At 62.1% G+C, this 56727-nt stretch carries 53 protein-coding genes (2 of these 53 running past the window's edge); 21 read left to right on the top strand and 32 right to left on the bottom strand.

Annotation, left to right across the window (positions count from 1 at the left end):
- The 4 genes from recO to tadA all read left to right on the top strand — a co-directional run.
- Positions 1 to 515: the 3' portion of a DNA repair protein RecO gene (gene recO, locus V3W39_RS15540; RefSeq protein WP_093201548.1), read on the top strand. 175 nt of this gene lie to the left of the window's left edge; 515 of the gene's 690 nt are visible here — the last part of the coding sequence; its start codon lies off the left edge, out of view; the stop codon is at positions 513 to 515.
- Between the two features lie 52 nt (positions 516 to 567).
- Positions 568 to 1311, top strand: a complete 744-nt coding sequence (gene pdxJ / locus V3W39_RS15535) for a pyridoxine 5'-phosphate synthase (RefSeq protein WP_177047182.1) — start codon at positions 568 to 570, stop codon at positions 1309 to 1311.
- A gap of 226 nt (positions 1312 to 1537) precedes the next feature.
- Complete coding sequence (locus V3W39_RS15530; RefSeq protein ID WP_177047180.1) at positions 1538 to 2917, top strand: multicopper oxidase family protein; 1380 nt, start codon at positions 1538 to 1540, stop codon at positions 2915 to 2917.
- The gene (gene tadA / locus V3W39_RS15525; RefSeq protein WP_010176928.1) at positions 2917 to 3408 is read left to right on the top strand and encodes a tRNA adenosine(34) deaminase TadA; all 492 of its coding nucleotides are present in this window, start codon (positions 2917 to 2919) and stop codon (positions 3406 to 3408) included. Before V3W39_RS15530 ends, tadA begins: the two co-directional genes overlap by 1 nt.
- A gap of 138 nt (positions 3409 to 3546) precedes the next feature.
- Here the strand turns inward: tadA and cmoB are convergent, their stop codons facing one another.
- The 6 genes from cmoB to V3W39_RS15495 form a co-directional block, all read right to left on the bottom strand.
- Complete coding sequence (cmoB, locus tag V3W39_RS15520; protein WP_330212919.1) at positions 3547 to 4503, bottom strand: tRNA 5-methoxyuridine(34)/uridine 5-oxyacetic acid(34) synthase CmoB; 957 nt, start codon at positions 4501 to 4503, stop codon at positions 3547 to 3549.
- Positions 4500 to 5243, bottom strand: a complete 744-nt coding sequence (cmoA, locus tag V3W39_RS15515) for a carboxy-S-adenosyl-L-methionine synthase CmoA (RefSeq protein WP_330212918.1) — start codon at positions 5241 to 5243, stop codon at positions 4500 to 4502. The genes cmoB and cmoA overlap by 4 nt, the downstream gene beginning before the upstream one ends.
- A 36-nt stretch (positions 5244 to 5279) precedes the next feature.
- Positions 5280 to 5936, bottom strand: coding sequence for a lysoplasmalogenase (locus tag V3W39_RS15510; RefSeq protein WP_330212917.1), 657 nt, complete (start codon positions 5934 to 5936; stop codon positions 5280 to 5282).
- A 1-nt stretch (position 5937) separates the two neighbouring features.
- A complete protein-coding gene (locus V3W39_RS15505) occupies positions 5938 to 6330 on the bottom strand; it encodes a protease inhibitor I42 family protein (RefSeq protein ID WP_177047170.1) in 393 nt (130 codons plus the stop codon).
- A 202-nt stretch (positions 6331 to 6532) separates the two neighbouring features.
- On the bottom strand, positions 6533 to 8953 hold the full coding sequence (gene lon, locus V3W39_RS15500) for an endopeptidase La (protein WP_010176923.1): 2421 nt from the start codon (positions 8951 to 8953) through the stop codon (positions 6533 to 6535).
- A 92-nt stretch (positions 8954 to 9045) separates the two neighbouring features.
- Complete coding sequence (locus V3W39_RS15495) at positions 9046 to 10035, bottom strand: GntR family transcriptional regulator (protein WP_177047273.1); 990 nt, start codon at positions 10033 to 10035, stop codon at positions 9046 to 9048.
- A 336-nt stretch (positions 10036 to 10371) separates the two neighbouring features.
- On the opposite strand from V3W39_RS15495, the gene V3W39_RS15490 reads away from it, so the two are divergent.
- The 9 genes from V3W39_RS15490 to V3W39_RS15450 all read left to right on the top strand — a co-directional run bounded on the left by V3W39_RS15490 (position 10372) and on the right by V3W39_RS15450 (position 20726).
- Positions 10372 to 11715, top strand: a complete 1344-nt coding sequence (locus V3W39_RS15490; protein ID WP_330212916.1) for an amidase — start codon at positions 10372 to 10374, stop codon at positions 11713 to 11715.
- 11 nt (positions 11716 to 11726) lie between these two features.
- The gene (locus tag V3W39_RS15485) at positions 11727 to 12605 is read left to right on the top strand and encodes a polysaccharide deacetylase family protein (protein ID WP_003210406.1); all 879 of its coding nucleotides are present in this window, start codon (positions 11727 to 11729) and stop codon (positions 12603 to 12605) included.
- Positions 12606 to 12647: 42 nt separating this feature from the next.
- Positions 12648 to 13988 (top strand): MFS transporter, encoded by a 1341-nt coding sequence (locus V3W39_RS15480; protein ID WP_177047167.1) that lies wholly within the window; start codon positions 12648 to 12650, stop codon positions 13986 to 13988.
- A 12-nt stretch (positions 13989 to 14000) separates the two neighbouring features.
- Positions 14001 to 14762, top strand: a complete 762-nt coding sequence (locus V3W39_RS15475) for an SDR family NAD(P)-dependent oxidoreductase (protein WP_088424088.1) — start codon at positions 14001 to 14003, stop codon at positions 14760 to 14762.
- Positions 14763 to 14906: 144 nt separating this feature from the next.
- The gene (locus tag V3W39_RS15470; RefSeq protein ID WP_177114849.1) at positions 14907 to 15656 is read left to right on the top strand and encodes an SDR family NAD(P)-dependent oxidoreductase; all 750 of its coding nucleotides are present in this window, start codon (positions 14907 to 14909) and stop codon (positions 15654 to 15656) included.
- A gap of 13 nt (positions 15657 to 15669) precedes the next feature.
- Positions 15670 to 15963 (top strand): hypothetical protein, encoded by a 294-nt coding sequence (locus V3W39_RS15465; protein WP_330212915.1) that lies wholly within the window; start codon positions 15670 to 15672, stop codon positions 15961 to 15963.
- A gap of 85 nt (positions 15964 to 16048) precedes the next feature.
- Positions 16049 to 17023 (top strand): CobW family GTP-binding protein, encoded by a 975-nt coding sequence (locus V3W39_RS15460; RefSeq protein WP_330212914.1) that lies wholly within the window; start codon positions 16049 to 16051, stop codon positions 17021 to 17023.
- The gene (locus V3W39_RS15455; protein WP_294734421.1) at positions 17020 to 18192 is read left to right on the top strand and encodes an ABC transporter substrate-binding protein; all 1173 of its coding nucleotides are present in this window, start codon (positions 17020 to 17022) and stop codon (positions 18190 to 18192) included. The genes V3W39_RS15460 and V3W39_RS15455 overlap by 4 nt, the downstream gene beginning before the upstream one ends.
- A gap of 197 nt (positions 18193 to 18389) precedes the next feature.
- Positions 18390 to 20726: a putative bifunctional diguanylate cyclase/phosphodiesterase gene (locus tag V3W39_RS15450; protein WP_259196247.1), complete on the top strand. Its 2337-nt coding sequence runs from the start codon at positions 18390 to 18392 to the stop codon at positions 20724 to 20726.
- A gap of 61 nt (positions 20727 to 20787) precedes the next feature.
- Here V3W39_RS15450 and V3W39_RS15445 read toward each other — a convergent pair whose 3' ends face one another.
- The 6 genes from V3W39_RS15445 to V3W39_RS15420 form a co-directional block, all read right to left on the bottom strand.
- On the bottom strand, positions 20788 to 23205 hold the full coding sequence (locus V3W39_RS15445) for a glucose/quinate/shikimate family membrane-bound PQQ-dependent dehydrogenase (RefSeq protein ID WP_177047155.1): 2418 nt from the start codon (positions 23203 to 23205) through the stop codon (positions 20788 to 20790).
- A gap of 113 nt (positions 23206 to 23318) precedes the next feature.
- On the bottom strand, positions 23319 to 24656 hold the full coding sequence (locus tag V3W39_RS15440; protein ID WP_177047153.1) for a carbohydrate porin: 1338 nt from the start codon (positions 24654 to 24656) through the stop codon (positions 23319 to 23321).
- A 214-nt stretch (positions 24657 to 24870) separates the two neighbouring features.
- On the bottom strand, positions 24871 to 26148 hold the full coding sequence (locus V3W39_RS15435) for a type II toxin-antitoxin system HipA family toxin (protein WP_330212913.1): 1278 nt from the start codon (positions 26146 to 26148) through the stop codon (positions 24871 to 24873).
- The gene (locus V3W39_RS15430; RefSeq protein ID WP_177047149.1) at positions 26145 to 26594 is read right to left on the bottom strand and encodes a helix-turn-helix domain-containing protein; all 450 of its coding nucleotides are present in this window, start codon (positions 26592 to 26594) and stop codon (positions 26145 to 26147) included. The genes V3W39_RS15435 and V3W39_RS15430 overlap by 4 nt, the downstream gene beginning before the upstream one ends.
- A gap of 126 nt (positions 26595 to 26720) precedes the next feature.
- Positions 26721 to 27983 carry a 2-aminoadipate transaminase gene (locus V3W39_RS15425; RefSeq protein WP_330212912.1) on the bottom strand — a complete coding sequence of 421 codons (1263 nt, stop codon included), beginning with the start codon at positions 27981 to 27983 and terminating at the stop codon, positions 26721 to 26723.
- Between the two features lie 89 nt (positions 27984 to 28072).
- Positions 28073 to 28966: a LysR substrate-binding domain-containing protein gene (locus tag V3W39_RS15420; RefSeq protein ID WP_330212911.1), complete on the bottom strand. Its 894-nt coding sequence runs from the start codon at positions 28964 to 28966 to the stop codon at positions 28073 to 28075.
- Between the two features lie 145 nt (positions 28967 to 29111).
- Between V3W39_RS15420 and V3W39_RS15415 the strand changes: the two genes are divergently transcribed.
- Positions 29112 to 30140, top strand: a complete 1029-nt coding sequence (locus tag V3W39_RS15415; protein WP_177121246.1) for an amino acid ABC transporter substrate-binding protein — start codon at positions 29112 to 29114, stop codon at positions 30138 to 30140.
- A gap of 3 nt (positions 30141 to 30143) precedes the next feature.
- Here the strand turns inward: V3W39_RS15415 and V3W39_RS15410 are convergent, their stop codons facing one another.
- The 5 genes from V3W39_RS15410 to V3W39_RS15390 form a co-directional block, all read right to left on the bottom strand.
- Positions 30144 to 31157, bottom strand: coding sequence for a sensor domain-containing diguanylate cyclase (locus V3W39_RS15410; protein WP_177121245.1), 1014 nt, complete (start codon positions 31155 to 31157; stop codon positions 30144 to 30146).
- 223 nt (positions 31158 to 31380) lie between these two features.
- Complete coding sequence (locus V3W39_RS15405; protein ID WP_330212910.1) at positions 31381 to 33279, bottom strand: alkaline phosphatase D family protein; 1899 nt, start codon at positions 33277 to 33279, stop codon at positions 31381 to 31383.
- Between the two features lie 105 nt (positions 33280 to 33384).
- Positions 33385 to 33591 (bottom strand): hypothetical protein, encoded by a 207-nt coding sequence (locus V3W39_RS15400; protein ID WP_330212909.1) that lies wholly within the window; start codon positions 33589 to 33591, stop codon positions 33385 to 33387.
- 121 nt (positions 33592 to 33712) lie between these two features.
- On the bottom strand, positions 33713 to 33991 hold the full coding sequence (locus V3W39_RS15395; RefSeq protein WP_330212908.1) for a hypothetical protein: 279 nt from the start codon (positions 33989 to 33991) through the stop codon (positions 33713 to 33715).
- Positions 33981 to 34769: an MlaA family lipoprotein gene (locus V3W39_RS15390; RefSeq protein WP_330212907.1), complete on the bottom strand. Its 789-nt coding sequence runs from the start codon at positions 34767 to 34769 to the stop codon at positions 33981 to 33983. Before V3W39_RS15390 ends, V3W39_RS15395 begins: the two co-directional genes overlap by 11 nt.
- A gap of 162 nt (positions 34770 to 34931) precedes the next feature.
- Here V3W39_RS15390 and V3W39_RS15385 point away from each other — a divergent pair, with 162 nt between their 5' ends.
- A complete protein-coding gene (locus tag V3W39_RS15385) occupies positions 34932 to 35642 on the top strand; it encodes a response regulator (protein ID WP_177047126.1) in 711 nt (236 codons plus the stop codon).
- Positions 35639 to 36961 (top strand): ATP-binding protein, encoded by a 1323-nt coding sequence (locus V3W39_RS15380; RefSeq protein WP_330212906.1) that lies wholly within the window; start codon positions 35639 to 35641, stop codon positions 36959 to 36961. The genes V3W39_RS15385 and V3W39_RS15380 overlap by 4 nt, the downstream gene beginning before the upstream one ends.
- A gap of 322 nt (positions 36962 to 37283) precedes the next feature.
- Here the strand turns inward: V3W39_RS15380 and V3W39_RS15375 are convergent, their stop codons facing one another.
- From V3W39_RS15375 to V3W39_RS15360, 4 genes are all read right to left on the bottom strand, one after another.
- The gene (locus V3W39_RS15375; protein ID WP_330212905.1) at positions 37284 to 39512 is read right to left on the bottom strand and encodes an ATP-binding protein; all 2229 of its coding nucleotides are present in this window, start codon (positions 39510 to 39512) and stop codon (positions 37284 to 37286) included.
- Positions 39509 to 40123, bottom strand: coding sequence for a biliverdin-producing heme oxygenase (locus tag V3W39_RS15370; RefSeq protein WP_177075429.1), 615 nt, complete (start codon positions 40121 to 40123; stop codon positions 39509 to 39511). The genes V3W39_RS15375 and V3W39_RS15370 overlap by 4 nt, the downstream gene beginning before the upstream one ends.
- Positions 40124 to 40225: 102 nt before the next feature.
- Entirely contained in the window at positions 40226 to 40603 is a 378-nt protein-coding gene (locus V3W39_RS15365) for a response regulator (protein WP_177047110.1), read from the bottom strand.
- A gap of 110 nt (positions 40604 to 40713) precedes the next feature.
- A complete protein-coding gene (locus V3W39_RS15360) occupies positions 40714 to 41433 on the bottom strand; it encodes an SDR family NAD(P)-dependent oxidoreductase (protein ID WP_177047108.1) in 720 nt (239 codons plus the stop codon).
- A 127-nt stretch (positions 41434 to 41560) separates the two neighbouring features.
- On the opposite strand from V3W39_RS15360, the gene V3W39_RS15355 reads away from it, so the two are divergent.
- Both V3W39_RS15355 and V3W39_RS15350 read left to right on the top strand, forming a co-directional pair.
- Positions 41561 to 41995, top strand: coding sequence for a bleomycin resistance protein (locus V3W39_RS15355; RefSeq protein WP_330212904.1), 435 nt, complete (start codon positions 41561 to 41563; stop codon positions 41993 to 41995).
- On the top strand, positions 41992 to 42375 hold the full coding sequence (locus V3W39_RS15350; RefSeq protein WP_330212903.1) for a c-type cytochrome: 384 nt from the start codon (positions 41992 to 41994) through the stop codon (positions 42373 to 42375). The genes V3W39_RS15355 and V3W39_RS15350 overlap by 4 nt, the downstream gene beginning before the upstream one ends.
- 1 nt (position 42376) lies before the next feature.
- On the opposite strand, the gene V3W39_RS15345 is transcribed toward V3W39_RS15350, so the two are convergent.
- Positions 42377 to 43297: an AraC family transcriptional regulator gene (locus tag V3W39_RS15345; RefSeq protein ID WP_330212902.1), complete on the bottom strand. Its 921-nt coding sequence runs from the start codon at positions 43295 to 43297 to the stop codon at positions 42377 to 42379.
- A 97-nt stretch (positions 43298 to 43394) separates the two neighbouring features.
- Between V3W39_RS15345 and V3W39_RS15340 the strand changes: the two genes are divergently transcribed.
- A complete protein-coding gene (locus V3W39_RS15340) occupies positions 43395 to 44360 on the top strand; it encodes an oxidoreductase (protein WP_177075439.1) in 966 nt (321 codons plus the stop codon).
- A 39-nt stretch (positions 44361 to 44399) separates the two neighbouring features.
- Here V3W39_RS15340 and phnX read toward each other — a convergent pair whose 3' ends face one another.
- From phnX to V3W39_RS15305, 7 genes are all read right to left on the bottom strand, one after another.
- Complete coding sequence (gene phnX / locus V3W39_RS15335) at positions 44400 to 45227, bottom strand: phosphonoacetaldehyde hydrolase (RefSeq protein WP_177047098.1); 828 nt, start codon at positions 45225 to 45227, stop codon at positions 44400 to 44402.
- A gap of 88 nt (positions 45228 to 45315) precedes the next feature.
- Positions 45316 to 46188 (bottom strand): LysR substrate-binding domain-containing protein, encoded by an 873-nt coding sequence (locus V3W39_RS15330; RefSeq protein WP_010176889.1) that lies wholly within the window; start codon positions 46186 to 46188, stop codon positions 45316 to 45318.
- Positions 46189 to 46224: 36 nt separating this feature from the next.
- Positions 46225 to 47520 carry an MFS transporter gene (locus V3W39_RS15325; protein ID WP_177075441.1) on the bottom strand — a complete coding sequence of 432 codons (1296 nt, stop codon included), beginning with the start codon at positions 47518 to 47520 and terminating at the stop codon, positions 46225 to 46227.
- Between the two features lie 93 nt (positions 47521 to 47613).
- A complete protein-coding gene (gene psrA, locus V3W39_RS15320; protein ID WP_177075443.1) occupies positions 47614 to 48705 on the bottom strand; it encodes an iron-containing alcohol dehydrogenase PsrA in 1092 nt (363 codons plus the stop codon).
- A 126-nt stretch (positions 48706 to 48831) separates the two neighbouring features.
- Positions 48832 to 50850 (bottom strand): LTA synthase family protein, encoded by a 2019-nt coding sequence (locus V3W39_RS15315; protein WP_330212901.1) that lies wholly within the window; start codon positions 50848 to 50850, stop codon positions 48832 to 48834.
- Complete coding sequence (locus V3W39_RS15310; protein WP_330212900.1) at positions 50850 to 51449, bottom strand: hypothetical protein; 600 nt, start codon at positions 51447 to 51449, stop codon at positions 50850 to 50852. Before V3W39_RS15310 ends, V3W39_RS15315 begins: the two co-directional genes overlap by 1 nt.
- The gene (locus V3W39_RS15305; RefSeq protein ID WP_330212967.1) at positions 51449 to 52717 is read right to left on the bottom strand and encodes a sialidase family protein; all 1269 of its coding nucleotides are present in this window, start codon (positions 52715 to 52717) and stop codon (positions 51449 to 51451) included. The genes V3W39_RS15310 and V3W39_RS15305 overlap by 1 nt, the downstream gene beginning before the upstream one ends.
- A gap of 180 nt (positions 52718 to 52897) precedes the next feature.
- On the opposite strand from V3W39_RS15305, the gene V3W39_RS15300 reads away from it, so the two are divergent.
- Together V3W39_RS15300 and V3W39_RS15295 are read left to right on the top strand one after the other, a co-directional pair.
- A complete protein-coding gene (locus V3W39_RS15300) occupies positions 52898 to 53578 on the top strand; it encodes a response regulator (RefSeq protein ID WP_330212899.1) in 681 nt (226 codons plus the stop codon).
- A complete protein-coding gene (locus V3W39_RS15295; protein WP_330212898.1) occupies positions 53575 to 54948 on the top strand; it encodes a sensor histidine kinase in 1374 nt (457 codons plus the stop codon). The genes V3W39_RS15300 and V3W39_RS15295 overlap by 4 nt, the downstream gene beginning before the upstream one ends.
- A gap of 38 nt (positions 54949 to 54986) precedes the next feature.
- Here V3W39_RS15295 and V3W39_RS15290 read toward each other — a convergent pair whose 3' ends face one another.
- The 3 genes in view from V3W39_RS15290 to V3W39_RS15280 are tightly spaced (at most 55 nt apart) and all read right to left on the bottom strand, a layout consistent with a single transcriptional unit that may run on beyond the window.
- Positions 54987 to 55610, bottom strand: coding sequence for a DUF3916 domain-containing protein (locus tag V3W39_RS15290; protein ID WP_177129137.1), 624 nt, complete (start codon positions 55608 to 55610; stop codon positions 54987 to 54989).
- 55 nt (positions 55611 to 55665) lie between these two features.
- Entirely contained in the window at positions 55666 to 55920 is a 255-nt protein-coding gene (locus V3W39_RS15285; protein WP_330212897.1) for a colicin E3-like toxin immunity protein, read from the bottom strand.
- Between the two features lie 6 nt (positions 55921 to 55926).
- Positions 55927 to 56727: the 3' portion of a colicin E3/pyocin S6 family cytotoxin gene (locus V3W39_RS15280; protein WP_330212896.1), read on the bottom strand. Its footprint extends 354 nt past the window's final position; 801 of the gene's 1155 nt are visible here — the last part of the coding sequence; its start codon lies beyond the right edge, outside the window; its stop codon occupies positions 55927 to 55929.

The raw sequence follows: 56727 nt of genomic DNA, 5'->3' as shown, positions 1-56727 counted from the left end.
AGTTTCGCGGACGCGGCGAGTTGAAGAACGTCGGCCGCATGGAAGCCGCCGGCGCCTCCAACTGGCTCAACGGTGAGGCGCTGTTCAGCGGCCTCTACCTCAACGAATTGCTGATTCGCCTGCTCCCCGCCGAAGACCCGCACCCCGGCGTCTTCGATCACTACGCCGCCACCTTGCTCGCCCTCGCCGAAGGCCGCCCTTTGGAGCCGCTGCTGCGCGCGTTCGAATGGCGCCTGCTGGACGACCTCGGCTACGGCTTCGAACTGAGCAACGACCTGCACGGCGACCCCATCGCCGCCGACGGCATGTACCGCCTGCAAGTCGACGCGGGCCTGGAGCGCGTCTACCTGCTGCAACCCGGCCTGTTCCAGGGCACAGAGTTGCTGGCCATGAGCGAAGCCGACTGGACCGCCCCCGGCGCGTTGTCTGCTGCCAAGCGGCTGATGCGCCAGGCACTGGCCGTGCATTTGGGCGGACGGCCATTGGTCAGCCGCGAGTTGTTTCGAAAGCCCTGACATCCCCGTGTATGCTGTGCAGCGATTCCTTCCCTCTTCAGGAGCGCTTTTCGTGACCACCAGCAATCGCATTCTTCTCGGCGTGAACATCGACCACGTAGCCACCCTGCGCCAGGCCCGGGGCACCCGTTACCCGGACCCGGTCAAGGCCGCGCTGGACGCCGAAGAAGCGGGCGCCGACGGCATCACCGTGCACCTGCGCGAAGACCGCCGCCACATCCAGGAGCGCGACGTGTTGCTGCTCAAGGACGTGCTGCAAACCCGCATGAACTTCGAAATGGGCGTCACCGAAGAGATGATGGCGTTCGCCGAGCGCATCCGCCCGGCGCATATCTGCCTGGTGCCGGAAACCCGCCAGGAACTGACCACCGAAGGCGGCCTTGATGTGGCCGGCCAGGAAGCGCGGATCAAGGCGGCCGTGGAGCGTCTGTCGAAGATCGGCAGTGAAGTCTCGCTGTTCATCGACGCCGACGAGCGCCAGATCGAGGCCTCGCGCCGTGTGGGTGCCCCGGCCATCGAACTGCACACCGGCCGTTACGCCGACGCGACCACGCCGACCGAAGTCGCCGACGAATTGCAGCGCATCATCGACGGCGTCAACTGCGGCCTGGCCGAAGGCCTGATCGTCAACGCCGGCCACGGCCTGCACTATCACAACGTCGAAGCGGTGGCCGCGATCAAGGGCATCAACGAGCTGAACATCGGCCACGCGCTGGTGGCTCATGCGCTGTTCGTCGGGTTCAAAGGTGCGGTCGCCGAGATGAAAGCCTTGATTCTGGCCGCCGCCAAGGCCTGAAATAACAACGATCCAATGTGTGACTTGTGTGGGAGCCGGGCTTGCCCGCGATGGCATCACCTCGGTATTTCAGTTGCACCGAGGTGATGCCATCGCAGGCAAGCCAGCTCCCACACTAAGGCCGCTCCCACATGTGGCAATGCGAACCCTTACTGTTTAGGTGATGCCGGTGTATGGTATCTGCCCTTTGCGGGGCTCGGACCCGCTGCAGATACGTGAGGTTGTTGTGTCCCAATCGTTTTCCCGTCGACAAATCCTGGGTGGTCTTGCCGGTCTCGCGGTGGTGGGCGTCGGTGCCGGTGGCGCCTACCGCTATTGGCTGGGTAAAGTCGCCGAGGCCGAGGCGGGGCACGATTACCAGTTGATCGCCGCACCGCTGGACGTGGAACTGGTGCCGGGGCACAAGACCCAAGCCTGGGCCTTCGGCCCCTCGGCGCCGGGCACCGAATTGCGGGTGCGTCAGGGTGAATGGCTGCGGGTGCGGTTTATCAACCACCTGCCGGTGGCCACCACGATCCATTGGCACGGCATTCGCCTGCCGCTGGAGATGGACGGCGTGCCATACGTCTCGCAACTGCCGGTGCTGCCGGGCGAATACTTCGACTATAAATTCCGCGTGCCCGATGCCGGCAGCTACTGGTATCACCCTCATGTGAACAGCAGCGAAGAGCTGGGCCGTGGCCTGGTGGGCCCGCTGATCATCGAAGAGCGCGAACCCACCGGTTTCAAGCACGAACGCACCCTGAGCCTGAAAAGTTGGCACGTGGACGAAGAGGGCGCCTTTGTCGCCTTCAGCATTCCCCGCGAAGCAGCCCGGGGCGGCACTGCCGGACGCCTGTCGACCATCAACGGCGTATCCCAGGCGGTGATCGATTTGCCGGCCGGGCAGATCACCCGGGTGCGCCTGCTCAACCTCGATAACACCCTGACCTACCGCATCAACATCCCCGACGTTGAAGCGCAGATCTATGCCCTGGACGGCAACCCCATCGAGCCGCGCCCGTTGGGCAAGGAATACTGGCTGGGCCCGGGCATGCGCATTTGCCTGGCGATCAAGGCGCCGCCTGCCGGTGAAGAATTGTCGATCCGCAACGGCCCGGTGCGCCTGGGTACCTTCCGCTCGGTGGCCAGCACCGACACGGCGACCGAATGGCCACCTGCGCTGCCGGCCAACCCGATTGCCGAGCCGGACCTGGCCAATGCCGAGAAACTCAACTTCAATTTCGAATGGGTTGGATCGGTCTCGGTGAACGTGGACAATAAGCCGCCGAGCCTGTGGCAAATCAACGGCCAGGCCTGGGACATCACCGACAAGACCTGCGCCGACCGCCCGATTGCCAAGCTTGCAAAGGGCAAGAGCTACATTTTCGAATTGAAGAACATGACCCAGTACCAACACCCGATCCACCTGCACGGCATGAGTTTCAAGGTCATCGCCTCGAACCGCCACAAGGTGATTCCGTACTTCACCGACACCTACCTGCTGGGCAAGAACGAACGTGCCCGCGTGGCGCTGGTGGCGGATAACCCGGGTGTCTGGATGTTCCACTGCCATGTGATCGACCACATGGAAACCGGCCTGATGGCCGCCATCGAGGTGGCGTGATGCGCCAGTTTCGCCCCACGGCGATTATCGACCGCAGCCGCGACCAGGACTTCATGCGTGAAGCGCTGGCCCTGGCGGCCCAAGGCGCGGCGCTGGGTGAAGTGCCGGTGGGCGCGGTGCTGGTGCAGGATGGCGAGATTATCGGGCGGGGCTTCAACTGCCCCATCAGTGGCAACGATCCGAGTGCGCATGCAGAGATGGTCGCGATTCGCGCGGCCGCCCAGGCGGTGAGCAATTACCGGCTGCCGGGCAGTACGCTGTATGTAACGCTGGAACCGTGCAGCATGTGCGCCGGGCTGATCGTGCATTCACGGATTGCCCGGGTGGTGTACGGCGCGCTGGAGCCAAAGGCCGGGATCGTGCAAAGCCAGGGGCAGTTTTTTACCCAGGGTTTTCTCAATCATCGGGTGCTGTATGAAGGCGGGGTGTTGGCCGAAGAGTGCGGGACGGTGTTGAGTGAGTTCTTCAAGGCGCGAAGAGCCAAAGGCTGACGCGATACCCTGTGGCGAGGGAGCTTGCTCCCGCTGGAGTGCGCAGCGCTCCCAAGATTTTGGGGCCGCTACGCAGCCCAGCGGGAGCAAGCTCCCTCGCCACAACAGCAGTCTTATTTCTTCAACACAACAGCAGTCTTATTTCTTCGCGACTATCACCGCCCGCATCGGCGCCGGCAGCCCTTCGATGGTCTTGCTGTGATCTTCAGGGTCCAGGAAGTCGCTCAGGGACTGATACTTCATCCACTCCGTCCCGCGCTGTTCCTCGACCGTGGTCACGCTCACATCCACACAGCGCACATCGCTGAAGCCTGCACGGCGCAGCCACAGCATCAGCGCCGGCACCGACGGCAGGAACCACACGTTACGCATCTGCGCGTAGCGATCTTCCGGCACCAGCACCTGCTGCTGATCGCCTTCAACCACCAACGTCTCCAGCACCAGTTCACCGCCCTTGACCAGGCAATCCTTCAGCGCCAGCAAATGCTCGATCGGCGAACGGCGGTGGTAGAACACGCCCATGGAAAACACGGTGTCGAAGCCTTCCATATTCGGCGGCAGGTCTTCAAACGGGAACGGCAGGTGCCAGGCCTTAGGCGCGGGCAGGTAGCGCTGTACCGCCTGGAACTGGCAGAAGAACAGCCAGTTCGGGTCGACGCCAATCACGCTGTCTGCCCCGGCGCCGAGCATGCGCCACATGTAATAGCCGTTGCCGCAGCCCACATCGAGGATGCGCTTGCCCTTGAGGTCCAGGTGCGGCGCGACCCGCGACCATTTCCAGTCCGAGCGCCATTCGGTGTCTACGTGCACGCCGAACAGGTCGAACGGGCCCTTGCGCCACGGGCACAGGCCCATCAGCGCGGCGCGCATTTGCGCCCGGGTGTCGTCGTCGCAATCGGTGTCGAGCACCAGGCCGTTCAGCAGGTCGATTTCACTGGGCATGATCTTCGGCAGCGCATCCAGCGCACTTTGCCAGCGCTCCAGGTCGCCGTGACCCTTTTCCATCTTCGCATCGAGTTGCGCTTGCAGGCCCTGGGCCCATACGGCCAGGGGAGTGCCGACCAGATGGCGGGCGAGGGGAGACAGATCAATCATGGCAAGGCAATCAACGAGGCAAAGTTAAGACACTGGAACCACGGCACGACTTTCGAGAACCCGGCCGCCAGCAGGCGTTCGCGGTGTTCTTCGAGGCTGTCGGGCTTCATGACGTTTTCGATGGCGCTGCGCTTCTGGGCGATTTCCAGTTCGCTGTAGCCGTTGGCGCGCTTGAAGGCGATGTGCAAATCGGTGAGCAGTGCGTGTTCTTGCGAATCATTGAAGCGCAGCTTTTCCGAAAGGATCAACGCGCCGCCCGGCAGCAACGATTGGCGAATCCGCCCCAGCAGCGCCAGGCGTTGTTCGGGTGCGATAAATTGCAGGGTGAAGTTCAGCGCCACCACCGAGGCCGGCTGGAATTGCAGCGCGAGGATATCGCCCTCGATCACTTCCACCGGCAGCAACTCCTGGAACATCGAGTCCTGGCCGTTGAGGTATTCGCGGCAACGCTCGACCATCGCCGCCGAGTTATCCACAGCGATTACCCGGCAGCCGTCGGTGCGCACGTGACGGCGCAGGGCCTGGGTCACGGCGCCGAGGGACGAGCCGAGGTCGTAGAGCACGCTATTGGGTTGGGCAAACTGCGCCGCGAGCACGCCGAGGTTTTCGACGATGGTCGGGTAACCGGGCACCGAGCGCTTGATCATGTCCGGGAAAACCCGCACCACGTCTTCGTTGAAGGCGAAGTCCGGCACCTGGGGCAGGGGCTGGGCGAATAGGCGATCGGGTTCTTTGCTCACGGCTGTTCCGGCGACGAAGGGGGAAAGCCCGGCATTTTAGCCAACTTGGCCTTCGTGTGCGCGGGTTGTCTGATGGAACGCCGACGCGGTAATGCCCCACTGCCCCAGCCAATAGCTGACGATCAGTAAATACGGCGCGGCCTCAAACGCCACCACAAACCGATTGATGCCGATCAGCGTGTCGGAAAACACGAACGACGCCGCGCCTGCCGCCGCCAGGTACGCCGAGCGCTTGGGCACGCCGCTGCCCAATCGCGCCAGCGCTCGCCACAACATCGCGCTGATCACCAGCGCATAAACCACCACCGGCACCAGCAACGGGCCCAGGCCGTGGGAAATCAGAATGCTCAGCAAGATCGCGCCCACTACCAGCGCCAATACCAGCGGCAAGATCGCCGGGCGACGGCAGTCGCTCAAGTAGGCTTTCAGGTATGCCAGGTGCGCGAATAAAAACGCACCCAGGCCGAAGATGAACAAATCGCCGGGCCAGGCCAGCAGCACATCGCCCACCAGGGAAAAAATCAGCCCCAGGCTGATCCAGCGTCGATAGTCGGTGGGCGGCGCATCATGCAGCCAGCCCAACAGCGCCAGCACCGGCAACGGCTTTACCAACAGGCAGAGCAGGGTGGCGTGGGTGCTCAGGCCGTAGATAAAGGTTACCGCCCCCATCAACGCAAGGATCATCCATGGCATATCAGTTCACCGTAATGGCGCAGTCGAAGGTTTCGGCCGGTTCAGCTTCCGGCTCCCAGGGCTGTTGTGAGGTGAGGCGCAAACGGCCCTGGCCCGCATTGAAGGCCTGGAAGCGCCAGGTGGATTGACCGCCACTGCCGATCACGCCGGTGTCTTCGGTGTTGCTGTAGACCTCGGGGCTCAGGCTGCGCAGCACGCCGCCGGCCGAGTCCTGGATGGCCCAGCGGTAACCGGTGGTGGGGTTGCTGGGCAGGGTCAGGATCAGGTTTTGCCCGGTCTTGAGTTGCAGCGGGCAAGCGCTCTGTTTTTCCACGGTGACGTTTTGCTTCGGCGCACTGGCACAGGCGGCGAGCAGGCAAAGGCTCAGGGGGAGAAGCAGGCGGGCAGCGGTCATGGGGGCTCCGTTGTTTGGCGACGAAGGGCGAGCATAACCGAAGATGAGACAAGGTGTGACAAGCGAGGAAGTTGTGTTGATAGGGCTGGCGCTATCGCGGGCAAGCCCGCTCCCACATTTGACCGCGTTGTCATTAACAACACCGATCCCTGTGGGAGCCGGGCTTGCCCGCTATGGCGCCAGCTCAGGCACTACATAATTATCAGAACAACACCTTCGCCACATCCGCAAAGCGTTTGGCAAAGTGCACCGTCATGCCTTCCTTCAGGTACTCCGGCAATTCCTCAAAACTCCCGCGATTAGGCTCCGGCAAAATCAGCTCGTGAATCTTCTGGCGCCGCGCCGCAATCACTTTCTCGCGCACCCCGCCAATCGGCAGCACATGCCCGGTCAACGTCAGTTCACCGGTCATGGCCACGCCTTTTTTCGGCGGCTGGTTACGCGCCAGCGACAGCAATGCACTGGCCATGGTCACCCCGGCGCTCGGGCCGTCTTTGGGCGTCGCACCTTCCGGCACGTGCAGGTGCACGAAGGCTTCGTCGAAGAATTTCGGGTCACCGCCAAACGACTTCAGATTCGAGCTGATGTAGCTGTAGGCAATCTCGGCCGATTCCTTCATCACGTCACCCAGTTGCCCGGTGAGCTTGAAGCCACGGTTGAGCGTGTGAATGCGCGTCGCCTCGATCGGCAAGGTCGCACCGCCCATGCTGGTCCAGGCAAGGCCGGTGATCACACCGGTGCCCGACAGTACCTGCTCGTTACGGAACACCGGCATGCCCAGTGAAGCTTCCAGGTCCTTGTTGCCGATCTTGATCACCGAGTCCGGCTCATCCAGCAGCTTGACCACCGCCTTGCGCACCAGTTTGCCCAGCTGTTTTTCCAGCTGGCGCACACCGGCTTCCCGGGCGTAGCCATCGATCAGGGCGCGCAGGGCGCCGTCGCTGATGGACAGGCTGTTTTTCGACACACCGGCTTTTTCCAACTGCTTGGGCCACAGGTGGCGCTTGGCAATCGCGACTTTTTCTTCGGTGATATAGCCCGACAGGCGAATCACTTCCATCCGGTCCAGCAGCGGGCCGGGGATTGAATCCAGGGTGTTGGCGGTGCACACGAACAGCACTTTGGACAGGTCCAGGCGCAGGTCCAGGTAGTGGTCGAGGAATTCGACGTTCTGTTCCGGGTCCAGGGTTTCGAGCAGGGCCGAGGCCGGGTCGCCCTGGTAGCTCTGGCCCATCTTGTCGATCTCGTCGAGCATGATCACCGGGTTCATCACTTCCACATCTTTAAGCGCTTGCACCAGCTTGCCCGGCATGGCGCCGATGTAGGTGCGGCGATGGCCCTTGATCTCGGCTTCGTCACGCATGCCGCCGACACTGAAGCGGTAGAACGGCCGACCGAGGGACTCGGCAATCGACTTGCCCACGCTGGTCTTGCCCACGCCCGGCGGGCCTACCAGCAACACGATGGAGCCGGCGACTTCGCCTTTGTAGGCGCCCACTGCGAGGAATTCGAGGATGCGGCTCTTGATGTCGTCCAGGCCGGCGTGGTGTTTGTCGAGCACTTTGCGGGCGTGCTTGAGGTCGAGTTTGTCCTCGCCATACACGCCCCATGGCACCGAGGTGGCCCAGTCCAGGTAGTTGCGGGTGACCGCGTACTCCGGCGAACCGGTTTCCAGGATCGACAGTTTGTTCATTTCTTCGGTGATGCGTTTCTGCGCCTGGGTCGGCAGTACCTTGTCCACCAGGCGTTGTTCGAACTGTTCGACGTCGGCGCTGCGATCGTCCTTGGTCAGGCCCAGCTCTTGCTGGATGACCTTGAGCTGTTCCTTGAGGAAGAACTCGCGCTGGTGCTCGCCGATCTTGCGGTTCACTTCGGCGGAGATTTCTTTTTGCAGGCGCGCGACTTCGACTTCCTTGCGCAGCATCGGCAGGACTTTTTCCATGCGCTTGAGCATGGGTACACAGTCGAGCACTTGCTGCAGCTCGGTGCCGGTGGCCGAGGTGAGGGCGGCGGCGAAGTCGGTCAGCGGCGACGGGTCGTTGGGGCTGAAGCGGTTGAGGTAGTTCTTCAGCTCTTCGCTGTACAGCGGGTTGAGCGGCAGCAGTTCCTTGATCGCATTGATCAGCGCCATGCCGTAGGCCTTGACCTCGTCGGTGGGCTGGGTCGGCTGGTGCGGGTATTCGACTTCCACCAGGTACGGTGGGCGGTGGTGCTTGAGCCAGGTCTTGATCCGCACGCGGGTCAGGCCCTGGGCGACGAATTGCAGTTTGCCGTTTTCACGGCTGGCGTGGTGCACCTTCACCAGGGTGCCGTACAGCGGCAGGCTGGAGGTGTCGAAATGGCGCGGGTCTTCAGGCGGGGTTTCCATGAAGAACAGGGCAAGGGAGTGGTGCTCGGATTTGCTCACCAGTTCCAGGGTTTCGGCCCACGGCTCTTCATTGACGATTACCGGCAACACCTGCGCCGGGAAGAACGGCCGATTGTGGATCGGGATGATGTAGACCTTGTCGGGCAGGTTTTGCCCCGGCAGCGCCAAGCCTGTGTTGGCGGAAGTGTGTTCAGCGTTTTCCGGATCGGCGTAGTCGTCGAGGTCGATGTCCGGGAATTCTTGCTGGTCGCTCATGGGGCACCTGCATAAGGAAGTATGCAGGTTAGATGGGGCGGGTCGGCAGTGGTTTCAATGGGCGAGGGTAGTTAGCAACAAATTGCATGAATTCAGCTGAGTTTGTGCAGGTAGGCCGGTAAAGGCTGCTCAGGCAGCACCGACAGCACCTTCAACCGTTGCAACATCCGCTGCCGGGCCCGTTGCAGGTGCTCGCGCAGGTTCAGCGCGGCGGCGTCGAAGGCGCCGTGCAGCAGCAACTCCAGGATCAGCCGGTGCTCGGCCAGCATCGCCGGGTCGGCGCCGATACCCAGCAGCCGGTAGAAAATCCGGCTGATGATCATCGGGCTCTGCCCCTGGCGGATCAGCGCGGCGATCTTGCGGTTTTGCAGGCCCGCGAGACAGTGCTGGTGCAGGTCTTCCTCGATCTGCTCGATCTCTTCCAGGCTGCAATGGGCGCTGTCCTGTGCATCGAGCACCCGTTGCAGCATGGCTTGCAGCAGGTCGCGGTCGAGGTTCGGCGCGCTCTGGCGCAGGGCTTCGGGCTCGAGGCAGGCGCGCAGTTCGTAGTCTTCGGTGACTTCCCGGGCGGTCAGTGGCCCGGCCAGCCATTGGGAATAGGGTTCCTTTTCCACCAGGCCACGGTCTCGCAGGCGCATCAGCGCTTCACGCACCACCGCGCGGCTGACGTTGTAGTGCTCGGCGGCGGCCTGTTCATCGAGGCGGTAATGGCCGAAGGCGATGCAGGTAGACAGTGCTGCGCCGATCTCCTCGACGATGCGCTCCCCCAGCGGCCGGGTGTCTACCAGTTCATCCTCACCGTTGAGGCCCAGGTGCGCGTGGCTCAGGGGCAGGCGTAGCGGCTCCATGTCCAGGCCATCGGGATTGATCAGGTAACCCCGGCCATCGAAGCGGCAAATCAGCCCTTCGTCATGCAACAGGTTCAGGGCCTTGCGCACCGGTACCCGACTGGTGCCGAACAGCTCGGCCAGCGGCGCTTCCAGCAACACCAGGCCATGGCGGGCGGTGCCGTGGGTAATGGCATCGCGCAAAACCTGGTGAATCATCGCGTAACGGGAAGCCGAGGCTGACACTGCTTTCATCGGGTTCTCTGGAGCAAACGGGTCGGTGGCCGGGGATTCTCTCATAGTTGCGCCTGTCACTCTGCGCCACGTCGGTGGCACTTTTTTGGGGCCTTCAGGGAGTGAATGTTACTTTTCTGCACCAAAATGTACTTATTAATAAAAGATACATTATTTCATTGTGGACGAACGCCAAGCATCAACGGCTGTTTCTTTTGATGTTAAAAACCTATCTATCCCGTGGGTCTGATCCAAAGTGCCGGATCCACCAAACACTCTTCCCACAAGACTGGCACGAAAGCTGCCTTTGTAAAATGTACATTTTATTAATATGTACGTTTTTAAAAGGTCATTCCCATGTCAGACGCCACTTCACTGGCCGAGGATTTCGCCAGCGGTCGCAGCGACCCGGTGCAGGCCCTTGAGCAGGCCCTTGTTCAAGCGAGCATGGTTCCCTGCGTATTCATCTGCCTGACCGCCGAGCGCGCCCGGCGTGAGGCCGAAGCGTCCGCTGCCCGTTGGCGTGCCGGTCAGCCTTTGAGTGTGTTCGATGGCGTGCCCCTGGCCTGGAAAGATTTGTTCGACGTGGCCGGCAGCATCACCACGGCGGGTGCCGCCTATCGCGGCAACGCGCCGGCGGCTTTGCTGGATGCGCCGAGTGTTGGCCTGTTGTGCCGCGCCGGCATGGTCAGCGTGGGCAAGACCAACCTCAGCGAGCTGGCGTATTCGGGCCTCGGCCTGAACCCGCATTTCGGCACGCCGCACAACCCGAGCAGTATCGATCAGCCACGGATTCCCGGCGGCTCATCCTCGGGCTCGGCGGTCGCCGTGGCTGCCGGTATCGTGCCCATCGCCATGGGCACCGACACGGCCGGCTCCATCCGCATTCCCGCCGCGTTGAATGGCGTGGTCGGTTATCGCAGCAGTTGCCGGCGCTACAGCCGCGACGGCGTATTCCCGCTGGCCCATACCCTCGACAGCCTCGGCCCGCTGACCCGTAGCGTGCGCGATGCACTGGCCATCGATGACCTGCTCAATGGTCGCGACCAGCGCCAGCCACGCCAGGCCCGCAGCCTCCATGGCCAGCGTTTTTGGGTTGAACAGAGTGTGCTGCAAGACGCCCGGGTCGAGCCCGCGGTGCGCGACAACCTGCAGCGTTGTGTCGACCAATTAAAAGCCGCAGGCGCACTGATTGACGTGCGCCCCTCAAAGACCTTCCAGGCCACCCTCGACCTGATCCAGCACCAGGGCTGGCTCGGCTCTTTCGAAGCGTTCGCACTCCACGAATCCCTGCTCGACAGCCCCGACGCCGAGCAGCTCGACCCCCGCGTACGCCGTCGCCTTGAAGCCGCCCGCACACTGCCGGCCAGCCAACTTCTGGCGCTTTACGACGCCCGCCGCCGCCTGCAACAGCAGCTTGTGGACGAGCTCGACGGCGCGATCCTCATCACCCCCACCGTGGCCCACGTGGCCCCGGCCCTGGCGCCACTGGAAGCCGACGACCAACTGTTCGCCAGCACCAACCTCGCCACCCTGCGCCTGACCATGCCCGGCAGCCTGCTGGACATGCCTGGCGTCAGCCTGCCCAGCGGCCGCGATGCCCTGGGCCTGCCTACCGGCCTGCTGCTCAGCGCCCCCAGCGGTGAAGACGCGCGCCTGCTTCGGGCTGCCCTGTCGGTTGAAACAGCCCTCACTTTTTAAGGAGACACATCATGGCTAAAGACATTCTCTGTGCATTTGGCGTCGACGTTGACGCGGTCGCCGGCTGGCTCGGTTCCTATGGCGGCGAAGACTCCCCGGACGACATTTCCCGTGGCCTGTTCGCCGGTGAAATCGGTGCGCCGCGCCTGTTGAAACTGTTCGAACGCTACGGCCTGCGCACCACCTGGTTTATTCCCGGCCACTCGATGGAAACCTTCCCCGAGCAGATGAAGGCCGTGGCCGATGCCGGCCACGAAATCGGCGTGCACGGCTACAGCCACGAAAACCCCATCGCGATGACCGCCGAGCAGGAAGAAATCGTCCTCGACAAGTCCATCGAACTGATCACCCAGGTCACCGGCAAACGCCCCACCGGCTACGTCGCGCCCTGGTGGGAATTCAGCAAGGTCACCAACGAGCTGCTGCTGAAAAAAGGCATCAAGTACGACCACAGCCTGATGCACAACGACTTCCACCCGTACTACGTGCGCAAGGGCGACACCTGGACCAAGATCGACTACAGCCAGCACCCCGACACCTGGATGAAACCCCTGGTGCGCGGCGAAGAAACCGACCTGGTGGAGATCCCGGCCAACTGGTACCTCGACGACCTGCCGCCGATGATGTTCATCAAGAAAGCCCCCAACAGCCACGGCTTCGTCAACCCGCGTCACCTGGAAGAAATGTGGCGCGACCAGTTCGACTGGGTCTACCGCGAGCACGAACACGCAGTGTTCACCATGACCATCCACCCCGACGTGTCCGGCCGCCCGCAAGTGCTGCTGATGCTTGAGCGCCTGATCGAACATATCCAGAGCCATGCCGGCGTGCGCTTCGTCACCTTCGACGAAATCGCCGATGACTTTATCCGCCGCCAACCGCGTACCTGATACCTGTAACCAACCCCTGGCCAACCTCCCGAGGCGCGATTCATGTCTATCTACAACAAGCTTGATCTGACTGGCTGGAAACCCCGGCAACTGACGCCCAAGGAAGTGCGTTTCGCCACCTGGATCGCGTTTTTCGCCTGGGTGTTTGCGGTGTATGACTTCATCCTGTTCGGCACCTTGCTGCCGGAAATCGGGCGGCACTTTAACTGGGGTGAAGTGGAGCAAGCGGAGATTGCGACATGGGTGGCGGTCGGCACCGCCGTGGTAGCGCTGGCCATCGGTCCGATCGTGGACAAGCTGGGTCGGCGCAAGGGGATTATTTTCACCGTGGCCGGTTCAGCGATCTGCTCGGCGCTGACCGCCATTGGCGGCGCGTGGGGCAAGTCGTCGTTGATCCTGATCCGTTCGCTGGGCGGCCTGGGTTATGCCGAGGAAACCGTCAACGCAACCTATCTGAGCGAGCTGTACGCCGCGTCCGATGACCCGAAGCTGGCCAAGCGCCGTGGCTTTATCTACAGCCTGGTGCAGGGCGGCTGGCCGGTGGGCGCGTTGATCGCCGCCGGTTTGACCGCGCTGTTGCTGCCGGTGATCGGCTGGCAGGGCTGCTTCGTGTTTGCGGCGATCCCGGCGATTGTCATCGCGGTGATGGCGCGCAAGCTCAAGGAGAGCCCGCAGTTCCAGATTCACCAGCGCATCAGCGAGCTGCGTAAAAGCGGCGCGGTGAAAGAAGCGCAAAACGTCGCCGTGACCTACGGCGTGGACTATGACGAACACAGCAAGGCCGGTCTCAAGGCTGCATTCCGTGGCCCGGCCCGTCGTGCAACATTGGTGATCGGCGCCGCGCTGTTGCTCAACTGGGCGGCCATCCAGGTGTTCAGCGTGCTGGGCACATCGGTGATCGTCAGCGTGCACCACATCTCGTTCGAGAACTCGCTGATCATCCTCGTGCTGTCGAACCTGGTGGGTTACTGCGGCTACCTCAGCCACGGCTGGATGGGCGACAAGATCGGCCGCCGCAACGTGATCGGCCTGGGCTGGATGCTCGGCGGGCTGTCGTTTGCCGGGATGCTGTTTGGCCCGAGCAACATGGCGATGGTGGTCGGGCTGTACAGCCTGGGCCTGTTCTTCCTGATCGGGCCGTACTCGGCGGCGCTGTTTTTCATCAGTGAAAGTTTTCCCACCAGCATCCGTGCCACCGGTGGCGCGATCATCCATGCCATGGGGCCGATCGGTGCAGTGGTTGCCGGGTTTGGCGCGACCCAGGTGCTGTCTGCCGGCAGCGACTGGCAGACCGCTGCCCTGTGGTTCGGCGCGCTGCCGTGCTTCCTGTCCGGCGCATTGATGTTTGCCGCACGCCATGTGCGTCCGGAAACTGTCCAGTAAGGAGTTGATGTGATGAGTCGTAAAGTTGCCTTGATTACCGGTGCCGCCAGCGGCATCGGCCAGGCCCTCGCGGTGGCGTATGCCCGCAGCGGCGTGGCGGTGGTGGGCGGGTATTACCCGGCCGATCCTCACGACCCGCATCACACCGTCGCGCTGGTGGAAGAGGCCGGCGGTGAATGCCTGATGTTGCCGCTGGACGTGGGTGACACCGCGTCGGTGGACAACCTGGCGGCCCAGGCGATCCAGCATTTTGGTCGCCTCGATTACGCGGTGGCCAACGCTGGGTTGTTAAGGCGCGCACCGTTGCTGGAGATGACCGACGAACTGTGGAACGAGATGCTCAACGTCGACCTGACCGGGGTGATGCGCACGTTCCGGGCGGCGACTCGGCACATGCATGAAGGCGGCGCGCTGGTGGCGATTTCGTCGATTGCCGGTGGCGTGTATGGCTGGCAGGAGCACGCACATTACGCGGCGGCCAAGGCCGGTGTGCCGGGGTTGTGCCGGTCGCTGGCGGTGGAGTTGGCGCCGCTGGGGATACGCTGCAATGCGGTGATTCCTGGGTTGATCGAGACGCCGCAGTCGCTGGACGCGAAGAACTCCCTGGGGCCGGAAGGGCTGGCGAAAGCCGCGCGGGCGATCCCGCTGGGCCGAGTCGGGCGGGCGGATGAAGTGGCGTCCCTGGTGCGGTTTTTGACCAGCGAGGAATCGAGCTACCTGACCGGGCAAAGCATCGTGATTGATGGTGGGCTGACCGTGCGCTGGCCGGATTGATGCGGTTTTAAGCCTGATGCAATTCAAGTGTGGGAGCTGGCTTGCCTGCGATACAGACAACTCGGTCCTTCAGATACACCGAGGTGATGCCATCGCAGGCAAGCCAGCTCCCACAGGTAACACTCGACCCGTGGAGGAATAACAATGCCCCAACTCGCTAACCGCCGCGCCGTGATCACCGGAGCCGGCAGCGGCATCGGCGCCGCCATCGCCCGCGCCTACGCCGTCGAAGGCGCGCGGTTGCTATTGGCCGACCGCGACGCCGCAACCCTCGCCGAAACCGCGATCACCTGCCGCAACCTCGGCGCCGAAGTCCTCGAATGCGTGGCCGACGTCGGCACCGTCGACGGCGCCCAGGCCAGCGTCGATGCCTGCGTTGCCCACTACGGCGGCATCGACATTCTGGTCAACAACGCCGGCATGCTGACCCAGGCCCGTTGCGTCGACCTGACCATCGACCTGTGGAACGACATGCTGCGCGTCGATCTCACCAGCGTCTTCGTCGCCAGCCAGCGAGCGTTGCCCCACATGATCGCCCAGCGCTGGGGCCGGATCATCAACGTCGCCTCGCAGCTGGGGATCAAGGGCGGCGCCGAGCTGACGCACTATGCTGCGGCCAAGGCCGGCGTCATTGGTTTCACAAAGTCCCTGGCGCTGGAGGTAGCCAAGGACAATGTGTTGGTCAACGCCATCGCACCCGGGCCGATTGAGACACCGTTGGTAGGCGGCATCAGCGACACCTGGAAACGCGCCAAGGCCGCCGAGTTGCCCCTGGGCCGTTTCGGCCTGGCGGACGAAGTGGCGCCCACCGCCGTGCTGCTGGCCAGTGAGCCCGGCGGCAATCTGTTCGTGGGCCAGACGCTGGGCCCGAATTCCGGCGATGTCATGCCATGAGCGGGCAATAAGCATGTGCGGACTCTGTGGCCTGCTGGGTGAAGACCTGCACTGGAGCGATCCGCTGGGCGATGAACTGCCGCGCCGGCGCGAACGCCTGCGCCGAATCGCCGCGATCAATCAGGTGCTGGCGGTGTTCCGGCTCAAGGTCGAAGATTTCCAGGGCGCGTCCTATCTGCTGCTGGGCGCCACCGGCAAACAGGAATTGGCCAGCGGCCTGGATCAATTGTGGCGGGCGGCAGAGAACATGCTCGGTCGACCGCTGGACCCGTTGGACCCGCATCTGCTGGATCATCTGGAGCTGTAGGAGCCCGGCTTGCTGGCGATGGCGATATGAAGGGCGCCATCGCCGGCAAGCCGGGCTCCTACAGGGGCATCATTGAGGTAGAAATATGAGCATCGCTCTAAACGTCATCACCGGCTTCCTCGGCAGCGGCAAGACCACTTTGCTCAAGCGCCTGCTGCAAGGCGAAAGCCTCGGCGACACGGCGTTGCTGATCAATGAATTCGGCGACGTCGGCATCGACCATCTGTTGGTGGAGGAAGTCGCGCCGGACACCGTGCTGCTGCCCAGCGGTTGCGTCTGCTGTTCGATTCGCGGCGAGTTGAAAGACGCCTTGCTCGGCCTGTTGCAGCGCCGCGAGCGCGGCGAGATTCCGGCCTTCAAGCGGGTGATCCTGGAAACCACCGGCCTGGCCGACCCGGCGCCGATCCTCGCCACCTTGAACAACGACGTGCAACTGCGCGGGCGCTTTCATATCGGCCTGGTGGTGACGCTGGTAGACGCCAGCCACGCCGTCTTGCAAGAACGCCTGCACCCGGAATGGCTGGCGCAGGTGGCCGCCGCCGATCGCCTGCTGTTGAGCAAGACCGACCTCGTCGAAGACTGCGACTCGCTGCGCGCGCACTTGCAGGCACTGAACGCCGGCACGCCGATCCTCAACACCTGCGATATCGACAGCGGTGAACAACTGCTGCTCGGCGAAGGTTTGCGCAGTGCGCAACCTGCGGCGGAAGTCAGCCGCTGGAAACTCCATCAAACCACCGCCGCCAACCACGGCGCGGCGCAGGTCTGCTGCCTGACCTTCGACCAGCCGCTGGATTGGGTGGGCTTCGGGGTCTGGTTATCGATGCTGTTAAGATGCCACGGCGAACGTATTCTTCGCGTCAAAGGATTGCTCAACGTGAACGCAAGTTTGGCTCCCATCGTCATTCATGGCGTGCAGCACTGCCTGCATGCCCCGGTTCACCTGCCTGCCTGGCCGGGCACCGACCGGCAATCGCGCCTGGTGTTTATCCTGCGCGGCCTCGACCCGGCGTTGCTGCACCGCTCCTTTGAAGTGTTCTCCAGAAGGTTCGCGGCATGATCACGCTTCGTGTCCTGGGCACCTCGGTTACCTTGCTTGAATCCTTGCGTGTGCGCGCCGAACAGGAGCTGGGCATTCGCCTGGTGTACCAGGTGCATGATGTCGAGCAGGCCCAGCGCATCGCGGTGATGCAGCCCGACAGCTACGACCTGTATGACCAGTGGTTTCACAACGTCGACTTCGTGTGGCCGGCGCGGGCGATCCAGCCGATCGACACCCGGCGCATTGCTTTGTGGCACGAGATCAACGACCTGCCCAAGCGCGGCCGCCTGTCGGCCAACGACCGCCTGGGCAGCGGCAGTGTGCCCAGCGAGCGTCTGTTCGTGCAGCACGACGGCAGCCTGGGCAGCACCGTCACCGAACGCATCAGCATGCTGCCCCTGACCCACAACGCCGACAGTTTTGCCTACCGCCCGGAGCGCTTGCCCGAAGGGTTCAACCGCGCCAACGAGAGCTGGGGCTGGCTGCTGGACCCGGCCTGGGGCGCGCGTACCGCGCTGCAAAGCGACGCCGCCATCGGTGCCCTCGACGCGGCGCTGGCGGTGCAGGGCGCGGGGCTGGCGAGCTTCAAGGACATCGGCAACATGAGCATCGAAGAGATCGATGTGCTGGCGGATATCCTGGTGCGCAAACAGAGGGAAGGGCACTTCGCGGCGTTCTGGTCCGATGACGAGGAAGCGGCGCAACTGATGCTCAGCCCGAGCATCGACATCCAGAGTTTGTGGTCACCGACCCTGATGCGCCTGCATCGGGCCGGGGTCAAATACCGCCTGGCGGTGCCTCGTGAAGGCTATCGCGCCTGGTTTGGCGGGTTGTCGTTGTCGCGCCATGCCAAGGGCCCGGTGCTGGACGCGGCCTATGCCTACCTCAACTGGTGGCTGTCCGGCTGGCCCGGCGCGGTGATGGCGCGCCAGGGTTATTACATCGGCAACCCGGCCCGCAGCCGCGATCACCTGAGCAGCGCCGAATGGGATTACTGGTACGCCGGCCTGCCCGCCCGGGAAGAGCTTTTGGGCAGCGATGGCTTGCCGCTGATCGATGTGGGCGAAGTGCGTGACGGTGGGTCCTACGAGCAACGCATGGGGCATATCGCGGTGTGGAACTCGGTGATGGACGAGCACAACTACCTCGTGCGGCGTTGGGGGGACTTCATGCGGGCACGGAGTTGAGGCTCGTCGCCAAATTAATGACGGTAAGGTTCCCGTATTTATTGGGTGCACTTCTTCTCTTGCACAGCTAATCTGGATAATTCGAATGTCCTTGTTGAAAAGACATTTATTTGACGCCAGGTCAGCTGTCGCGAGGGACGCGTATGACGAAGGAACGTTTCGGCTGGAGGAGGCGAGCGCTGCCAGAGGGCACCAAAATGAGGTGGCGCCATACGTTTCAAACCCGGATCGCCGGGGTGCTGGCGCTGCTGTTGCTGGTGGTGGTGGCCGCGGTGTATTTCGCGGTGAAGACCGCCACCAATCGCGCCGTGGAAAACCAGGCCCAGGTACAACTGGAAACCGGCAGCCAGGTGTTCGAGCGTTTGCTCGACCTGCGTGGCCGGCGCCTGCAATACGGCCTGAACTGGCTGACGGCGGACTTGCCGTTTCGCCAGGCCGTCGCCGAGGGCGAGCCCGCCGTGATTCTCGCCGCCTTGCGCAGGCACGGCACCGGCCTGACGTCCAGTGAAGTGTTTGTGCTGGGCCTCGACGGCCAGGTGATGGTCAGCACGTTACAGGCGCTGACCCCCGGCCAGGCCTTTCCCTACAACGATGCCCTGCGCCAGGCCCGGCGCAGTGGCCTGCAAATGTTGATCGTGGCCCTCGATGGCCGGCCGTTTCTGCTGGTGCAGCAGGAGGTTGTCGACCCCGCACCGATTGCCCGCGTCGCCATGGGCTTTCCCATGGATGAAGTGTTTGCCAGTGAATTGCGCTCCATGAGCAACCTGGAGGTGTCGTTCATCAGCGTGCAGCGCGGTCAGCCCGGCGAATTGTTCAGCACCCAGCCCGAGGCCTTCCAGGCCTCGATTGCCAGTGACTTACAGGCCCCGTATATCAACCCCGTGGCGCAACTGAACCTGTTTCACGGCCAGCGTTATCTCAGCCAGGTGCTACCCCTGGGCAACACCGCAGACGGCGGTGAAGTGCGGGTGCTGCTGCAAAGCCCGCTGGACCACGCCCTTGAATCCTTCGCGCCGCTGGACCGGCAGTTTCTCGCGATCGCCCTGGTGGTGCTGCTGGTGTCCCTGGCGGGCGCATTGTTTTTGGCACGGAGGGTATCGCGCCCGCTCAACGCGCTGGTGCAGGCGGCCGAACGTATCGGTGCCGGTGACTACCGCACGCCGGTACGGGTTCGCAGCCATGATGAATTCGGCCTGCTGGCCCAGGCCTTCAACGCCATGCAAACCGGGATCGCCGTGCGCGAGCGGCAACTGGCCCACAACGCGCTGCATGACCCGCTCACCGGCTTGCCCAACCGCGCGCTGGCCATGGAGCGTCTGGGCAGCGCCATCAGTGCTGGCCGCCCCGTGGTGTTGCTGTACCTGGGCATTGAAAACTACCGCGTGATCAACGAGGGGTATGGCCCGGAAGGCGTGGAAGAAATGCTCCGCGAAGCCAGCCGCTGCCTGCTGTCGAGCCTGTCAGCCAGCGACACCGCCGCACGTATCACCGGCAGTGAATTCCTGCTGCTGCTGGAAAACACCGAGATCGACCGCGTGGTGGCCCTGGCCGACCGTTTGTACGGGCTGCTGACCGAACCCCAGCGCATTGGCGGCGATGAACTGCGCCACGAAGTGAGCATCGGCATCGCCGCTTACCCGGCAGACGGCCAGCAGGTTGAAGAGCTGATCAGCCGCGCCGCGATTGCCCGTCACGATGCGGCGGCGCTGCCGGGCTATTTGCAGATCTACCAACAGGACCGCGACCTTGCCCACCAACGCCAGATCAGCCTGATCCGCGACCTGCGCCGGGCGGCGGCAGAGGGCGAGCTGTACCTGTGTTATCAACCCAAGCTCGACCTGACCCACGGCCATGTACGCCAGGCCGAAGCGCTGCTGCGTTGGCAGCATCCGACCCTCGGGCTGGTATCGCCCGCCGAGTTCATTCCCCTGGCCGAGCGCACCGGCAGCATGGGCAGCCTGACCCAGTGGGTGATCGAAGAAGCCATCCGGCAATTGGCCGAATGGGAAGTGCGCGGACTGCAGGTGCAGTTGTCGGTGAACATCTCGGTGGACGACCTGGCCGATGACGGCCTGGCCCTGCGGGTGACCGAGTTGCTGGCGCATTACCGCGTATCGGCTCGGCAACTGATTTTCGAAATCACCGAAAGCGCGATCATGCACAACCCGGCCCAGGCCCTCAGCGTGCTGGAGCAACTGCGCGGCTGTGGCATCAGCCTGTCGGTGGACGACTTCGGTACCGGCTATTCATCCCTGGCGCAACTGCAACGCCTGCCGGTGCAGGAACTGAAGATCGACCAGTCGTTTGTGCGCAACCTCGACAGCACCTCCGGCGACGGCGTGATCGTGCGCTCCACCATTGAGATGAGCCACAACCTGGGGCTCAAGGTGGTGGCCGAAGGGGTGGAGTTCGAGCCGAGCCTCAAGCTGCTCAAGCTCTGGAAGTGCGACACGGCCCAGGGCTACCTGATCAGCCGGCCGTTGAATGCCATGGCCTTCGAAATGTGGATGCGCCGCGAACGCCTGCCGGTGTAGGCGGCACAAAAAAAGGCGGCTACCCATGAGGTAGCCGCCTTTTTCTTGCCGCCGGTATGACTTAATCCGGCAGTTTGAACGCCATCACATAGTCACCCTGCTTGGTGCCCAGGGAACCATGACCGCCGGCCATGACCAGCACGTACTGCTTGCCGTCCTTGCCGGTGTAGGTCATCGGTGTGGTCTGCGCGCCTGCTGGCAGGCGGCCTTCCCACAACTGCTTGCCGTTTTTCACGTCATAGGCACGCAGGTACTGGTCGAGCGTACCGCTGAGGAAGGACACGCCACCGGCGGTGGTGAACGTGCCGCCCAGGCTTGGCACGCCCATGGTCAGTGGAATCGGAACCGGCGAGCTGTCACGCACGGTGCCGTTTTTGTGCATCCAGATGGTCTGGTGGTTGGTCAGGTCGACCGCGGCCACATAACCCCACGCCGGCGCCTGGCACGGCAGGCCCAGTGGCGACAGCATGGCTTCGAGGATCACGCCGTACGGCGCACCTTTGTTCGGCTGCACGCCTTCGGTTTCGCTGACCCGTGGGCCTTGTTTGGCGATGTCGGCGGCCGGGATCAGTTTCGATTTGAACGCCATGTAGCTCGGGTTCACGAAGGCAATCTGGCGCACCGGGTCGACGGAGATGCCACCCCAGTCGAACACGCCGAAGTTACCCGGGTAAACGATCGAGCCTTGCAGCGATGGCGGGGTGAACGGACCGTCGTAGCGCATGGATTTGAAATCGATCCGGCACAGCATCTGGTCGAACGGCGTCACGCCCCACATGTCACGCTCCTTGAGGGGCGGTGGCATGAAGTTCAGATCGGATTTCGGTTGGGTCGGTGCGGTGTGATCGCCGGCCACTGCGCCTTGCGGTACAGGGATTTCGTTGATCGGCACCACTGGCTGACCGTTGGTGCGGTCCAGAGTGTAGATGCTGCCCTGCTTGGTCGACGCCATTACCGCTTGCTTCACGCCGTCAGCGGTCTTGATGTCGATCAGCGAAGGCTGGCCGCCCACGTCCATGTCCCACAGGTCATGGTGAGTGAACTGGAAGGTCCACTTCACGTGGCCACTGTCGATGTCCAGGGCGGTGAGGCCGGCGCTGTACTTCTCGGAGTCCGGAGTCCGGTCGCCGCCGTACTGGTCGGGCATCTGGTTACCCATCGGCAGGTAGAGCATGCCGAGTTTTTCGTCCACCGCGAACATCGACCACATGTTTGGCGAGTTGCGGGTGTAGGTCTTGCCCTCGGCCAACGGGGTGGTGTCGTCCGGGTTGCCGCTGTCCCAGTTCCACACCAGCTTGCCGGTGTGCACGTCGAACGCGCGGATCACGCCGCTAGGCTCGTCGGTGGAGACGTTGTCGGTCACGTGACCGCCGATCACCACCAGGTTCTTGGTGACGGCCGGTGGCGAGGTGGAGTAATAACCGCCTGGGGCAAAGGTGCCGATGTTGGCACGCAGGTCGATCTGGCCTTTGTCACCGAAGTCTTCGCACATCTTGCCGGTGTCGGCGTTCAGGGCGATCAGACGGGTGTCGGCGGTCGGTACGAAGATGCGTTTCGGGCAGGCATTCGGCGCGGCGGCCGGGCTGGCGCTGCCGGTCGGGCTTTGCTCGGAGGCATACACGGCGTCATCGTGATACGACACGCCACGGCAGGTCATGTGCGCCCAACCCTTGAAGTTGGCAGCCCCTTCGCTGCTGATCTTCGGGTCGAAACGCCAGATTTCCTTGCCGGTGTCCGGGTCCAGGGCAATCACCTGGCTGTGGGGCGTGCACACGTAGAGCATGCCGTTGACTTTCAGCGGGGTGTTTTCCGCGGTGGTTTCACCGGGATCGCCTGGGCCAGGGATGTCGCCGGTACGGTACGTCCAGGCTGGCACCAGCTTGTGGGCGTTTTCCGGGGTGATCTGCGCCAATGGCGAGTAGCGATCACCGAAGGCCGAGCGGCCGTAGGAGTTCCAGTCACCATCGGCCTGGGCCGGCGCGGCGCTCGCCATGCCCGGCACCGCATCGCGGTCCAGTTGGCCTTTCTTGACCAGTGCACCCGGGTCGGTGAACTGGCTGGCCAGCGCAGCAGCACCTGCCAGCACCACAGCGACGCTCAGGGCGCCAGTGCCCAGCGGCGCGGCTTGGCCACGCAGCAACGGACGGCGGAACCACGGGAGCAGCATGACAATGCCGAGGGCGAACAGCAGGGCCAGGCGCGGCACCAACTGCCACCAGTCCAGGCCGACTTCCCACAGCGCCCAGACGGTGCTGGCAAACAGCACCAGTGCGTACAAGCCCAGCGCCGCGCGGCGTGTCGCCAGCAGCAACAGGCCTGTGACGGTGATGCCGAGACCGGCCAGCAGGTAATACAGCGACCCGCCGAGCATGCTCAGCTTGATCCCCCCGGCCAACAAGGCCAGGCCCATTATCAGCAGCAAGATCCCCAGTAGCCTGGGCAGCAGGCGACTTGGACTTGAAGCACCATCAGTGCTCATAGTGTGGTTCTCCGTTACGTTTTGAATTGATTGCGCACAGTTCACTGTAGATGACGTTCCGGCGCAGGCATGGTTCAGGGGTAATTCGTTTCCTACAGAAATTAGTTGTGGCGTCAGAACGAACTTTGCAGCTTGATCCCGCCGATCAGCGCGTCATCCACCTGGGCCACGGCCCCGGGATGACGGATGTATTGCAGGTTCGGGCGCACCGTCAGCCAGTTGGTGACGTGGATGCCGTAATAGAGTTCGGCGCTGTATTCGGTGTGTTGAATCGGCGTGTAGGACGGGTCATCGAAGTCGTACACGGCGCGGGCCTGGTTGCTCGCCTCGGCGTTCTTGCGGTAGGCCGGGTTGACGTGCACGCGGGCCACGGCAAAGCCGATGTCGTCTTTGGCGCGGGCGTCGAACAGGCCCTTGTAGACCATGCCGGCCTGCACGTAGTTATCCACAGCGTTGGTTTTCTTGTCGTGCATCGTGCCGTTGGCGAACAGGCTCAAGCCGCGGGAGTGGTCGCTGGCCAGGCTGGTGACTTGCTGCTGCACGCCCAACCACACGCCATGTTTGCTCGAGGCGCTGCGATAGGCCTCGCCGCTGAGCGCTGCAGGCTGGTCGTTGCGGTCTTTGTAGACATCGCTGGCCTTGGCGCTGCTGTAGTAGTAACCGGCGCGGTATTCGCCAGGCAGGCCGTTGAGGGTGGGCGTCCACACCAGTTCGACCGGGAGCAGGGTGCCTTGGGTGCCGCTGCCACTGAGCTTGAAACCATTGCCGCGATCCAGGTTGGACGGATTCTGTTCATAAGCCCCGATCTGAGCGTAAAGCTCGGGTGTGAGGTGGTATTTGACTCGCAACGCCCACTGGCTCACCGGCCAGTTGTACCAGATGCTGCCCACCCAGTTGCCGACCTGCGAACCGCAGAACGCCAGGTTCTGGAAGTCGCAGGGGAAGCTGTTGAAGTCTTCGCCTTCGCCGAAACGCCCGGCCTTGATGTCGAGCTTCTGGTCAAAGAATTTCTGTTGGTACCACATCTGCGTCAGGCGCCAGGTCTGGCCACGGCCCCAGACTTCCTGGGACGAAGTGAACCCACCCACGCGCGGATCGTTGATCCGGTCATTGGTGATGTTATTGCCGCTGCGCTCGGTCACCGTCAGTTGGAACTCTGCGTCGTGCCAGCCGAGGATCTTCTGCAGATCCAGGTGCGTGCCCAGGCCGAATTGGTCGCTGTAGCGCGCCGTGCGGTCGTGGTCCGAGCCGCCGTGCAGGTTGCTGCCCATCTCGCCGGTGTAGTCGAACTTGAAGTCGTAGCCTTGTTGAGACAGCGCTGTCCGGGTGCCGCCGAAATCACCCAGCATCCACGGTGATTCAGCGTCAAAGGCAGGGGCGGCCTGGGCACAGGTGGCCAGACCGAAAGGCAGCAGCGCAGCGCACAAGCGCAGGTTTGGGAAAGCAGGCATAGGCAAAATGGGGTCTTAATATTTTATGGTTTTGAAACGCAAACAGCGGCCTGGCGCGTTCGCACAAAGGCGTTGAACACGGGCGGTCGGTGGTTTGATGGAGTGATGAAACGTTTCAGTTTGTTGCTGACAAGGATAATGCCCCGGCGCGGGGAGAGAAAGGGCTAAACGGAAGATGGATTCTTTCGGATTTGGTAATAGTGGCGTCGCGGGGTCATTGCGTGCCTGTGGACAACTTGAAGGCGGGGCTCATTTCCTCCTGCTCACGTCTTGAGATGCCCACTGCATTGGCCAGCGTTGACCACTGATTGACGACACCCTTGAAACGTTCGATAAGCGTATCGGCCTCCCGGAGCGGCACCCTGAAGAATCCGGCGACCGATCGCACCAAATCCAGATCCAGAGCGTTGTCATGTTCGCTGATGTTGAGTTTCAGGCCATGGCCATAACGGTCTGGATTCATATCGTAGGCAGGAGAGAGTCGCCACCCGCGGCCAGGCTCCAGCAGGAAACCGTGGTTGCGCAAGTGATCATCGGTGTTGGAGACCAATACGTTAAACAGGATTCGACACCACAGCTCGCGTAAGTCCGCTCGCGTCTCGGCGCCTTGGGTCATCAACACCCGTGCCAGCTCCAGATAGCTGACACCCGTTGAGGCATCGTCACCGTCGGTATGGCCAGTCAAGGTCATGGCAGAGGCAAAATGTACCCGTCGCCCCAGAGCGCTCCGATCAAAGCGTTTTACCCTGAAGCAGTGATGTTCGCTGGCGTAGCGTTCTGCATCCATGGGGGCGACGCGCAGTCCGCAGCCCTCGGCGAGGGACCCTGTGATGTATTCCCAGGCGCCTACATCGTGCTCATCGCGCAGGCTCGGAAACTTGGCAATCCAGAGATGCCCGTCGGTGTCCACCACGCTGGCTTTAGGGCGTGCGCCACCCAGTGAGCCGCCGGGAGCAATCAACATCCGCAGCCAGTCGCTGCCTTCGGCAGCGGTATTGTCGGTATCGTTTTCCAGGGCGCGGCTGGCGGCCTCCAATTCCCGCAGTTTGATCAGCGGTGGCGCCGCCAGACTGTCCTGATTGTCCAGAAAGGGCCCGTTTTCATCCCGCTTGAAACGCAGTGCGCCGACGCGGAATGTATCGTGTACACCCAACAGGAAGTCTGACTCCAGAAGCCGCGTGTGGGACGCAACTCTTGCGGCTCGTTTATCGCGTTCCAGCCGACGCTTCATCAGCATGCGTCCCCATCGGTCGGGGCTGGAGTCGGCGAATACGCCGAAGGTGTCGCGACCTTGCGGGGGGAACTGCGGGCCTTCGAACAAGGCTATGCGCGGGTCAAGTTGAGTCAGGCCCAACTGCGGATCAGCCAGCGCCTCAGGGTCGTATTCAAACTCAAACAACTCACTGGCACCGCCTTGGCGCGCATGCAGTACGCCAAGGCGCCGGGAGTGATTGAGCCCATCCCAGTCGGCATAAACGAAAATCCTGCTCATGGCTTGGATAACTCATCACGGGACGGGCTGAGGGGATTAATGATCAGGGCTGAAAGTTTCGAGGCCGGTTGCGTTTGAAACGAGACCGGCGGGGCGGTGCTGGCAGATGCAATTTGAGCCGCTTTCTTCATGCGAGGCTTGGTGGCTTCGCGCTTTTTGTTTGTGAGCGCGGAGTCTTGCAGCTGGCGTCCTACTGTATCGGTGTCGGCGATTGAGGCTATGTCCTGCTCGAGTCCGAGCACTTGCAGTACAGACAGGTAGGCACCGATGGTCACGCCCGTAGAACCTCGTTCCAGCGCGCGCAGAGTCATCAATGACATACCGGCACGCTCTGCCACTTGCTTGGCAGTGAGCTTGCGCCGCAAGCGCGCCAATCGCAGGCGCTCGCCCAAGTCCGCCAGTAATTGCTGGGTCATGGGGAGCAGGGGAGCGGTTTTTTTAGCCATTAGTGCAATTATTCCGGCGTTTTAAAATAAAAGATGCAGGAATAATAGCACTTTGTATGAGCGATTGGTGTGCAATTATTTTGGCTCTTTGGTCGGTATACGGCCAAAATAATTGCACTTATGCTGCTAGTGGCTAACCTGGCCCAGCTTCACCAAACACCCCTCAAGAATATCCAGCCCTTCCTCCAGCACCACTGCCTCAATGGTCAACGGTGCCAGCAGGCGGATGATGTGCCGCGATTTGCCACTGGGCATCAGCAGCAAACCCGCGTCGCGGGCCAGGGCCAGCAGTTGGGTGAGTTGTTGTGGCGCCGGGCTGCCGTCAGCGTTGGCCAGTTCGATGCCGCGCATGGCACCCACGCCGGTCAAGCGGCCGAGATACGGCGAGAGCTTTTTCGAACGCCACGATTCATAACGGCTGACGATGGCTTCTTCCTGCTGCGCGCCCCAACTGTGCAGGTGTTCGTCAGTCATTTCATTCAGGGTGGCGAGCGCCGCCGCGCAGGCAATCGGGTTGCCGGAGTACGTGCCGCCCAAGCCGCCTTTGGGCAGGTTGTCGAGCAGCGATTTGCGCCCGACCACCGCGCCCAGCGGTACGCCGCCAGCGATGCTTTTGCCCAGCAGGATCAGGTCCGGCTCGATGCCCAGGCGCGAGAAGGCAAACCGCTGGCCGGTACGACCGAAGCCGGACTGGATTTCATCGGCAATCAGCAGGATGTTCTTCTCGTCGCAGAAGCGGCGCAGGGCCTGGGCGAACTCCACGTCCAGGGTCAGGAAACCACCTTCGCCCTGCACCGGCTCGATGATGAAACAAGCCACGTCGTTGACGTCGATTTCCACGCTGAACAGGCGGTCCATCGCCTTCAGCGCTTCGCCGCAGGTAACGCCGTTGTCGCGGCTGGGGAACGGCAGGTGGAACACCGGACCCGGCAGTACGCCGACTTTTTGCTTGTAGGGCGCGACCTTGCCATTGAGGTTCAAGGTGGCCAGCGTGCGGCCGTGAAAACCGCCGTCAAAGGCAATGACCGCTGTGCGGCCAGTGGCACCCCGGACGATTTTCAAGGCGTTTTCCGCGGCTTCCGCCCCGCTGTTGGTGAGCATGCCGCTGACCGGGTAATCCACCGGAATGAACGCGGTGAGACGGTCCATCAGTTCGATGTAGGGCGCATGAGGCACCGCGTTGAAGGCGTAGTGGGTGAGTTTGGTCGCCTGTTCGCGAATCGCCTCGACCACACGTGGGTTGCAGTGGCCCAGGTTGAGCACGCCGATGCCGCCGATGAAGTCGATGTAGCGTTTGCCGGTGATGTCCCAGACTTCTGCGTTCTTGCCATGGCTGAGGCTGATGGGATGGACGGTGGAAATCGACTGGCTGATGGTTTCGCGGCTCATAAATCCAGGACTCGAGAATAGGGTGCGTCCTTTTATCTAAGCCGTGAGCCGCCTTGTCCCGCAAACGAAATAAAGTCGCCGGGTCATTATTAAAAGTCGGGATGTGTTGTTGTGTACTCCACCATCCAGCTCAAGAACGCCTTCACTTTTGGAACCTCCCCGGCATGTTCGGCATGGGCGATAAAGTGCGCGCCGGCGCTGGGCATCGTGTAGTCCCAGGGGATCATCAGGCTGCCGTTCGCCAGTTCCTCAGCCACCAGGTATTTGGGCACCAACGCCACGCCATACCCCGATTGGGCTGCGCGAATGCACATATAGAACGTGTCGAAGCGCGGGCCGTGGTAGCTGTTTTGCGAGTGCAGGCCCTGTTCCAGAAACCATTCGTGCCAGGCTTCGGGGCGGGAGGTGCATTGCAGCAAGGTGTGGCGGGACGAGGCGTCGCTGCCAGCGGCGACAAACCCCGGGGCGCACACCGGCACCACCGCTTCGCGAAACAACTCGATGCAGCTCGCTCCCGGCCACGATCCCTGGCCGAAGAAAAACGCGATATCCGCCTTGGCCTGCAGCACGTCGAACGGTTCCAGTTCGTTGCGCACGTCCAGGTGGATGTAGGGATGGCGCGCGGCAAAATCCTTGAGCTTGGGCACCAGCCAGCGGTCACCGAAGGTCGGCTGGGTGGCGATGCGCAGCACTTCGGTTTCGCCACCGTAGGTCAGGATGTAGCGGCTGGAAATATCCACCTGGTTGAGGATCTTGCGCACTTCTTCCAGGTACAGCGAGCCCGCTGGCGACAGGTACAGACGCTGGCGCACCCGCTGGAACAACGGGTGGCAGAGCATCTCCTCCAACTGCGCCACCTGCTTGCTCACCGCACTCTGGGTCAGGTGCAGCTCTTCGGCGGCGCGGGTGAAACTCAGGTGGCGGGCGGCGGCTTCGAAGCACTGCAGGGCCGTCATCGAAGGGGTCAAGCGTTTTGAAATCATGATGAGTTCATTCCAAATCGGAAGGAGCCTTTGCCTAAACGTCGTTTGTGGCCAAGGTGTAAAGCCGTTGATACTGACCGGCAACACTATAAACCGGCGCGGGTTTTTGGCGCCGAATAATAAAGACCGACAGGGAGCGCCTTGCATGAAGAACATGAAATCCACGTTGGCGGCATTCACTGCCGCCGCCGTATTGGGGCTGGCCGGGAGCGCACACGCAGGGGCGACCCTGGACGCGATCCAGAAGAAGGGTTTTATCCAGTGTGGAGTCAGCGACGGCTTGCCGGGTTTTGGCGTGCCGGACGCCAATGGCAAGATGACCGGCATCGATGTGGACGTGTGCCACGCCGTCGCGGCGGCACTGTTCGGTGATGCATCGAAAGTGAAGTTCAGCCAGTTGACCGCCAAGGAGCGTTTCACCGCGCTGCAGTCCGGCGAGATCGACCTGATTTCCCGCAACACCACCTGGACCAGTTCCCGCGACGCCGGCATGGGCATGGTGTTCACCGGCGTGACCTACTACGACGGCATCGGTTTTCTGGTGAACACCAAACTCGGCGTCAAAAGCGCCAAGGACCTAGACGGTGCGACCATCTGCATCCAGGCCGGTACCACCACCGAGCTGAACGTCTCTGACTACTTCCGCTCCAACGGCCTGAAGTACACACCGATCACCTTCGACACCGCCGACGAAAGCGCCAAGGGCCTCGAAGCCGGCCGCTGCGACGTGCTCACCACCGACCAGTCGGGCCTTTATGCCCAGCGAATCAAGATGGCGCATCCGGATGAGTTCGTGGTGTTGCCGGAAGTGATTTCCAAGGAGCCCCTGGGCCCGCTGGTACGCAAGGGCGATGACGAGTGGTTCAGCATCGTCAAATGGACCCTGTTCGCCATGCTCAACGCCGAAGAAATGGGCATCACCTCGCAGAACGTCGAAGAGCAGGCCAAGTCCAGCAAAAACCCGGACGTCGCCCGCCTGCTCGGGGCTGACGGTGACTACGGCAAGGACCTGAAGCTGCGCAAGGACTGGGTGGTGCAGATCGTCAAGCAAGTGGGCAACTACAGCGAAGTGTTCGAGCGCAACATCGGCCAGGGCAGTGTGCTGAAGATCAAGCGCGGGCTGAATGCCCTGTGGAGCAACGGCGGGATCCAGTACGCGCCGCCGGTGCGCTGAGGCTCACGACGACACGGTGTCTTTACCTGCCGCCTTGGAGCGATACAACGCCTGATCGGCCCTGGCCATCAGGCTTGTGGGTGACTCATCGTTGCGCCGCTCTACCACACCCAGGCTCAACGTCACCTTGAAGCTGCCCACGGCGGGCAGTTCCTTGAGCGCGGTGCGCATCCGTTCGGCCAGTGCCCGGGCGGTTTCCAACGTGCTTTTTGGGGCGATCACCATGAACTCATCGCCGCCCCAGCGAGCCAGCAAGTCGCCGGGGCTCAGGCAGGCTTCCAGGCATTCCACCACCCGCACCAGGGTTTCATCGCCTACGGCGTGGCCGAGCTGGTCGTTGATGGGCTTGAAGTCGTCAATATCCATGGCAATCAGCGACAGCGGCAGGCGAAACCGTTGGGCTCGATCGCACTCTTCCAGCAGGGCGCGCTCCAGGCGGTAACGATTGGCCACGCAGGTCAAAGTATCGCGTTCGGCCAGGGAGCGGTTTTCCTCCAGTTGCAACTGCAGTTGTTGATTGACCCGCGACAGCTCGCGCGTGCGCTCGGCCACCAGGGCTTCTAGGGATTGATTGCGTCGTTCCAGCTGTTCGATGGACTGTTTGCGCGCCTGGATGCTGCGGTGGGCACCGATCATGCGTGCCACTGAGCCGTCGTCGTTACGTGCGATCACGTAGCCACGGTCTTCGATCCACAGGTAGGAGCCATCTTTCTTGCGGCAGCGATACTCGGCTTGATAGTGAGTGGAGCGACGGTTGATGTAGTTATCAAACAGCACCATCACATTCGGATAGTCCTCGGGGTGAATCACGCTTTCCCAGGTGAATACGCTGTTTTCGAGGGAATGATGGGCGTAACCGAGCATTTCGTACCAGCCGGGGTTGCGATAGACGAACCCGGTGTTGGCGTTCCAGTCCCAGATCCCGTCGCTGACCAGCTCCATGACGGCATGCAGCATGTCAGCGTTAAGGTCGCAGAATTCGTTCCTTGACGGCCCGCTGGCGGATGTATCGTCCATTGCGCACTCCCTGCGTGGACTGGCTTTTAGGCCAGTCAAAGTTGACGCCGATACTCCGTGGCTGACGGTACTGTACAACGGCGCTTTGGCGCTTAGAAGGGGGGCTTTGGTCTAAATGAGGTATGGCAGATGGCCGCTGACTTTGTGTGGTTCAGCCTGAAACTGCGGGTTGAGCAGCTTCTGGAAATCACATGGGAAGGTTGATTGGCACGGGTCGGAAAGCTTACTTCGGCGCCACCATCCTCGTCTTTGGCGCCCCATTGGCATTGTGCTGATAAATCGCCTCAGGCTGCCCCTGCCGGTTAAAAAACACCTGTCCAATTCCCGCGGAGTTCCACAACCGTTCACCCGCTTCTGCGTGTTCCGGAATATGTGGCACCACCTGCATGGGCCGGCGATGGGTGAGCCAGTTCAGCGGTGAGCGCGGCGAATAGAGCCAGCGATTGAGGCGGTCGAACCATTCCAGCAGGCGCGGGGGGAATTCGTTCTTGATGCCGCTGCTGGTGATCTGCCAGATCTTCGGGCCCGCGTTGCGGTGGCGGATCAGCACTTCGTAGACGAACGAGTAGTGCACGTCCCCGGACAGGATCACGTAGTTGCCCGGGGTACGGGAGTGGCGAAAGATGTTGAGGATCACCTGCGCCGCACCGCGATGGGCCATCCAGTTTTCCGCGTCCACCAGCAGCGGGTAGCCACACCAGCTGAAGGCTTTCTGCACGGTCTCGATCAGCTTGACGCCAAAGATAGGCGCGGGGGAAACGATGATCGCGCTGGGGTGGTCCAGCAGTTCCTGTTGCAGTTCGCTCAAGGCTTCCCAGTCCAGCAGGCCGGACGGTTGCTTGAGGTTGAACTCACTGCGCCAGCGCCGGGTGCGGGTGTCGATCACCACCAGCGCGGGGGTGGTGGGCAGCACGTAATGCCATTGCTGGAACTGCAGCAGCTCGTTCACCAGTGCATCCTGGGCGCAGGCATCCAGAGGGTTGTCGCGGGCCTGTGTGGTGAGCGCCAGGGTTTTGTCCAGCAGGGCACCAAACGCATCCGGGTTGTTGCCCCAGCCCTGGCACAGCATGTAGGCCAGCAATGCGTTGCCGATGATGCGCTTGGAGAACGGGTGGCCGTAGGCGGTCTCTTCCCATTGGGCGCTGAGGTTCCAGTCGTCGGTGATGTCGTGATCATCGAAGATCATCAGGCAGGAAAGGTGGGCGAATACCCTCGCCACGCCGTCCAGGCCGTTACGAAACTTGTCGATCTGCACTTGCTCGCGTGCGTAGCGTGCCTGTTCTTCGGTGCTCAATCGCGGCGGTTGCGGGCTGATCAGCGTCCACGGCGTGGGCGACCAGGCCAGCAGGTACATTGCCATGACTTCCGCGAAGGTCACCAGGTGGTTGTCGGCACTGCTGCTGGTAAAAATCGGCTTCTTCACACCACCGAAAAACCGCTCGCGCAAGGTCTCGTTGCTTTCCAGGGCGGGCAGCAGGTCGGCGCGATGGTAGTAGCTGGCGGCATGCTCATAGAGCGCGGCGCTGTTGTCGACGACGGCACCCTCCAGCTGTTCATCGAACAGGCCAAGACGGGCAATCAGCGCGTGAATGGCCCGCAGCATGGGGCCCGCTACGTCATCGGCGTAGACCTGGTCGCCACTCATCATCAACAGGGCCGGGCGTTCGGCGATGGTGCTCGACTCCGCCAGCAGCCGATCGACGCACAGCAAACCTTCGTCGGCGCTGTGGTGGGGTTTGCGGCAGGAGCCGTGTACCAACTGGTGGATCCGGCTGTACAGGACGAAGTTCGGGGTTTGCCCGCGACCATACACCAGGTGAGGTGCCCACTGGGCAATGCCGGCGTTGTCGATCAGCAGGTCATAGCCGATGGTGATGTCCTGGGGCAAGGCGCTGTCGAGTGCGACGTCAATCAGATGAATAAACGCGTTGCGGCCCACGGGGATAACCTGGCAACGCGTGGCGTCCAGGTCGATGTCGAGTGCCTCCTGCGCAGAAGGCTTGAGCCGAAGGGTCAACGCCAGCTCCCGGCTTGCCACCAGCCACAGCACCAGACGCTGAGGTTCCAGGCGTCGTAGCAGCGGGCCAGCGATGACAGCGGGCAGGGGAGCAGATTCAGGCATCAGGGCAGCGGCTTTCTGGACAAGGGGGTGAAAGGGTAACGCAGTGGATGTCAGCGTTTTGTTAAGGGCGAAGTGCAACGCCAGGCGTTGCACTTGTTTTCAAGGTTAAGGCAGTCGGCCACCGCCCAGGTTGTCCAGGCCGCCCGAGGGGTTCCTTGAGCGGTTGCCGGATTGCACACCGTTGGGGTCGGTAGCGTGCTGTTCGGCAAGGGTATGTTCGACGCTGCGTTTTTTACGGACCTGTGCCGGTTCATCCTGCTCGGAAGGGAAACTGCGCCATTGCCCGATAGAGCTGCTCAGAGCGTTAATCATTGAATATTTTCCTTTTATCGCACGAAAGATATCAGTGTGCCCCTTGATAAGCCTGGGGCATCACGGCGATCGGGACGATATCCAGGGCCGGTTTTCACGGCTATAAACGTCTCGCGTCAAATTATGACGTTGTTCGGCCCGCCGCCTGATGGGGTTCCCAGGCTGCGTCGGACGTTTCCCCTTGGGTAATCAGCCAGCGCATTACATCGGCCAGGGCCACACTGTGCTGGCGCTCGACCCAGCGCACACCGTGGGGGCTGTAATGTTCGACATAGCGACTGAGCACCAGCCGACCCTGGTCGCTGGAAAGATGCAGGCGTGTTTCCCGACAGAGCAACGTACCGACCCCGCGCTTTCGGACGTGATGGCGCAGCAGCAGTGAGCCGCCCTCAGAAGTCATCAGCGGCCCCCGTCGCGCAACGGTCCGGCCCGGGCGTGGTGGAGCCTTCCTTGCCTTCCTCTACGTACGCGGCGCGATGTTCGGCCACCACGTTACGTAATGCGCTGTAGTAATCCGGCAGTCGCTGCAAGGTGTCGGTCAGCGGCAGCAGGGAGGCGCGGGTATCGATGGTGCCTCCCACCAGGCTCACGGTGCCGAGGGTTTGTACCGTGTCGCTGTCCCCCAGTGGCGCGACCACAAAGTTCAGCACTTTGCCCACGGCATCGCGGCTGTTGCCCGTGCCCAGCAGGGGCAATTCCACAATCGGTCCGTTGCCGATCCCCCACACCCCGAAGGTCTGCCCGAAATCCGCGGTATGCCGGGGGATGCCCAGCGGGTCCGAGACATCGATCAGGCCCACCAGCCCCACGGTGGTATTCACCGCAAAACGCCCCAGGGTATTGACCGAGCGCCGAGGGTTACCCTGCAACAGGTCGTTGATAAACACCTTCGGTTCGCTGAAGTTGCTCGCGAAGTTATGTACACCCTGCTGGAAAAAATCCGGCAGGTGTTTATAGCCACGCGCTACCGGTGTGAGGGCGTATTCATCCACGGCGCGGTTGAAAGCGAATACCCCGCGGTTGACCGGCTCGGCCGGGTCGTACACCGGATAAGTCACCTGTGCACAACGGGTGACGGGCCCTTCGGCGGCCGGTGTCGCGCAGCCTGTCAGGTAAGACACGGTCAACAGCAGCACGGCCTGGCGAGCCAGGTGCTGGGGATACGTCAGCGAGCGCATAAGCAGTCTCCGGAAAAGGGAGACGGATGCTGGCATTCGCCGCTTGCGCAAAGATGTCTGCTTTATTGCGGGGATGACGCTTTGTTGCACGATTGAAATATATGACGGGCCGCGCCGAATGGTTTTAGATGGCGTGTCGACAAGCCCTAGTGATACCCGCCGGTGAGTACTCTTTTAATCGTGGACGATGACCTTGAAGTCCTCGTGCTGCTGAAGAAATTTTTTGTGCAACATGGCTACACGGTCGAAACCGCCGCCCATGGCGCCGACCTGTGGGCGGCCATGGAGCGACAGCCCGCCGACCTGATCATTCTTGACCTGATGTTGCCCGGGGATAACGGCTTGCTCCTGTGTCAGCGCCTGCGCCAGCAGTACGCCACGCCGGTGATCATGCTGACGGCCATGGGTGAACTCAGCGACCGGGTGGTCGGCCTGGAAATGGGCGCCGATGACTACCTGAGCAAGCCGTTCGACGCCCGTGAACTGCTGGCGCGGGTACGCGCCGTATTGCGCCGGGCCGGTGAGAGCCGGCCACTGCCGGGAGAGGCTTCGCGCCCCTTGATCCGCTTTGCCGGGTGGCAGTTGGACGTGACCCGTCGGGAGCTGCGTTCGCCGGACCAGGTGATGATCCCGCTGTCATCCGGTGAGTTCGACTTGTTGCTGGTGTTTGTCGAGCACCCCCAGCGCGTGCTGACCCGCGAGCAGCTGTTGAACCTGGCGCGGGGCCACAGCCACGATGCCTTCGACCGCAGCATCGACGTTCAGGTCAGCCGCCTGCGGCGCAAGCTTGAGTTCGATACCAAGCGCCCGGCGATGATTCGCACGGTGCGCAACGGTGGTTATCAGTTTACTGCCAGCGTGAGCCGTTCATGAGTGGCCGTCGTCCCCGGGACACCGTCGCCCGCTGGATTGCCCTGACCATCCTGGTCGCGATGTTCACGGCCTTGGCCTTCAACGCGCTGTTTGTGCAACTGGCGGGCGTCTGGGCGCGGCCGCCCTTGAGTGAGACCGGCCTGTTGGACAAGGTGGCGGTGATCGTGCGGATGATCGAGGCGGCGGATCCGCTTCAGCGTCCAGGGCTTGCGCGCTCGGCCGGGGATGAGAGTTTCAGTGTGCAGTGGTCGGCCAATCGTGAGCAGGTCGACCTGCCCGTCATGAAAGAGCCGTCGGTGCATCCTGCCCAGGAAGTGTTCGGCCTGTCACTCAAATGGCCGCAGCGGCGCATCGAGGCCTATGACCCGTCGGACTGGCAAGGCCCCGGCGGGCACTACGCATTGCTGGTGGAATTGACGGACCATTCCTGGCTGACCCTCAGTGCCAGTTCCCGCAGTTGGGGCCTGCCGGAAGGTGTGCGCAGCCTGGTGGTACTGGTGCTGGTGTTGCTCTCGACTGCCTTGGTCACCTGGGTTGCCACTCGCCGGCTCGCCCGGCCACTGCAGGACTTCGCCCAAGGCGTGCGACGCTTTGGCGCCGACTTTCGTTCTCCCCCCATCGATCCGGTCGGCCCCCACGAAATCCGTCAGGCGATCCTCGCGTTCAACGGCATGCAGGCGCAGTTGCAGCACTTCATCCAGGACCGCACCCAGATGCTCGCCGCGATCTCCCATGACCTGCGGGCACCGCTGACCCGCCTGCGGTTGCGTGGCGAATTCATTGAGGACGCCGACCAACAGCATCGCCTGTTCCGGGATGTCGACGAGATGCAGGCGATGATCAACACCGCCCTGGAATTCTTCCGCGATGACGCGCGCCTGGAGCAGGCCACCCAGCTGGACCTTGCCGAGTTGCTGCAAACCTTGATTGACGACTACCGCGACCAGTCCATCGACATCACCTTCAACGGTCCGCCACGGCTGGTCTATTTCGGCCGGCCGCTGGGGCTTAAACGGGTGATGACCAATCTCATGGACAACGCGATCCACTACGGGCTGGCGCCGGAAATTGAACTGCAACAGAGTCCGGGAAGGGTGATGGTGCGGGTGTTGGACCGTGGCCCTGGCATCCCGGTGGAGCAGCAGGAACAGGTGTTCCTGCCGTTTTTCCGCCTGGAAGGCTCACGCAATAAAAGCACCGGCGGTGTCGGTTTGGGGCTCTCCACGGCACGGGCGATTGTGCTGGAACACGGTGGGACACTGACCTTGGAAAATCGCCCGTGCGGCGGGCTGGCCGCCGTGGTGGTATTGCCGGTTTAGCAAGGCTTGGGCGGTCAGAGCAAGCGGTCTCCCAAACCGCTTAGTGCACCGCCTTCTTTGCGGGCTGACGGCTCATCCTTTGTCGGGGAGGAGGGTTGGACGGGCTGAACGGGTTGAACCGGCTGAGCAGGTTGAAAGGGCTGAATCAGGGTTTGGTTATGGAAAGCGTTGCCAACGATCATGGAAGTACCTCTTGTTAAACAGGAAGTTTGCTCTGCGCATCAACTCCCTTTGAGTACGTCCTGATCAGTGGCCCTGGTCCGCTCCAGCGTTCCGGGCCATAGGGTTTCCATTTGCTTCCACAGCGCACACGAGGAACGGTTCAAGCCGGCTTGGGCACCGTAAACCGAAACTCACTGCCCCTGCCCAATTCACTCTCAGCCTCTATCCGCCCGCCGTGGGCCTGGACGATACCTTGAGTGATGTACAGCCCCAGGCCGCTGCCCGTGGGATTGTTTTCGGTCTGGGTCCAGTAGCGGTCAAACACATGGGGCAATTGTTCCGGCGCGATCCCTTCCCCGGAATCACGCACCGAAAACACAATCTCTTCACCATTGCTCATGGCACTGATGCCGATATTGCCCTGGCGCGGCGTGAACTTGATGGCGTTGCCGATCAGGTTCGACAGCACCTGGAACAGGCGCTCGGGGTCCGCATTGATTTGCAGCCCGGGTTCGGCGTTGAAGGACAAGTCGATGGCCTTTTCCATCGCCAGGGGCGCCAGCAGTGAATACGCTTCTTCGAACATCTGGCTCACATCCAGAGACACTGGCTTGACGGTGTAGCGCCCGGCTTCGATTTTCGAGGTGTCGAGCAAATCCTCCAGCAGCACATTCATGCGCCCGGCGGCTTGTTGCATGGTGTCGATGGCCGAGGAAATCCGCCGCGAGGTGTGTGGGCCGTCGGAGCTGAAGGCTTTTTGCATCATGCCGCAGAGCATCGAGATGACAGTCATGGGGTTGCGCAGGTCGTGGGAAACCACCGCCACCAGTTCATCCCGCGCGCGCACGGCTTGTTGTTCGCGCAGCACCTGGCGCGCCAGGTCATTTTCCAGGGCCGAGCGGCGCAGATCGTTGGCGGCAAAGCGGTCGCCGTGGCTCCACTTGGTGGATATGCCGTCCATTTCCACTTTCCAGATTTCAAACGAGGTGCGTGGGCGCAGGCGCAGACCAGCGTCGGAAGTTTCCAGGTTGAGTGGCTTATTGGGATCGCCGCTCCAGTTGATGTGTTCCTTGACCTCGGGGCGAAACCACAGCACACCGTTGTCCACCGGCTTGGGCAAACTCATGGCCAACACGCCACTGGCTACGTGCGGGTACTCCGCCGCCGGCGGGTACACCGAGGCCAGGTGATGGCTGGCAAACACCGGCTGCCCGGTCTCTTGCAGCCATTTGTGCAGGGCGCGAATCTGCCCGGGTTCCGGGCAGTTGCCATAGCGATGCAGTTGCTTGTCTTCGATGATCGCCACACCGCCTGCCTGGGTCAGGTCCATCAGCAGTTGCGGGCGTTGCGCCAGGCCATCGAAGACGTTTGCGGGGGATGCCTGCATGGCTTGGCTGAGCAAGGCCAGTGCCTCGACCTTTTCTTCGCGCTGGCGGCTCAGGTCCAGGGCTTCCATGGCGCTGATCTGCAACGACAGCACCTGGCCGATGGTCTGGCAGGCGGTGCGCAGGTCATTGGGCACCAGCAGCGGCTGGCGGTTGCCGCAACTGATCAGGCCCCAGAGTTTGTCGCCCGCCATCAGGGAAATGCTCATGGACGACAGCACGCCCATGTTCTGCATGTACTGGCAGTGAATCGGCGACACGCTGCGCAGGGTGGCGAAGCTCAGGTCCAGGGGCTGGCCGGTGTCCGGGCGCAACCGGGGCACCAGCGGCACCGGCTCATAGTCGGCGTTGGGGATGATCCGCAGCCAGTTGGTGCGGTACAGCTCACGAGCCTGTTCGGGGATGTCGGAGGCGGGGAAGAACAGGCCGTTGAACAGTTCCATCGACGGCGCGGACGCTTCGGCAATTACCTGGCCGTGGCCTTCTTCCTCGAAGCGATAAATCAGCACGCGGTCGTAGCCGGTCATGGCCTGGATTTCGTTGACGCTGATTTCATACAAGGCTTGCAGGGTTTTCGCCGCTTGCAGACGTTGCAGCATCTTGCCCAGGTTGCTGGTGCGGCCATTGAGGGCCTGGGGCTGGAAATCCTTGAGCCGCGGCTCGAACTCCAGCACCAGCACGTCCTGATGGCGGTGAAGCAACCCTTCGAACTCCGCACCGTTGAGGGTCATGTGCAAGGGCGGGGCGTCGAAGAAGCTGTTCTGCGTGACCATGGCCTGGACCGCGTCGGCATGTTCGGCGCTGATCAATGTGTGCAATGGCTGGCCCAGCAGGGATTCCGGCGAGTGATTGAACAGCCCGGCCACGTTGGCGCTGACCTGCATGATATGCAGCTCCGGCTCGGACAAGGTCAGCAGCGCGCCGTGGGGCTGGATGGCGCCCGGGAAGCGGATGGGTTCGTCTGCACAGTTGGCAAGCAGCTCTTCAAAGTCATCGGGTTTCATAGCAGTACCTCCTGGCTGTCGAGCCATTGCTCAAAGCAGCTGAATGTCGAGCGGGCCGCGTTCACGGCGCGCAGCTTGGCGTGCGCGTCGAGGGGCACATGGTTCAGGTAATCGAGAAAATCTTTCCAGCGCCGGCCGGTTTCGGCGCCGTACACATTGAGGAACGCGCCACCGTTGCCGGCATCCAGCCCCAGGCGCTGCGCCATTTCCCGGCGCAGGATCTGGCCACCCAAGGTGGCGCCTTCCAGCACGTACAGCGCACCCAGGCAAGCGGCGGGTGTGTCGAGCGGCGGTAACAACGTGCAGTGGGGAAGGGCGGCAATGGCCGAGTCGTCCAGGCCCAGGGCGTGGAGATCCGTCAGCAAGGTGGGCGTTTTCAGACGCAGTGCCTGGTCAAATCCCAAAGGGATCAGGCCGCTGTCGTTCAGCGTGGCTTCCATCGGGCTGTAGAACCCGTAATAGGCCTGGAGCAGGCGTCGATACCCGTCGTGATCCAGCTGCGGGGAGAAAAACGGCAAGCGTTTTTCCAGGGCGACGTGCAGTAAAGCGGTACCTGAGCGCAAGGCTTCAAGTACAGGGGGCGCACCAACGTCATGGGCCTGTGAATGCATTCAGTAAACTCGAGCTGGAGGGCCTGCTGGCCATGTAGGGTTGCGTAATAACTGACCGCAGGAGCTGTCGCGAAGTTCGCCGCAGCTGATATCGCGATGCTATCAATGCATGGGGGGGCCCTGCATCAGTGCAGATTGTACGCAATCGAGCAGGCGCTCGGTGCTCCACGGCTTGGGCAAGAAGCGCACGGTGCTGCCCAGTTGCGACGCCATCGCCGTATTGCCCGAGGTCAGCACCACCGGCAGCGACGGCCAGCGATGGGCAACCACCTTGCTCAAGTCGTAGCCATTGATCAGGCCAGGCATCTGAATATCACTGACAATCAGGTCAACCGGATCGCTGGTCCGTTCAAGAAAAATCATCCCTTCATCGGCGGAAGGGAATGAGGTCACCACCGCACCGAAATCCTCCAGTACATCCACCATCAACGAGCGAATGATTTCGTCGTCTTCCAGCACCAATATCGATGGCTGAGCCATGATCCTTACTCCACCATCAGGGTTAAGTAAGGTGGAGTGAGGGGCGGCTGAATAGGTTCGATTGGATGTTTTTTTTGCGATGGGTGGTCATTTGATGGGCAGGTTCCGTGCTAGAAGCGTTCATCCATCAGCGCCGGCAACGTCAGCTCCTTGACGAAGCTGGCGCCGGACAGGCTCAAGACCATACGCACCACTTGCACCACGTCATGCACCGGAATCAATTGGCCGTCACCGCGCTGTTCGGCCTGGATGCGTGAGGTGCTCAAGGAATCTTCGGTATTCAGGTAACCCAGGTTCAGGCAGGTGACGCCCAGTCGCTGCTGGCGATAGCCTTCACGCAACGCATCGGCGATACCGCGCAAGGCGAATTTCGACGCACCGAACGCCACTTCCGGCCGGCCGCTCTGGGGCAATCCCGAGGTCGAGCCCGTGAGGATGATTCGGGGTTGGGGACTTTTCAGCAACACCGGCAGTAGCCGTTTGATCAGCAGCAGCGGTGCGGTGATGTTGCAACTGACGATGGCCTCCAGTTGCGTGTCCTCGTCGGTGAGGAAGCTATAGGCTGAGTCAAATGCGCGCTCTTCCCAGATGCCCAGGTTATAGATCAGCGTGTCCAGCCCCTCTGCCGCCACCGCCTGTTCAATGACGTGCGCCGCGTGTGCCGGCAGGCCAAGGTCCGCTTCCACCCACTGCACCTCGGCACCGGTGCTGGATATCAGATGTTCAGGGCGGCTGCGGGAAACCCCGATCAGCGTATCGCCAACCCCGCCCAGTCCTTCCATCAAGGCTTTGCCCAACCCTTTGCTTGCACCGACCACCATGGTTTTCATCGCTTGTCTCCTGAACCGCTGTGCTGATGGGAGCGGGCATGCAAGCAGAGTGGCGGGGTGATATCAATTGAGTGGCTGTTTCCAGATGTTAATCTCTACAGCGCCGTCCAAGCCTTCAAGGATCCTTATGTTCATCCGCAACCCTATTGTTCCCGAACTCATCGTGATGGGGCTCACGGCGAGCCTCGACTTCTGGGTCACCCAGTTGGGCTTCGAGATTGCCTATCAGCGCTCCGAGGAAGGCTTTGCTTATCTCGACCTGCACGGCGCGCAAATCATGCTGGAGCAATACGATCCGGGTGCCGGCCAGTGGTTGACCGCGCCGTTGGAAAAGCCCCTGGGGCGAGGCATCAACCTGCAAATCGATGTACCTGCCGTAGCGCCTGTTTTGCAGCGTCTGGCAGCCATCGGCTGGCCGCTGTTCCGCGACGTTGAGGATGCCTGGTATCGGGCGGGTGAGGTGGAAGCGGGGCAACGGCAGTTCATCGTGCAAGACCCGGACGGCTATCTGGTGCGTCTGGTGCAACGGTTGGGCGAACGACCAGTGGGGAGTCATTTATGAAATGCGCCGCTTTACTGACCATCACACTGATCTGCGGGGCGTTCAGTCTCCAGGCAACAGCGGCCGGCGATGCCGAAGCCGGTGGTAAGTTGTTCAGCAAAACCTGCGGCGGTTGCCATAGCGTCGGCGAAAACGCCCGGGGCGGTTTTGGGCCGCAGCTCAACGGCATCATTGGCCGCCCTGCGGGTACCACCACTGACTATCAGTATTCAGACGCGATGAAGAACTCAGGCGTGATCTGGACGCGGGACAAACTGGCCGCCTATATCGAGGCCCCGAAAAAGGTCGTGAGCGGCACCCGGATGATTTTCTGGGGGATCAGTGACCAGGAGAAGATCGACAACTTGTTGGCGTATCTTGCGACGTTCCAGGCGCAGTAACTCAGGTTGATTGACGGGAAGCGTCCCGATAATGCCTCGGCGCTTTCCCAATCACTCGCTTGAAAGCATTGCTGAACGCACTTTCAGACCCATACCCCAGCGACTGTGCCAACACGCCAACCGACAGATTGCCCTCGCGCAGCGCGCGTTGCGCAAGGCGCATGCGCCACTCGGTCAGGTACGCCAGCGGCGGCACCCCGGCGACACTCTTGAAGTACTGCGAAAAGGTCGTGCGCGACATCGCGGCCGCCGCCGCCAACGCCTCCAGTGACCAGGCATTTCCAGGCTCGCTGTGCATCAAGCGCAGCGCGGGTGCCAGGCGCTTGTCGCTGACCGTGCGCAGCCAGCCTTCGGGTAATGCGCCCGAGGTTTCGACATAGGCACGCAGGATCTGGATAAACATCAATTGCGCCAGCTGCGCCGAGGCCAGGCTCGCCCCCAGCAAGTTGGCTTGCGCCTCATGCGCCAACTGGCCGAGCAACCATTGCACGATGGCTGCCTGGGGCGCCGTGGCCCGTACGTGGATCAGGGGCGGCAGCGCGTTGGCCAGCAGCCCGCCACTTTCCGGGTCCAGTTGCACATAGCCGCCGATTTGCACACAGCCCTGGCCGTCGCCAATTTGTGGGAAGCGGCCGGCATCCGCGAACAACTGCCGCGCCTCCAACGGCGGGACCGACACATCGCCCGCCAGCACAAACGAACGTTGTGCACACAGCAGGAACACATCGCCCGCTTCAATCAAGACCGGCGCCGGCTCGCCGTCCAGCCATAGCCAGCACTGGCCCTTCACCAACCCGAAAAACTTGATCTTGTCCGGCGCGGGAAAACGCAGGGCCCAGTCGCCGCCTGCACTGAAGCCGCCGGTCATCACGGATTGGGCATTCACAAAAGTGAGAATCTCGGAAAACGGGTCGCTGGGCATATTCGTACTTTCGCGCAGGTAAACGGGATGTTCGAGTATTCAGAGTACGGCTTTCCCGGCGTAGCGTGTTAACCACACGTCTAACGGAGACTTTGTCATGCCCACAGCACAAAACCCGATCCATAGCGGCTACGGCGCCGCGACCACCGCCGCTGAGGTGATCCGAGGTGTCGATCTGTCCGGCAAGGTGGCGATTGTCACGGGTGGTTACTCCGGCATTGGCCTGGTCACCGCCCGGACCCTGGCCGCCGCCGGCGCCCATGTGATCGTCCCGGCCCGTGACCCGGCCAAGGCCCGCGCCGCACTCAAACCTTATCCACAGCTGCAACTTGAATCCCTCGATTTGATGGACGCCCATTCCATCGAGCAGTTTGCCGAGGGCTTTCTGGCGACCGGTCGGCCGCTGCATTTGCTGATCAACAACGCCGGGGTCATGGCGCCGCCGCTGAGTCGCAACGCCCAGGGCTACGAATCCCAGTTCGCCACCAATCATCTCGGGCATTTCCAGCTTACCCAGCGCCTGTGGCCGGCGCTGCAACGTGCCGAAGGCGCGCGGGTGGTGGCGTTGTCTTCACGGGGGCATGTGCACGGCGGCGTCGATTTTGACGACTGGAATTTCGAGCGCCAGCCGTACGATCCATGGAAAGCCTACGGTCAGTCCAAGACCGCCAATGCGTTGTTTGCCGTGCACCTGGACACACTGGGCGCAGCCAGCGGAGTGAGGGCTTTTGCGGTGCATCCCGGTGGGATCATCACCGACCTGGTGCGGCACATGCAGGCGGACGTCTTGCAGGCATCAGGTTATGTAGACGAGCACGGGCAGCCGGTGATCGACCCCGAGCGGAACATGAAAAACCCGGAGCAAGGCGCAGCCACCAGTGTGTGGTGCGCGGTAAGCGGGCAGTTGGCGGGAATGGGCGGGGTGTATTGCGAGAACTGTGATGTGGCGGTTGCGATGAGTGCCGACTCGGAAGAACCGCTGGGCGTCAGGCCGTGGGCGGTGGATGCCGGTTTGGCGCAGCGGCTGTGGGCATTGAGCGAAGAGCTGGTCGGAGCACGCTAGAGCGCGGTGTGGGGTCAGCGTGCTGACCCCATCGGCCCGTCAAGAACCCTGCGGCGTCTCCCCGCGCGCCAGACGCGCATTGATATCTTCGATCACGGCCGGCAGTTCGACGATGGTGTCGATCAGGTAATGCGGCCGCGAACCCTCGAACATCTGGGTGATACGCGCACGCTCCAGCGCCAGCTCAGCAGCGGGCAGCGCCTTGTATTGCTCGTAGGTCAAACCCAGTGCGTTGCCCGAGCAGGTCAACGCGACCGTCCACATGCCAGCGCTGCGGCCTTCCAGGATCCCGGGCCAGGTGTCGTCGACCTTCACGCACGCGGCCACATCACTGATGCCCAGTGCAATCACGTTGGCCAGTGCCTGCGCCGGATGCGGGCGCCCGTTCGGCACCTCGTCGGTCGCCACTACATGGTCGGCGACGTAGCCGTTGTGCCGCGCCAACTCGACCACCTTGGCCATCACCACCGCCGGGTACCCGGAGCAGGAGCCGATCTTCAAGCCCTGGCCGCGCAGGGTGTTGATCGCCTCAAGGGCGCCGGGAATAACCGCCGAATGCAGCGCGATTTTCTCGATCTGCAGCGGCATGAAGCGCTCGTAGAGTGCGGTGACGTCTTCGTCGGTGGGCAGGCGGTCAAACACCGCCCGATAACGCTCGGCAATCTGCGGCAGGTTGCACAAGGTGCGGATGTGATCCCACTTGCCCATGCCCATCGGGCCGCGGGCTTCTTCCAGGGAAACGGCGACGCCGAACTCGCCGAACGCCTCGACAAAAATCTGCGTAGGGGCAAAGGAGCCGAAGTCGACAACGGTGCCGGCCCAATCCAGGACCACGGCTTGCAGCTTGGAAGGTTGTTGGTAGTGCATGGCAAGTCTCCATTTTCAGGTGTGAGCAGGCCGTCCCTCTGCCGAAGAAGAGGTAAGCGCCTGGTGCGGGTTTAAACGGGTAAGGCGATCAGGTGGCCGGGATCGGGCTGGCCTCGAACAGCTCGGCGATCATCGGTCGGTTGCGCCGGATGCCCAGGCAACACAGGTGGTAGTCGATGAAAAACGGATGGTCGACGAAAGTGATGGGCGTGGTGCCCGGGGTTTCGGCGTACTCCACGGCAGACACAAAGCCGATGCCGATGCCTTTGGTGATCGCGTGCACGATGGCTTCGCGACTGTTCAACTGCATCACGCAGTTCACGGCGATGCCCTGGCGCTTGCAGCTTTCTTCCACCAGTTGCCGGGTGCGTGAGCTCTTCTCGCGCATCACCCACTTTTCGCGGCTGATCTGTTCCACGTGCACCTCTTTCTGCTGTGCCCACGGGTGGTCATCGCGCACCACTGCAATGATCGGATAGCGCCGGTACAGCTGGGTATCAAAGCGCTGGTCGAATTCCGAAAGGGCCAGGATCGCCACGTCGATATCGAAGTTGAAGAGCCGGTCCAGGGTTTCCTTCTCCGGGGAAAACGAGGTTTCCAGTTCGATGTCCGGGTGGCGCTGCATCAATTCGTAGGTCAGGTTCATCGCGATCGGCGGCGACACTGCGCCCAGGCGCAGCAGCCCGGTCTTGCGCTGCTTGAAACTCTGCAGCAGTTGCATGGCTTCATCCTCCTGGCCGAACAGCCCCTGGGTGATTCCGTAAAGGGCGTGCCCGGCTGCACTCATCTCGATAAACCGCCCGCGACGGTGGAACAGCTCCACCGAAAACTGCTTCTCCAAACCGTTGACCTGCTCGCTGACCGTCGGCTGGCCGACGCTCAGGTACTCGGCGGCGAGGGTGAAACTGCCGGTCTTCGCCACTGCGTGAAAGGAGCGCAGCCACTTGTGGTACTGGTACATAACGAGTCCTGTTCCTGAGGTCCGCCGGGCCGGTCATCAACGTCGGATAAACAACGCCACCGCCGCGCTGCACAGGCAGGCCGAGGTCACGACGATGAAGATCAGCGAGGTGTTGCCGGTACTGTCGAGCATACTGCCGATCAGCGGTTCCGCCAGGCCGGCGAACAGATAGGATGAGAAATTCATCACGCCCGTGGCTGTACCCGCACGCTTGGCGCCGACCAGGTCCGGGCACAGCGCCCAGAAACTCGACGCCGGCCCGTACACAAAGAACCCGCACAGGAACAACGCCACCAGGCCGATTGCGCTGTGGGGCGGCAGGCTCCACATCCACAGGCTGGTGGCGGCGCCGAGGAACATGTAGAGCATGATTGCCAGGTAACGTTTGGAGCCGAACAGTTTGTCCGAGACCCAGCCGTTGCTCAGGGCGCCGATGGCCATGCCTACTGGCAGGGCCACGGTGATCCACTTCGGATCGATCATGCTGTCGCCGCTTTTCCAGTTGGCGCCCAGGAAGTGCACCGGTACCCAGACGATCAGGCCGTAGCGGGCAGCGTTCTGGAAGCCCAGGGAGATGGCGGCGATGATCAGGCGCGGGTTTTTCAGGACGGCCTTGTAGCGCTGCCCTGAGGTTTCGACTTCGCCGTGGGCCACTTCATGATTCTTGTCTTCGGCGTTGGCCACGCCGGTGTCGGCCAGGGGTTCGAAGCCCAGGTCCTGAGGCCGTTCCCGAGCCACCAGATAGAAGATGATGCCGCCCGCCAGCATCAACAGCACGGGCAGGCGGAAGATCCAGCGCCACTCCAGTTGGAATACTTCCAGCACCACGATCGAGGTCACGTACGACAGCACCGAGGCGCAGCCGGCGGCGAACACATAAAAGCCATACACCTTGCCGCGTTCACCGGCGCTCCACCAATTGGAAATCAGCCGGCTGCCGGGCGCCCAACCGAGGGCCTGGAAATAACCGTTGATGCCCCATGGCAGGATCAGCCCGGCAAACCCGCTGGCGAAACTGGTGACCCAGTTGGCCCCGCAGGACAGCACCGCGCCCAGGGTCATGATGCGGCGCCCGCCGAACTTGTCGGCGAGGTTGCCGTTGATGGCCTGGCCAATCGCATAGGCCCAGAGCATGGCGGCGGAGGCCCAGCCGAGGGTTTCCTTGGTCAGGCCGAACTCCGCCTGGATCCCGGGGATGGCAAAGCCAAAGGTCTGGCGACCGGTGTAGAAAAACAGATAACAAAACATCGCCGCCAGCAGCATGCGCCACTGGGCAACGCGGAACGATGAGGTACGGACGGCAGGAACAGGCAGCACGTGTGCACGATTCATGATGTTTTCCTTATTGTTATTCGCCCCGGCGACCGCAGCCGCAGGGGGGCACTCTTGATAGGTGCAACAGGAAACGACCGAATTACGGTGAGTCTAGGCCGCTTGCGCGCCGATGAAGTTCTTGCCGCGTGCGCCTTGCAGGGCGAAGCGGATCATCGCTTCGGCCTCGGTGGCATTCACGCCGTAGTCGGCAAATTCGGTCTTCACGTCCAGGCTGTGGAGGAAGTCGCGCAACTGCGTCTGGGCCTGGTGCAGGTCGGTGCCGAATACCCGTTGCAGGGTGCGGTCTCGCGCGGCGTCATGCCCCCACGCCAGGCCCAGCACCAGCGGCAAGGTGAAGGAGCAGGCGATGCCGTGGGGCAGGCCGTGGTGCAGGGTCATCTCATAGGAGATGGAGTGGGCGAGGGCGGTCTTGGTGTTGGAAAAAGCCAGGCCGGCTTTAAGTGCCGCCAACGCCATGCGCGAGCGCAGTTCCTGGTTGCCGAGGTCGCGCCGCAAGCGCGGCAGGCATTCCAGGATGTCTTCGATGGCGGAGATGGCAAAGGTGTCCGAGACCGGGTTGGCGTTGATGTTCCAGATCGACTCCAGTGCGTGGGACAAGGCATCCAGGCCGGTAGAGACGGTGACGCCACCCGGTACCGTCAGCATCAACTGCGGGTCGATGATCGCCACTTTCGGCCAGGTGCAGTCCAGGTGCAGCGAATACTTCTTGAGGCTGGCGGAGTCCCAGATCGTCGCCCATGGCGTGACTTCGCTGCCGGTGCCGGCGGTGGTCGGGGCGGCAATCAATTGCTTGTGGCGGGCCGGCACGAACGGTTTGCCGGTGGCCAGCAGCGCGAGCAACTCGTCGAAGTCCCCCGATTCGGTGCCGACGATCAACGCCTTGGCCGTATCGATCGCGCTGCCACCGCCGACGGCGACCACCACCTGGCAGTCACCGGCCTGCTGCCAGAAACGCTCGTAGGTGTCGCGCAGTTGGGCCACGTCGGGGTTGGGCTGCACGTCTTCGATCACGTACACCAGGCGGTCACCCAGCAGGTCCTGGATGCGATCCACCAGACCGAGCCCGCGGGCTTCGGGGAAGGTCACGAGGGCGACGCTCTGGCCTTCGGTGAGGGCGGCGAGTTCTTGCAGGCAGCCCCAGCCGAAGCGGGTGTCTACCGGGTTGTGGAATCGGGCAGTCATGGCGGGTTCCTGGCTTTTGTTATTGGAAGTGCCGCCATAGTCGGGGAGGGTGGGATAGACCTCAAATCGATAGATTGGGGGGATGCATTGGCTGGGCCGATAGCAAGGCCCAGCCGATGAGGTGCTTCAACGAACGTTTCTGAACAGCATCAACCGCGCACTTTCATGCAACCCCCGAGTCAGCCCCTGTAACCGCTGAAACTCCTCGGGATACTGTTGGGCTACATCGTCCCTCGGCGTTTGCGACGCCAGGTCGTGCAGGGTGGGCGAACTGCCGTCGTGTTCCATTTGCAGCAGGAAGTCCTTGGTCACTCCGCCGATCAGCGGGAACGTGCCCTCGCGCAATACCAGCGGCACCACCCGCTCGCCTTCCGGCGCAGGTTGCTGGATATCGCGGCCCATCGCGCCATTGCGGAACGGAATGCCCGCCATGCCGGCCACGGTCGGCAGCAGGTCGGCGAGGCCGACGGCTTCTTCGATCACCCGGGGTTCCAGGCCAGGTGCATGGATCATCATCGGTACGTTATTGCTTTCCAAGCCAAGCTGCTCGAATGCCGGTGCCATGTGCGGGATCTGGCTGATGCGGGTGTTGTGGTCGCCGAAGAACACGAAGATGGTGTTGTCGTAGTAACCGCCAGCCTTGGCGATTTCCATCAGGCGGCCGATGTTGAAGTCCAGCAGGCGCACCGCGTTGTATTGCTCGACGCTGCGACTGCCTGCGGCCTGGACTTGCTCCACGGTGAGGTCGTGCACCACGAAACCATCGTTGTCTTTGGGGATGGTGAACGGGCGGTGGTTGCCGGAGGTTTGCAGGTAGGCGAAGAACGGCTGGTCCTTGGGAATGGCGCGCAGCAGTTCGTCGCCTTCCTTGAACAGGTCCAGGTCGGACACGCCCCACACGTCCACCCGTGGCGAGCGCCAGTGGCTTTCGTCGTAGAGTTTCACGCCGTCGATGCTCTGGCGGATCAGCGCGTTGATGTTCGCCCAGCCGGCATTGCCGCCGATCATGTAGAGCTTCTGGTAATCCTCGAAGGCGTTGATCAACGTGTGTTGCCGGGTGATCAGCGGGTTGCGGGTGGCGGTCTCCCGGCGGGTGACGTCGGGCACGCCGGTGATGCTCGCCCACACGGTCTTGGCGGTGCCGGTGACGGGCACGTAGAAGTGTTTGAAGAACCAGCTTTCCTGCGCCAGCTTGTCGAGGTTCGGCGTGGGGTTCAGCGGGTTGCCGTAGGCGCCCACGGCGCTGGTGCCGAGGGATTCGAGCATCACGAAAATCACGTTGGGCGGGCGATCACCTTTAAGCCGATAAGGCTGCACGGTTTGTTCGCGGGCGAAGTTCAGTTGCTCGGGATCGGGTTGGCTGACGCCCAGGTAATTCGCGACTTGCGGGTAGTGCTCGCGCACCTTGCCTTCATCGAACTGCGACTGGCCGACCTTGAGGGTGTCGTACAAAAACAGCACCGGGTTGAGGCCCACGGCGGCGATCTGGTTGTTGCCGGAAAAGAACGCATCGCTCCAGCGCAGCGGCACCGGGTTTTCGAGATTGAGGTTGGCCACGCGGCCGAGCAGGGCCAGCAATACGGCGATTACACCGACGGTGGCCACCGAGGCCAGTGCCAGCTTGCCGATGGGTTTGCGTTCGCCATCCAGGGTGATGCGTTCAAGGCGAACCAGTGCGTAGGTCCACAGGCCGACGGCAGTAAGCCAACTCAAGGTTATCCACAGCACCGGGTAGGTTTCCCACACCATCTGCTGGGAAATCTGCGCGTCTTCCAGATAACGCAGCACCGTGGCGTTGATGCGCACACCGAGGTAGGCGTAGTGGCCGAAGTCGATGATGTACACCAGCCCGACGATGCCCAGCGCCACCAGCAGATAACCCCGGGCCAGCCAGCGCAAGGCGGGGACGGTCAGCAGGTTCCAGCGCGGCAGCCAGGCGAGCAGGGCCAGGGGCAGCAGGATCAGCACCGCCAGGCGCAAGTCAAAACGCAGGCCGATCCCGAAGGTTTCCAGCAGTGCGGCTTCCCTGAGATCAACCCCGGAAAACCCCAGTAAAAACACCAGCCGCAATGCCGCCAGCAACGCAAATACCAAACCGATTGCGCCCACGCCGTAGCGCAGGCGGCGCGAGTGCAACCATCCCATCATTGACCTCTGTGCAGTTTTAAAAGAGGGCGCCAGGCAGCCATCGCCAGCATCCACAACCCGGCCACCAGGCAGTAGCCCGTCAGCAGTGGGTCGATCAGATAGTCCCAGTAGTTTTCCGAGGCCTTGAGCCGCAGCGCGAACGCCAGGGTGCCCGCCGCGAGCATCCATACGGCCAAGGTATTACGCAGCCAGAGCATCAACAGCGCCGCCAGGGCTATCAGCACAATCATCGGCCGAGGGTTGAAGCCCCAGCGGTAAGGGTCGAAATACGTCAGGCCCATCGTCGCGGGGTACAGCACCAGGCTCAGGGCGCCAAACAACAGCAATACCTGGACCTTCTGCGGGCGCTGGAGCGGCTGCACCACACCCAACCGACACAGGCTGACCCACGCCAGCAACACCAGGGTGCTGATGGCCAGGTCATCGGTGAAGCTGCGCACATACGCCGCCAACGGCAGTTCGTTGACCGGGATAAAACTCACCACCACCAACACCGGCAGCAGCCAGGGGCGCCAGGGCGTGGTGACGCGCAACAGGCTGAGCAGCACAAAACCCAACAGCACAAAACTCAAATGCGCTTGCCATACAGAAACCATCACAGGCGCTCCGACAGCCAGGCTTCGTTGAAGCTGACGTGTTTGATAAAGGTGTTATTCCATGAGTACACCAGGTGGTACATGCCGTCCGGGCTGCGGCTGAAGTACGGGTACTCGTATTCGAAATCGCAGCCACGGGGCTTGCACACCCGGTAATCCAGGTTGCTGAGGAAGCGTTGCTCCAGGGGCAGGCGCCGGGCGCCGCTGGACGCGCGGAAGCCTTCGCCGATGATTTCCTTGTAGGCCGCAGGGGAGAACGGTTGGCCCAGCGGGTCGGGGGACTGGTCCAGTTCCACCACGGTGCGCCACTGGTTCAGGTTGGCATCGGTGCCGTACAGGCTGAGTTTGAAGCGCCCGTCCTGCAGGTCGTTGAGGGCCACCAGCAAGCCGTCGCCTTCAGTGCTGACCGCCGCCAGCGAGGAATTGGGGTTGGACGGCTCCAGCGGATAGGGCTCGCTCCAGGTTTGCCCTGCGTCTTCGGTGCGGCTGGCCAGGACCCGGTGATGGGTTTCGCCGGCATAACGCAGCATGGCGATGGCGCGTTGGCCGTCCTGCGGGACGATGGTCGGCTGCAGCGAATTCTTCCCACGGCTGATACGGAATTTGTCGACCACCGCACCGTCGGGGCTCAGGTACAGGTACTCGGCGAATTTGCCCATGAACTCGTGGTACACCGGCAGGCCGATGGAACCGTCGGCATGGAACACCGGCGCGGCACGTACCAGCGTGCTGATGTTGAAGAACGGTGAAGTGATCAGTTGCCGAGGTGCCGACCAGTGGGTGCCGAGGTCGTCCGAGACCATCACATTGATCGCGCTCGTGGCCCAGCCGCCCACCGACACCGAGACGTAGAACATCCACAGGCGATTGTCCGGCGCCAGGGCGATCACCGGGTTGCCCAGCTTGCGGATGTAGCGGTGGGTGCCGTCGCGGGTGCTTTCGCGGGTGGCGAGTACCTGCTCCGGGCCCCATTCAGCGCTTTTGGCGTCAAAGCGCGCGGTGCGCACCTGCACATCGGCGGCGCCTTCGCGGGAACCGGCGAACCACACGGCCATCAGGTCGCCGCCGGGCAGGGCGGTGACCGAGGAGGAATGCACAAAGTCATTGAGCTGCGAGGAGACAAAGCGGCTGCTGTATTGCGGGGCGGCCGCTGTTGGCGATGTGGCCTTGGCGGCTTGGGCAAACGGCGCGAGCAGGTGAGGCGGATGACTGGTCCAGGCAGCGAGAAACACCAGTAGCAGACTGCAGATCGTTAAAAGCGCGCGTATCGAAAGCTTGTCGAAAAAAGGCTTGTTGCGCACGGAAACACTCTCAACAGGCATAGGAGGTTTCACTGTGCAAAACCAACCTTAGCGGAAGCTTAGTTGGCAACGACCCGTAACATCTTTCCCGGAATAGACATCGGTAGAACCCTGCATGATGCCGCCGTCTCCTATAGAGAATCTCTTATGCGCCTGCTGCTGGTAGAAGACGATCGTGCTCTCGCCGAAGGGATCCGGGTGGCGCTGAGCGCCGAAGGCTACACCTTGGACTGGCTGCAAGACGGCGTCAGTGCCCTGCATGCGTTGCGCAGCGAAAGCTTCGACCTGCTGCTGCTCGACCTCGGCCTGCCGCGCCTCGACGGCCTGCCGCGCCTCGACGGCCTGACACTCCTGCAAACCCTGCGTGCCGAGCAATACGACCTGCCGGTGATGATCCTCACCGCCCGCGACGACACCGCCGAACGCATCGCCGGCCTGGATGCCGGCGCCGACGACTACCTGGTCAAACCCTTTGACGTCGAAGAATTCAAGGCCCGCGTGCGCGCCTTGCTGCGCCGTAGCCAGGGCCGCGCGCAGCCCTTGCTGGAACATGCGGGAGTGAGCCTGGACCCGGCGACCCAACAGGTCAGCTACCAAGGCCAGGACATCGTGGTCACGCCGATGGAATATCAACTGCTGCACCAGCTGATGGCGCGCCCCGGCAAAGTCGTCACCCGCGAACGCCTGTCCCGCGCCTTGTATGGCTGGCAGGATCGGGTGGAAAGCAACACCCTCGAAGTCCTTATCCACAACCTGCGCAAAAAACTCTCCACCGAACTGATCCGCACCGTGCGCGGCGTGGGCTACGTGGTGGAACTCAAGCCATGAACTCGGTCCGCGCACGCATCCTCATCCCGGTACTGGTGCTGATCCTGCTGGGGGATGGGCTGATCAGCTGGCTCGTGCTGCGCGACAGTCATCACGAAATCGAAGAAGTCTACGACGCCCAACTCGCCCAAAGTGCCCGCTTGCTGCAAGGCGTACTGCGCCAGCGCGACCCCGGCGACGCTGACTTGGACCGCCTCTACCAAGCCTTCGACCAGGCCATGAGCCGCGTCGGCGAAGACGGCGCCGCGCACCCCTACGAAACCCGCCTGACCTTCCAGGTATGGCGCGCCGACGGCCAACTGCTGGTGCGCTCCACCGACGCACCGATCCTCAGCGCCCCGCCTGACACCCTCGGGGCGCACGACCTGATGGATAACGGCAACGACTGGTGCGCGTTCATGCTCGCCGACATGCAACAAGGCCTGCTGATCTGGGTGGGCGAGCGTGACGACATTCGCCAGGACGTGATCCAGCGCATCATCCGCCACACCCTCTGGCCGATCCTGATTGGCGTGCCACTGCTGGCGCTGTTGATCTGGCTGACCATCGGCTGGGGCCTCAAACCCTTGCGCGCCATGGCCCAGGCGATACGCGGGCGGGACAGCGAGACATTGCGGCCGTTGCAACTTGAGCCATTGCCCACGGACCTGGAACCTATGCAAACCGCGCTGAACCGCTTGCTGGTGCAGGTAGACGACCTGCTGGAGCGCGAGCGACGGTTTATCGCGGACGCGGCCCATGAACTGCGCACGCCGTTGGCGATATTGCGCATTCATGCACAGAACGCACAGAGCGCCGGGACTGAGGAGCAGCGGCGAGAGGCGCTGGATTTTCTGGTCAACGGCGTGGACCGCGCGACGCGCATTGGCAGCCAACTGCTGACCATGGCGCGCATCGAGCCGCAGTTGAACAACACCGTTCGCGTACGCGTGCCGCTGACGGAGTTGGTACGCGAAGAGCTTGCGGAACTGACGCCCCTGGCGATGGAGAAAGGCGTTGAGCTAGTGCTGGAAGGGGATGAGGAATGCTGGATTGAAACGGACCCGATAGCGTTGGCGATTGCGCTGCAGAACCTGGTGACCAATGCGCTGAACTTCTCGCCGGCGGGGAGTGAGGTGCGTGTGATGGTGCGGGTGGCAGATTCGGGAGTGGTGCAGCTGTGTGTGGAAGATGCGGGGCCCGGGATTGATGAAGGGGAGATTGGGCGGTTGTTTGAGCGGTTTTATAGTCAAGGGAATGCGAATGGCGCGGGGCTGGGGTTGGCGATTGTCCAGATGATCGTGGGGAAGATTGGGGGGCGGTTGGAGTTGTATAACCGGGAGGTGGGTGGGTTGTGTGCGCGGTTGAGTTTTACCGAAGGAGCGGTTTGAAAAAGGCCGTCGTTGGAAGCACGGCGGTTACCGCAAGACTATGTTGCTGTGCTGAATAAATGCGGATGCTCTGCCTGGAATGCTTTGAACGTCTTGTACTTCCAGCGATCGCCGCCCGGATCTTCATCCGATGAACTAACCTCGCCGAAATACCAATGCTCTGATTCAAACTGTTCTCCGTCCTCATCTTCGTGGATGAAGTGAAAACCCACCTCATGGAGGCCTGATGGGACGATCAGACCCCATTCATTAGCAAGGCTTCTGCCGGTAATACGGGTTTGGCGAAAATAGTCGTATTCGAAGGGCAGGGTAGAGCCGAGGTAGCGGCTTTTGTCGATGTAAACGCAGACTTCGCTTGAGAACATGTCGGGCACCAGAATGGCTGCTACGACCCAGCATTCAGGTGTTTCATCGGGCCGGGCTTGAATCAGGTGAGCGGCGGCGTTGATCAATTGCTGCGCGCAGTGTGCCTGGATCGCTGGGGTGGTTTGCTTGCCTTCTACGAGAGTTTCAATGACGGGGATTTTGAAGTTTTCAAATCCTCGCCTCACCGGGAAGTCTGCTAAAAACCAGCCTTCGAAACTGTCTGCCCATCGGCTGATTGCGCGCAGGCGCCTGGGGATGTTGCGGAGTTTTTTGTTTGAAAGTGCAAGACGACGCATAGGATATGAGTACTCTGGGTTTGCTTCTGTTTGTGAGGCCCGGGCTTATTTTTGATCACCAGGACTTTCTATAATCGAGTGCAAGAAAGTAGTCGCTTTCCGAGGAGATAATTTTATGGCTGAAGAGCGGCCGTATAGTTAAGAGCCATTCTTCACGCAGCTGGAACATTCCGTTGTTAATGTCGTCTTCAACGGACAGCCCGAGTGAGTCGACAACGGCATAGTCCTCGCCCAAGTCTGCTGAGCGTTCTGTTCCTATACCAAGCTCTGTCGACTTATCGAACCATTCCAGTCTTAATTTCAGTCCCATATGGCCTCACAAAAATTTTTTGATATTTCGTTTTTTCTTAGGCTTTTTCAGCCGTTCACCAGTTATGTGGTTGAACGCCCCCAAATGACTCCCATCGCTTGCTCTATACGCCTCTAGCTCGCCGTGCTGCGAGTCCCACTCGTAAATTATCCGTCCTTTGTCATCAATCCAACGCTCTCTAAGCCCTGCCCCACCTTGCTTTGGGGTCTTGGGTTTTGCTTTGCTCAGGTTTAGGAAACCGGTGATTTCGTCTGTGTCGGGAGCGGAATGGTATTTGTGATCCCCCGCCCTAACGCTGACCACCATATACAGTGGCCTAACCCCCGACTCCACCGGAAACACCAGAATAAAATCCCGATACTCCGGCGGGTAAATCGGATTCACCAGAATCTGCTCGGCCGCCTCAGTCGGCGGATAGATCCACATCACCGGTGCTTGCGGTGCAGCCTCCAATGCGGGAATGCCAAGGGTGTCGCCAGGATCAATGGCCGGCGTCCAAATCAGCTCAACTCCCTCGCCGAGATCCGCCACGAACTGACTGTCACGACTCTGAAACTGCACTACATCGATCATCTGCCAGTCGGCATTTTTGCCGGTATAAAACCCATACCCCTTGAGCGTCCCATCGGCGCGTTGCTCGATATGCAAACGCATCCGAGAGCGGGCTTTTTGCAGGTGACGAAGCTGCTCTTCGCTATAGAGCGCACTGTCGCCAAGCTCCGACGGCCAGGCCAGCGCCACCAGCCCTGCAATCAAACTCCCGGCTGCGGCACCGACTGCTGTAGCCGCGGACTCCAATACCGCTGT

The organism is Pseudomonas sp. Z18(2022) (genome assembly GCF_036346535.1).
GTDB lineage: Bacteria > Pseudomonadota > Gammaproteobacteria > Pseudomonadales > Pseudomonadaceae > Aquipseudomonas > Aquipseudomonas yamanorum_A.
The sequence above is the reverse complement of the archived record's forward strand: the minus strand, read 5'-3'. Positions and strand labels throughout refer to the sequence as shown.

Bases quoted from the DNA above. Each gene is read 5' to 3' on its own strand.
- tadA (WP_010176928.1), top strand. From the start codon at position 2,917: ATGCGCCAGTTTCGCCCCACGGCGATTATCGACCGCAGCCGCGACCAG.
- cmoB (WP_330212919.1), bottom strand. From the start codon at position 4,503: ATGATTGATCTGTCTCCCCTCGCCCGCCATCTGGTCGGCACTCCCCTG.
- V3W39_RS15510 (WP_330212917.1), bottom strand. From the start codon at position 5,936: ATGCCATGGATGATCCTTGCGTTGATGGGGGCGGTAACCTTTATCTAC.
- V3W39_RS15505 (WP_177047170.1), bottom strand. From the start codon at position 6,330: ATGACCGCTGCCCGCCTGCTTCTCCCCCTGAGCCTTTGCCTGCTCGCC.
- lon (WP_010176923.1), bottom strand. From the start codon at position 8,953: ATGAGCGACCAGCAAGAATTCCCGGACATCGACCTCGACGACTACGCC.
- V3W39_RS15495 (WP_177047273.1), bottom strand. From the start codon at position 10,035: ATGAAAGCAGTGTCAGCCTCGGCTTCCCGTTACGCGATGATTCACCAG.
- V3W39_RS15490 (WP_330212916.1), top strand. From the start codon at position 10,372: ATGTCAGACGCCACTTCACTGGCCGAGGATTTCGCCAGCGGTCGCAGC.
- V3W39_RS15485 (WP_003210406.1), top strand. From the start codon at position 11,727: ATGGCTAAAGACATTCTCTGTGCATTTGGCGTCGACGTTGACGCGGTC.
- V3W39_RS15480 (WP_177047167.1), top strand. From the start codon at position 12,648: ATGTCTATCTACAACAAGCTTGATCTGACTGGCTGGAAACCCCGGCAA.
- V3W39_RS15475 (WP_088424088.1), top strand. From the start codon at position 14,001: ATGAGTCGTAAAGTTGCCTTGATTACCGGTGCCGCCAGCGGCATCGGC.
- V3W39_RS15470 (WP_177114849.1), top strand. From the start codon at position 14,907: ATGCCCCAACTCGCTAACCGCCGCGCCGTGATCACCGGAGCCGGCAGC.
- V3W39_RS15465 (WP_330212915.1), top strand. From the start codon at position 15,670: ATGTGCGGACTCTGTGGCCTGCTGGGTGAAGACCTGCACTGGAGCGAT.
- V3W39_RS15460 (WP_330212914.1), top strand. From the start codon at position 16,049: ATGAGCATCGCTCTAAACGTCATCACCGGCTTCCTCGGCAGCGGCAAG.
- V3W39_RS15455 (WP_294734421.1), top strand. From the start codon at position 17,020: ATGATCACGCTTCGTGTCCTGGGCACCTCGGTTACCTTGCTTGAATCC.
- V3W39_RS15450 (WP_259196247.1), top strand. From the start codon at position 18,390: ATGAGGTGGCGCCATACGTTTCAAACCCGGATCGCCGGGGTGCTGGCG.
- V3W39_RS15445 (WP_177047155.1), bottom strand. From the start codon at position 23,205: ATGAGCACTGATGGTGCTTCAAGTCCAAGTCGCCTGCTGCCCAGGCTA.
- V3W39_RS15440 (WP_177047153.1), bottom strand. From the start codon at position 24,656: ATGCCTGCTTTCCCAAACCTGCGCTTGTGCGCTGCGCTGCTGCCTTTC.
- V3W39_RS15435 (WP_330212913.1), bottom strand. From the start codon at position 26,148: ATGAGCAGGATTTTCGTTTATGCCGACTGGGATGGGCTCAATCACTCC.
- V3W39_RS15430 (WP_177047149.1), bottom strand. From the start codon at position 26,594: ATGGCTAAAAAAACCGCTCCCCTGCTCCCCATGACCCAGCAATTACTG.
- V3W39_RS15425 (WP_330212912.1), bottom strand. From the start codon at position 27,983: ATGAGCCGCGAAACCATCAGCCAGTCGATTTCCACCGTCCATCCCATC.
- V3W39_RS15420 (WP_330212911.1), bottom strand. From the start codon at position 28,966: ATGATTTCAAAACGCTTGACCCCTTCGATGACGGCCCTGCAGTGCTTC.
- V3W39_RS15415 (WP_177121246.1), top strand. From the start codon at position 29,112: ATGAAGAACATGAAATCCACGTTGGCGGCATTCACTGCCGCCGCCGTA.
- V3W39_RS15410 (WP_177121245.1), bottom strand. From the start codon at position 31,157: ATGGACGATACATCCGCCAGCGGGCCGTCAAGGAACGAATTCTGCGAC.
- V3W39_RS15405 (WP_330212910.1), bottom strand. From the start codon at position 33,279: ATGCCTGAATCTGCTCCCCTGCCCGCTGTCATCGCTGGCCCGCTGCTA.
- V3W39_RS15400 (WP_330212909.1), bottom strand. From the start codon at position 33,591: ATGATTAACGCTCTGAGCAGCTCTATCGGGCAATGGCGCAGTTTCCCT.
- V3W39_RS15395 (WP_330212908.1), bottom strand. From the start codon at position 33,991: ATGACTTCTGAGGGCGGCTCACTGCTGCTGCGCCATCACGTCCGAAAG.
- V3W39_RS15390 (WP_330212907.1), bottom strand. From the start codon at position 34,769: ATGCGCTCGCTGACGTATCCCCAGCACCTGGCTCGCCAGGCCGTGCTG.
- V3W39_RS15380 (WP_330212906.1), top strand. From the start codon at position 35,639: ATGAGTGGCCGTCGTCCCCGGGACACCGTCGCCCGCTGGATTGCCCTG.
- V3W39_RS15375 (WP_330212905.1), bottom strand. From the start codon at position 39,512: ATGAAACCCGATGACTTTGAAGAGCTGCTTGCCAACTGTGCAGACGAA.
- V3W39_RS15370 (WP_177075429.1), bottom strand. From the start codon at position 40,123: ATGCATTCACAGGCCCATGACGTTGGTGCGCCCCCTGTACTTGAAGCC.
- V3W39_RS15365 (WP_177047110.1), bottom strand. From the start codon at position 40,603: ATGGCTCAGCCATCGATATTGGTGCTGGAAGACGACGAAATCATTCGC.
- V3W39_RS15360 (WP_177047108.1), bottom strand. From the start codon at position 41,433: ATGAAAACCATGGTGGTCGGTGCAAGCAAAGGGTTGGGCAAAGCCTTG.
- V3W39_RS15355 (WP_330212904.1), top strand. From the start codon at position 41,561: ATGTTCATCCGCAACCCTATTGTTCCCGAACTCATCGTGATGGGGCTC.
- V3W39_RS15350 (WP_330212903.1), top strand. From the start codon at position 41,992: ATGAAATGCGCCGCTTTACTGACCATCACACTGATCTGCGGGGCGTTC.
- V3W39_RS15345 (WP_330212902.1), bottom strand. From the start codon at position 43,297: ATGCCCAGCGACCCGTTTTCCGAGATTCTCACTTTTGTGAATGCCCAA.
- V3W39_RS15340 (WP_177075439.1), top strand. From the start codon at position 43,395: ATGCCCACAGCACAAAACCCGATCCATAGCGGCTACGGCGCCGCGACC.
- phnX (WP_177047098.1), bottom strand. From the start codon at position 45,227: ATGCACTACCAACAACCTTCCAAGCTGCAAGCCGTGGTCCTGGATTGG.
- V3W39_RS15330 (WP_010176889.1), bottom strand. From the start codon at position 46,188: ATGTACCAGTACCACAAGTGGCTGCGCTCCTTTCACGCAGTGGCGAAG.
- V3W39_RS15325 (WP_177075441.1), bottom strand. From the start codon at position 47,520: ATGAATCGTGCACACGTGCTGCCTGTTCCTGCCGTCCGTACCTCATCG.
- psrA (WP_177075443.1), bottom strand. From the start codon at position 48,705: ATGACTGCCCGATTCCACAACCCGGTAGACACCCGCTTCGGCTGGGGC.
- V3W39_RS15315 (WP_330212901.1), bottom strand. From the start codon at position 50,850: ATGGGATGGTTGCACTCGCGCCGCCTGCGCTACGGCGTGGGCGCAATC.
- V3W39_RS15310 (WP_330212900.1), bottom strand. From the start codon at position 51,449: ATGGTTTCTGTATGGCAAGCGCATTTGAGTTTTGTGCTGTTGGGTTTT.
- V3W39_RS15300 (WP_330212899.1), top strand. From the start codon at position 52,898: ATGCGCCTGCTGCTGGTAGAAGACGATCGTGCTCTCGCCGAAGGGATC.
- V3W39_RS15295 (WP_330212898.1), top strand. From the start codon at position 53,575: ATGAACTCGGTCCGCGCACGCATCCTCATCCCGGTACTGGTGCTGATC.
- V3W39_RS15290 (WP_177129137.1), bottom strand. From the start codon at position 55,610: ATGCGTCGTCTTGCACTTTCAAACAAAAAACTCCGCAACATCCCCAGG.
- V3W39_RS15285 (WP_330212897.1), bottom strand. From the start codon at position 55,920: ATGGGACTGAAATTAAGACTGGAATGGTTCGATAAGTCGACAGAGCTT.